This window comes from Paraburkholderia madseniana (assembly GCF_009690905.1).
GTDB classification, from domain to species: domain Bacteria; phylum Pseudomonadota; class Gammaproteobacteria; order Burkholderiales; family Burkholderiaceae; genus Paraburkholderia; species Paraburkholderia madseniana.
In genome coordinates this window covers 1-48,765 of the sequence record NZ_VOSW01000070.1, presented here as the reverse complement: position 1 = coordinate 48,765, position 48,765 = coordinate 1, and the positions used below count along the sequence as shown (strand labels likewise).

Here is a 48,765-nt window from a genome sequence, read left to right as displayed (position 1 = left end):
CGCATCCCTTCCGCTTGTGCGAGCCGCGCGAGGTCGGTGATCGGGATGCCGACCAGTCCAAAGATGGTGTGGATGTCGTTCAGTTTCAGCGCGTCGATGACCAGATGGAATCCGTCGGTCGTTTCGGTAGCTTTCGCGTCGTTTGTCATTTTGAGATGTCTCGCTGTCTCGCCTTCTATTGAACTTGCGGTGCGCGGCGGGCCATCGTTACGGCGACGTGCGCGGCAACCCGCAGGTGGGGGACGCGGAGGATGTGCAAGCCTTCCTCGACCCGGCCGTCGTTGCAGTCGATGAGGTGCTCTGCGGCGGGGTGTTCCCGGGTTCTGGCATGACGTCTCTCCTCTTTGGGTCGCTGCGTGCGTCGTGATATACAATATTCCACACACAGTATTTATTCAACCGTATTTTTACGTCGTGATGCCTTTGCTGCGCTGCGATGGACTTGAATCGCCCGAATTCAAGAGCGACTCACGGAAATTGATTTGCGACGCACAAAGCTTCGACAACGCCGAAATTGGCCTTCGAGCGTCGAATGCTGACGAGCCCGCATCGATGGGTGTGCCAATCGAGCGGTCAGCGGAATGTAATATTTCGTATTTCAGATGACGCGCTGCCAGACCCCCAGAGGCGCGTCGGCGCTCGAACCCGGCGCAGATGCACGCGCGCGAGCCACGCGGGCGCGATCATCTCGCGGCCGCACAGGCTCGGCGGCCGCAAAGATCGACGCAATGAAACCGGCGGGTATTTACGTGGCCGGTTCACCGGCGGCGTTGGGCGACACGATGGTTCGTGTGCGATGAGGGGCGCTCGGTAAGCGCGTGTGAACAAGGTGCAGGGCGAGAAAGAACAGCGCTGCAACGCGTCGGGCGTTTCAGCGCTGCTCCGTTCCGGTGCTTCGGGTTGGCGTGCTCCGGTTGCCCTCTTGACTCAGTATCCAAACGACTTTACGTCGTCAGTCGAGGAAGTCGCAGTTGGCTTCGACGAACGCCGCGAGATCGAGCGAGTGCTGGCGCACGAGCCGCTCGACCAGCTCGGTGTCGCGCTTCTCGAGTGCTTCGATGATGCGCATGTGATCGACGATCGAGCGCGACGCGCGGCCACTCTGCGCGATCGTCATCTTCCGGATCGCGCGCACATGCACGAACAGGTTTTTCATCGTGTCCAGGAGGATCTGCGATTGCGACAGCTGGACAATTGACTGGTGAAACGCGATGTTCGCTTCCGAATACTCCTCGATGTGCTCGGCCGGCGTCGTGTCGCGAAAATTGTCGAACATATGCCTCAGCGCCGCGATGTCCTCATCGGACGCGCGCAGCGTCGCAAGCCGGGCCGCCATGCTTTCGAGCGCCGCCCACATGCAAATCATGTCGACGATTTCTTTCTTCGTCTTGCGCTGGATATAGATTCCGCGCCGCGGCACCGTCCGCAGGAAACCTTCCTGCTCGAGCAGCGTCATGGCTTCGCGAACTGGCGTGCGGCTCACGCCGAGCGCTTCAGTCAGTTCCTTTTCGTCGATCCGGATTTCCTCGCGCGAATGATAGATGTCGGCGTCGGCGATGGCCTGCTTCAGCTTTGCGTACGCCTGATCGCGCAACGAAGCCGAAGCATTGATCGGTACTAGCGCCAGTGTGAGAGGCGCTGGGCGGACATCGGTTTGCGTATCATCCGACATTGATAATTTGCTCCCCCAGTTTCGGATAACCCATTGTGACGGTCTTGCCGGGCCCGCCGCCCGAATCCTCTGCCGACAGGCCGGCGCGGCTGCCCTCCCGTGTGGCTGCCGCGGCCTGATATGCCATCCGCCCGCAACTTAGATATACGGAATATTATATTCCGTATATGGAGAGTTCAAGGCGCTTTTTGTAATCGTCAGCGAAGTGCGCTGGAAGGTGTGGGATGGCAGCGGAAGGCGGTGACGCTGCAGCGATGGAAGGCGACCGGAAAGAAACAGTCGAGGCGACGGGCGCCAGTGATGGGCGCGACGCTCACGGACCCGCCCTTTAAGGGCGCTGGCGGACGGCGCGGCGTCCGTAGGCGGCTCGGAAACGGACGGCACGACGAGCTGCCGGCGATGATCAACTTGGAGTGTACCCAGGCGTACGAAATCCGAACCCTGGGTACACCGAGACGCCCCCGGCCACTTATGCCTGCCCTCCGCCAGGTTGCCAGCGCCCTCAGAACTTGTAATTCAGCCCGACGGAGAAGCCCATTTCTCTGCCGCCCGCGTAGCAAAACGGCGCACCCTGCGAGATCGAGCTGCCGTCATGACAATCAACGGTGACGCTTCGCCCGCCTGCACCCAGCGCATAGTGCGCCGCCGCTTGATTGATGACCAAGGCATAGTCGGCATACACAGTCGCATGTTTGTCGATCGCATGCTTGTACATCGCAGTGACCATATTGGCGCCGTTGGAAGGATTCGGGATGCCAATAGCGTTCGGGTCAGCTGGAGCCGTGTTGTGTTGCCCCGGGTCACCCGGCGTGCGATTGGCGTGCGCCCAACCGACGCTCACGCTGTCCTTGGGAGTGATTTCCTGCGTCAGAGCGAGCCAGAAGCCATTACGGCTGCGCTCGTTCTGTGTTTGCAGGTAGGCCGGAATCTGTCTGCGCATCACTTCATAAATTGCGCTCACCGTGGTCAGAGTGGGAAATTTATATTGCGCACCGACCTTGAATGCCCATTCGTTGCCGATATCGTTGGGGTCCGTCCCATCAGGCGAAGCCAGTGCAGCAGGAGTGTTCGTGACATCGCTTGAGCGATTCACGCCGAGGTGTATCTCATACGCTGTCGTAAAGTACAGGGGGCCGTTGCTATAGGCGAGGTTCGCGCTGTAGGCCGACCCGTAGCTGCCGTCGTTACACGCAATTGGATTTCCACCACTACCAGGGACATTGCCGCCCGTGCAACTCGACTCACCCGAAGCCTGCACCGAATTTTCGTAACCGCGGTTTTGCCCGGGCGAAACCAGTGCGTTGAGAGACCAGCCATGGAAACTGGGCGACTCATACCAGATCGCATGGTCCAGCCGCGTACCGAATTCGACGCGATTGTCGCCGCCCGTGTTACCCATGATCACGGAGTAATCGCCGAGCATGCCGGAAAACGGATTCATGCGTGCGGTCGACGTTTTGTAGGGCGCATCGGTCTTGCCGATCTTCAACGCGCCCCAGGTGGACGATGCTACGCCGATGAAGCTGTTGCGCGACGTCAGGGCGCCCTTGACGGTCGAATCCTGAGCGGAGTTCGAATTGGAAGACCCTGAGGTTGCCGAAATGTCCAGTTGGGTTTCCAGTTGATAGACGAAGGCCAGGCTGGCGTCGGAACCGAATGGCCGCTTGCCGCGAACGCCGACATAGGAAAGATTGGATGAGACGTCGGGCTGCCAGCCCATATGCCCTCTAGGCGAGACGACAGTCCCCCCCGGCGTGACATACGAGTCTTTGAGGCCCTTGGTCGCATAGTCCACGGAAAGATCGAGATTGCCGTAGAACTCCATATCCCCCAGCGCGGCCAGCAACGACTTAAGCTTGGGCGGCATGCCGGCGCCCCACCCTGAGGCGTCGGCATCCGATGTTTTTTGCGCGCCTGAGGTTGTACCCGTGTTTGCGCTTGTACCTGAACTAGTACCTGCGTTTGTGCTTGCGACAGCGGGACTGACCGCTGGCTGACTGTTCGCTGTTTGGGCTTGCTTTGCCACAAGCGCATCGAGCTTCTTATTGAGCGCTTCCATTTGTTGTTTCAACAACTGGATCTGTTGTTTGTCGTCATCTGCCGCAATTGCCTGAGCGAATGCTCCTCCCGAACAGGTCACGCTGCCAGCTGCAAACAGGCATAGCGAAGCCGCCGCATGACGCGGCTTCAGATTTCTTATTCCCATCATCTCCTCCGATATTAATTAGTATTACTACAAAACAAAAAAATAAATTCCGTGACCCGAACAGCTATTTCGATCCGATGAGAACACTTAAGTCACGCGCAAGACAAGGCGACCCAAGTGCCCAAGACAGTTGGTTATTTCCGTGATAGCTATTGTATTAATCCAGACTACCGGGGTATGCATCGAGGTGATTGAGATAAGACCCGAAACGACGCATTAAGGCATTCACGGGGCGCCAATGTCCCTATCGGGTGCTCAGAGATATCCCTTTGCGAGCGCGCCGGCCTCGACCGTTCGGTCGATCCACCGCCGTCTCATCGGCGCGAGGATGAATTTCGCGGACACCGCCGCTGTAATCGACACGACCGCCGCACAGATGAACACCGTGTTCCATGAGCCATGCTCCGACAACACCGAAGCGATCGGCACCAGCATCGACGCGGTACCCTTTGCGGTGTAAAGCGTGCCCGCATTGGCCGCCGCGTATTTGCTGCCGAACGTGTCCGCGCAGGTCGCCGGGAAGATCGAGAAAATCTCGCCCCAGCAGAGGAACACGGCCGCGGCAAAGAACATGAATGCGTACGGATTGTGGCCGAACTGCATCAGCCCGAGCAACGCGATGCCTTCGCCGAGAAAGATCATGAACATCGTATTCTCGCGGCCGATCTTGTCCGAAAGAAAGCCGCACAGCGGACGCGTGAAGCCGTTGCACATGTTATCGATCGACAGCGTCATCGTCAGAAGCGGCAGCGTGACGCCCATCAGGCTGACCGGCAGCTTCGCGAAGCCATATTCCTTCGCGATCGGCCCAAGCTGTGCGGTGGCGATAATGCCGCCGGCTGCGACGAACACGAACATCAGGTAAAGCACCCAGAAAAGCGGCGAGCGGATCATCTGGCTGGGCGTGTAGTCGACCTTGGTGGCCACGACGCGCTTGGCCGCGACCGCATTCGCCGGCGGCTTCGGACGCACCAGCAAGGTTGCGAGAAGCAGAATGCAGACGCCCTGGAAAATACCGAAGAACATGAACGTATGCTCGTAGCCGGAACGCTGGATCATGTTGGCGATCGGGATCACTGTGATCGCCGCACCAGCGCCGAAGCCGGCCGCGGTCAGACCCGCCGCCAGGCCCCGTTTATCCGGGAACCACTTGAGTGCCGTCCCGACACAGGTCCCGTAGACGCAACCCGCACCGATGCCCGCAATCACCGCCGCGACGTACAGTGCCCCCAGACTGCTTGCGTGTGCGTCAATGATCCAGCCGAGTGCGGCACACAGCGAACCGGCGATCACAACCGGGCGCGGCCCGAACTTGTCGACGAGCCAGCCTTCGACTGGCACAAGCCAGGTTTCCGTGACGATGAAGATGGTGAACGCAGTCTGAATCGCTGCCTGCCCCCAGTGATGCGCCGCGTCCATCGGCACGACGAACAAGGTCCACGCATACTGCAGGTTCGCCACCAGTCCCATACAGACGATGCCGACCGCCAGTTGAACCCACCGGTTATACCGTAGCGCCGTGCTGCGCGGCTCGGCCACGTTGGAATATCCCATGTCTCCATCTCCTTTGTAGAATTCGTCGTGCTCGAGCGGCGCGTTGCGTTGAATCGTGTAACCGAATCACTCATCGCTTGCGTGCGCGTCGGCAATGAAACGCTAATGGTCGGTCAGATGGAGATCGCACCAACAACAAAAGACCGGCGGGGGTGCGCAAAACGGTCTGGTAAAAGTGGTTGCGTCTTCACGGAGTCTGGGAGCATGCTCCGCGAGAACAGCCATCAGTGAAAGTTAAAACATTTTATGGTTTGCATTAGGCGTCCTGTATACGTCGATGCCTCAACGAACTTCAGCCATGAAAAACGCTACTCTGCGCCAACTCAAGATCTTCGAAACGGTTGCCCGGCACCTGAGCTTCTCGCGCGCGGCCGACGAGTTGTACCTGACGCAGCCCGCCGTCTCAACCCAGGTAAAACAGCTTGAGGAGCACGCCGGCCTGGCCCTGTTCGGGCAGCTCGGCCGGAAAATTTATCTGACGCCGGCGGGTTCCGAAATGCTCACTTACGCGCGCTCGATCATCGAGCAGTTCCGCGAAATGGACGAAGTGATGGCCCGCTTGCAGGGCATTGCGGGCGGTCAACTGAACGTTGCGGTGATCAGTGCGGGGGACTATTTTTTCCCGCGAGTGGTGGGCGAATTCGTGCGCCGCAATGACGACATCAAGCTCAAGCTGGCGGTGCACAATCGCGAGGAACTGCTGCATCAACTGGCGAACAACTTAACCGATCTCGCAATCATGGTGCGGCCGCCGCAGGACCTCGATACACATAACGAACCGTTTGCGCCTCATCCTTATGTGATCGTCGCGCCGCCCCTACACCCGCTTGTGGGCAAGAAGCGCATCCCTCAGTCGACGATCGCAAAAGAGCCGTTCATCGTCCGCGAAAAAGGCTCGGACACGTGGCATTCGATGGAAGACGGGTTTGCGGGAGGAGTCACCAGGCTCAATGTCGCCATGGAGATCAGGAGCACGGAAACGATCAAACAGGCGGTGATTGCAGGCATGGGCATCAGCTTCCTCTCCGCGCATACCATCGGCCTGGAACTGCAGGTCGGTCACCTCGCCGTACTGGACGTACAAGGCTTTCCGGTGATGCTCCACTGGTACGTGGTGCACCGCAAGAGCAAGCGCCTGCCCCCTGTCGCGCTTGCGTTCAAGGAATTCTTGATCGGCGAAGGCGCGACGCAGATCGCGCAGATCACTCACGTCGACGCCGATCTGCTGCGCGGTCAGTGCAAGGGATAATCGAAAGTCAGGGCGCAGCGTGCCGGCGTCGGCTTCACTCAAAACATAAGCAAACATTTATGGTTATTCACAATAACTTTAACTGTTGTTTATTTATAGCCGATCCTATGCTTCTAGCAAGCTATCCGCCCGAAGGAGACGATCATGGGCCACTCACGCGTTAGCGCACCTGAAACCGAGCGCGACCAGGACATGCAGGCGCAGCTTTGCGCATACAACACCGCTTTCGCGGAACTGGGTCTGCGGTTTCGCTGGGACGAGCGCACCCTCACGTCGCTCGCAACCATCGACGGCGAACGGGAGCGCATCGCCGCGTACATAGAGGCCCACCATGCGCATTTGCTCAAAGCGTACAGCGCGGAATTCCTGAGCCAGGCCATTCTCGAGAAAAAGAACGCGCGCTATCCGGTATGCTTGGCGACGCGCAGGGAAAGCGCAGCGAGCGTCAACAACGCGTTGCACCTGTTGCGTGCCGGGTCACAGTGGGAGCGCTCGTCGTGCGACTCTGATTTACCGGCGTTGGCGGGCGTTTAAGAGCGGCAAGCAGCCCGCTTCGCCGGGCTGCAATCGGTCCGGTAGGAGCGGCAGTCGGCCACTGAAACTTCTCGAGCCTGCGCTCGCCAACCATCCGGCGGCTTGGGACGAGATAGCGCAGACGCTATCCGCGGAATGACCTGCAGCCCCGGCCACGGTCGCCGACAAGGATCACGACGCCTGCGCCAACGAAAGCCTCTTTGCGCCCGCACCGCGATTGAAAAAACCGGCGTCGCCCTCGAGCGCCACTGATATATCGGCCTTCAGTAGCTCAAGCCACGCGCACGTTTTCACCTCCAGAAACCGGCGCGACGGAATCAGCATGAACACCCCGATTTCACGCGACCGCCAGCGCGGCAGCACATGCACGAGCGTGCCTTGCGGAACGCGTCGACGACCGCATAGCGGGGCAACCTCGCGATGCCGAGCGCACTCAGCACGCTGTGCAGCACGACCTCCGGGTTGTCTCCGACCACTGGGCCGGTCGGGTCGAGCGTTTAGACCTGCTTGCCGTCGACCAGCTCCCAATGCGGCGTGATCGAAAGATTGACGAGACGCAAACACGCGTGGTCGGCCAGCTCGCGCGGATGCCTCGGCTTGCCGTGCCGCGCCTGGTTGTCATTCCCGAACCATCAAACGGTTCACTAGATTGCGAGTTCCGCGCTGAGCCTGCCGCCAGCAGGTCCAGGAGTTTGTCCGAATTCGGAGATTCTTCCTGACGGCGAACAACTGGTTTTTCGCATCAGTGAGGGCGTCGGCCATTGGCGGCGTTAAATTGCAAGCTGCTGGCGATCAGACTGCGTGCGCGTCCATTACCGTTGCGATCGACGGGCGCACCGTCGAGGTAGAGCCGACGCTTTAAATCATAGAGGTGGCCGCGCGCAGCGACGCATTGACCGCGAACGTCGGCTGCATGGGACAGGGCGTTTGCGGCGCTTGCCGCTGCCTCGTGCGCCGTGACGGCGAGCGCGAGGCTCGCGTGCGAGACATTGCCGGCCTCCGGTCGCAGGACGCTCATGAGGTTCTGTCGCAGTAAGGAAATAAGGAAGAGTCGGGGCGGAAAGAATAGGAATGCTTATGTCGCAAGATCGTAGAACTGCTCGGCGGGTGAACGATTCCGTCCACCATCGCTCTTCATCTGCCCTTTCGCTATTATGTGCATGAGTTCGATACCGCCTAAGATGATGAGGGCGCAACGAAAGCTCTTGAATCCAGGCATCGGTCTTACGATGCGTTTGATTGCTCGATGGTTCTGCTCCACAACGTTGTTCAGATATTTCGATTGTCGAATTCTGATCGGTATTTCGCGATCAACATTGATCGCATTTAGCCCCGCGAGATTTGCCCCGCTCTTGTCGATCGTCATCGTTTCCGGTACGCCGTTTCCAGCGATCGCCTTTTCGAAATAGCGCCGGGCCGCGCCCTTGTCCCGCTTGGCGCGGAGCAGGGAGTCAACTGTGTCGCCGGCCTTATCGACGGCCCGATACAAGTACTTCCATTCGCCCCTAACCTCGATATAGGGGTGAGTAGACCCAAGGAACTTCACCCGGAGTCTCTCGCAGGTAGGGTCGAGAACTGGCGCGCGCACGGTAGGCTCCGGTGGTCTTCCCACCGCTTTCGCGGTGGACCTCAGTCCGGCTACCATAGTCACGTTTCCAGCGCCCGCCACGTCGAACGCAGCTTGCCGATTTCCGGCACTACGCTCTCCTGTTTGCTTCACGTCAAGGGTTATGAGACCTATCACGCTGGAGACGCTTTCGGTGCGGCAGCACGACGAACCCGATAGCCGTTAAACAGCTTCAGTTCTTCATACAGCCAGCGCCTACTCCACCTCGTCCAGCCGAAGCCCCGTCGATTCCGGGATCGACCCATGTGGCGTCGGATCTTCTTTTCCACCCAGTCCCTGATGAAGCTGAAGCACTCGCTGGAGTTGCCTACGGCGAAGTAGTTCACCCAGCCCCGCAGGACCGGATTGATCAGTTGCACCACCCGATCCACCGGCTGCGACTGGAATCGCCGGAACACCTCCTTGAGCTTGCGCAATAACGCCGTACGTTTCTTTAACTTGGGCGTATAGTGCGCGCGCCACACCCGTCGCCCGATGCTGCGCAGGCGTCGGAAGTCGAACCCCAGGAAGCCGAAGCTCTCCGCGCGTTCCAGATCCACAGTGCGACTTTTCTCTTCATTCACCTCGACCTGCAGTTTCGCAAACTCTTCCCGAAGGCGCCTGCTCACCACCCTCAGCAGCCACGCATTGCGCGGATGAGCATCGATCAGCACGACAAGATCGTCAGCGAATCGGGCATACTCGACGTAGGTGTACTTCCCGCTTCGCGTGGAACCTTTCACCCGCTCCAGCATCCGGTCTACCTCGGTGAGATAGACGTTACTGAGCAGGGGCGAAATCACCCCGCCTTGCGGAACGCCCTGTTTACCCGATGCCGTCAGCATCAACTTCAGCAAATGCATGACCTCGTCATCTTTGACCCGACGCGCCACCTTTTCAAGCAGCAGGTGATGCCGAACTGTGTCAAAGTAGGCGCGTAAATCCAGGTCTATGACGCGGGTCTTGCACTGAACGATCGCCGTCGCTACCCGATGCACTGCTTCGTGCGCGGTACGCTTCGGACGATAGCCGTACGACCCCGGTTGGAAGTCTGCCTCGAAGATCGGTTCCAGTATGAGCTTGAGCGCACCCTGAACCACTCTGTCACGGATAGCAGGAATCGACAGGACTCGGACCTTGCCCCCGTCCTTCGGTATTTCCTGCCGCCGTGACCGTAGCGGTCTGTAGCTGCCCCCGATCAGTTCGTCCTGTATCTGCTCGAGGAACACTTCCACGCCTTGCGTCTCGATGGCCTCGAACGTCACCCCGTCAATACCCGGAGCTCCATTGTTCTTCCTGGCCAGCGCATACGCCTCGCGCAGCGTTTCCATCTTGCAGACATGGACGTACAAACCCCAGAAACGCCAGGACGGTTCAGCCTTCGCCTTGACGTATATTCCCCGCCTCAGGTCCTGCAAACTACTGGACGCCTTTGTCATTTCGTCCTTGCCTCCCGTGTTGTCGAGGAAACTACAAACAGCAGGGCCCCTTCGCTCCACCGGCGTTACCCGGCTTCACAGCTACTACGGACCCATCCGCCACCCTCTCGCCTTCGGCCCACTTCCCGGGTTCGCCGGTTATAGGACCTACCTTGCTCCGGCGATTTCGCGCCGGGGCGAGGAGGGCTTCTCCAGTTGCTCAGCATGTCCTTGCCATCGTGCCGTCGCTTCCACCCCGCCGAAGTGGAATAGCCGCATCGGTCAGATTTCGGCTACCCATGCTGCCTTCACCCTCACGGTTGCGGGCTCGGCCTTCGGGTCTCTTCACTTTCGAGGCCACATCCACGTTCATCTTCATTACGGCCCGATGACTCGCACGCCCCCCAAGGAGACGGCCGTCGATAGGCTTCAGAGTCTTGGTTTCCCGCCACCCTGCTATCCAAGCTACGGGGCTTCTGACTTCTACCCCGGCAGGTCTATCTCCTGCTGAACACGCCAGCCTTAGCTGGACACACAACCGTGCGTAAACCTCTCGATTTACACCGCTCCCGGGCACTGTCACGTTGCAGAGATGGTCAAGTAAGATCGGGTGATGAAGAATGCAAAATCGCTTTACCACGGTCATCGCTCTCCGGCGGCGGTCATCAGTTGCGCGGTACGCTGGTATTTCAGGTTTCAGCTCAGCCTGCGTGATATCGAAGAACTGCTGTCCGAGCGCGGGGTTATCGTCAGCTACGAAACGGTCAGACGCTGGTGCGATAAGTTCGGTGCGGGCTTCGCACACCGTGTGAAAGCGGCGCGTCGCAGGCCCGGCACCACATGGCACCTTGACGAAGTATTTGTGACGTTGCGCGGCGAGCCTTACCTGTTGTGGCGCGCCGTCGATCAACACGGTGCCGAACTCGATATCCTGCTACAGAAGCGCCGCGACAAGGCAGCAGCGAAGCGGTTTTTCAAGCGCGTGCTTGCCTCGTGTACTGAGGCACCGCACAAGATCGTGACCGACCAGCTGCGTAGCTATCCGGCGGCGAAAGCCGAGATTCCCGCACTGGCTCACGTCAAGCACGTCTTCGTCAAAGCCAGCGCGCGGGTCAACAACTGGGCGGAAAACAGTCATCAGCCGACGCGCGAACGCGAGCGACGCATGCGTGGCTTCCGCGATCCTGAACGCACGCAGGCTTTCTTATCGAGCTTCGGTCCTATCCGGCAGCACTTCGCGCTCAAGCGACATCTGCTACGCGCCTCACTCTATCGCAAACAGCTCGCCGCACGGTTTGCCGCCTGGCATCGTTTCACTGAGGCCACCCAAGTTCCGTCCGTTTTCTGAGCAAGCGTGCATATTCTCCGCTTTTGCGTCGCAAGCAATTTAACGTGACAGAGCCCTGAAAAGCATTGGCGGGACAGCGAACTCGGACAAGCCGCTCAGGTCGCCTCGGGAAACAGGAGCAAGCGATGCTTGTCACCGTTGCCTTTAGTGACCTCCCCCGTGTCCGCCTCCCCCGTGTCCGCCGCGTCCATGTCCGCCGCGTCCACCGCCATGCCAGTGCTCGTAACCGTGCCAATGGTGGTCACCTCCCCGTCCACCCCAAATATTGATCGTCCCATACGCCGGGACGTAGACGGGTCCAGACGGGTATCCATACGCAGAATCGTATGGCTGGGCATACCCACCGTCTCCATAACCCGGTGCGACTGCGCAACTACTCACACTTGCTGCGATGCCAAGCATTGCAATAATCCTAAGCACGGTGTTCATCCTAATGGCGAGTTGAGGGAGCGCTTTCGAAGAGCGAGGACTTATCGCCCTCGATCGTTCCCAGTCCCATTATCGATATCTGCGTCTGATGTAGGCATGGCGCGAAAATGTCATTTTTGACATTTCAGGAAACGCGCATCGGCCCACGCGCCCGATGTGAGCATGCCGCCGAGGGAACGTTTAGGGTCAGCGGGCCGACGGACAGCCTGCAGCAGCGATCCGGGGGGGCGTGTGACGAGCGAGCGGGGATGGTCGACGGCAATACATCACCCGACGCGAAAGCGGGCAGACTTCCTCATGGCCTCTCCTCACCAGAGAGTTTGCAGAACCATCTATACGGAAGGAAAGCAAATGAGTGCAGCAATACGGGCGCGTGCGCCTTCCGGCGTGACGTGGGACGGCATCGATTGGGCCAATGTTCAACGCCAGGTAAGAAGGCTGCAGACACGTATGGTGAAGGCCGCACAGGCCGGCCGCTATAACAGGGTAAAAGCCCTGCAATGGCTGCTGACCCACTCGTTCAGCGGCCGTGCATTAGCCGTGAAGCGGGTGACTGAAAACAAAGGCAGGAACACCCCGGTGTGGACAAGGTAACGTGGAAAACACCGGCGGCAAAGGCCAACGCGATTGCGTCGTTGAAGAGGCGGGGTTACTCGTCCCTTCCGCTTCGGAGCGGTTTTTATTCTGAAGAAAAACGGCAAGACGAGGCCGCTCGGGATACCGACGGTGATCTCATAATGCACCTCTCACAGTTGAGTGTTGGAATGCTGCGGTTGAACCGTACTTTGAAGCCCGCTGGGGCAAGAAGACGATGAACTCGCCAAGGGGCAGGGTCAAACTCTACCGCGTCTGGCTACGGCAGGATGGCCTGTGTCCGACCTGTCAGGAACCGATCGCACCGGGCAGCCCTTGGGCGACCCGGTTCATTGTGAAAAGAACCGAAGGCGGATCAGGCGCGGCGAGCAACATTCAACTGCACCATCCCGATTACCATGGAAGTCAATATGCCGGGAAGTAAGTTGTGGACGCGGGTATCGAAAGATGCCTTTGCAGAGGCTTGAGCCGTGTGGATCGAAAGACCCATGCACGGTTCTGAGCAGGCTGGACGCGGGTAACCGCGCCCAGCTACCCGACAAAACCGTTGGGCATGCCCTGCAATGTCTATCAGACCAACAACGCAGGCGAAACCGCGCTCTCGTTTGCGCCGCTGTTTCGCCGCCTCGATATGATCCCGGTGCTGGTGGCGCACGGCGCAAACGCGAACCATGTGGATGCGCGCGGCGGCACCGCGCTGCAAATGGCTATCGCGCAGCGCAATACGGCGGCGGCAGATGCACTGCGCCAAGCGGGTGCGACGGAGTGAAGCTGGGCTAGCTCAGGAAAAGATCGCTTCGATATCCGGCGACGCGTCTTTCACCTCGTCGAAGTTCAGTGTTGCTTCGATATGCTGCAGGTGTTCCAGCATGCTCGCCGCAGCCTTTGCTTCGTCATGCGCTTCGATTGCATCAATCAGATCACTGTGCTCGTGATGCGGGCACGCCGGGGCGTTGGGCTTGTCGTAAAGCGTGATGACGAGGCACGTCAACGGCGCGAGTTCTCGCATCATCCGCAAGAGGATTTCGTTGTCGATCATCTCCGCGATCAGCACATGAAACTCGCCTGACAGCCGGATGATGGCGGGCCGGTCATTCTGCTTACGCGCGTCGCTTTCCTGCCGCACGTGCTTGCGTAACGCACGCACTTGCGCCGATGTCGCGGTGCGGCTCAACAGCCTGGCCATTTCCGGCTCGATCATGCGCCGCGTGACAAATACGTCTCGCGCCTGCTGGACGCTCGGGCTGGCGATAAAGGCCCCGCGATTCGGCACCAGCTCGACCAGCCCCTCGTGGGCAAGCTTGTTGAGCACTTCGCGAATCTTGGTCCGGCTCACGCCCGAGACTTCCGCGAGCCGCTCCTCAATCAATTTTGTACCGGGTGCAAGGCGATGCTCAAGCACCGCCTTCTGGATGCGGCCATAGATTTCCTCATTCGTAAACGGCGCCTTGGGCGCGGCAGCTTTACTGGCAGGCATGGAGGAGGCTCGGCTCAAAGGGCTTCTCGCAACTGGGCATGGATCGATGATAGAGCAATCACGCGCGTTTTTGTACACAAAAATTTGGTGGAGCGCTCGCATCGAAACCATGTTCTAACGGAGGATACTGTAATTTTTTTGTATACAAATGTCCATCGGCGCTTATCGAGCCTGACAACCTGGAGATCTCTTTAGCAGGCGCCTTTTGGCCCGTGCAACAACCCTCATTTGGTGCCAGTGATTCGATTTTGGTGCGCCCGCGCACCATCTGCATGCAAGCGCGCGTGTCGTAGATTCCGCCATGTTCCATTGACGTTCGTTCCAGAGAAGGTGCTCAGGAAGCAGCCGTTTCCACTATCGATCGCGCATCCATCATTGCATACAATCTCTTTTATATTGCGTACAAATACTATGATTTATGTTGGCATAAAGTTTGCATTATGAGCATCCAGCAACCATCTTTTTCCGGCGCGGCACGCCAGAAGCAACCCTTGATATGGAAATCATGACGCAACGCACTCTGATTGGCATGTTAACCCCGTCTTCCAACACGGTTCTCGAACCGGTGACTTCGGCGATGCTCGCGGGCCTGCCCGACGTCAGCGCGCATTTCGGCCGCTTCCGGGTGACCGAGATCGCGTTGTCCGAACAGGCGCTGGCCCAGTTCGATGACGAGGAAATTCTCGGCGCGGCAGGGTTGCTCGCCGACGCGAAGCTGGACGTGATCGGCTGGAACGGGACATCGTCGGGCTGGCTCGGGTTTGCGGCAGACGAGCGTCTGTGCCACAGCATCACAGAACGCACCGGTATTGCCGCCTGCACCTCGGTGCTCGCGCTCAACGAGATTTTCGCCATGACGGGCGTGCGTCGCTTCGGTCTGGTCACGCCATATCGCGACGACGTGCAGGCAAAGGTCATCTCAACGTATGGCAGCGCCGGCTTTGAATGTGTCGGTGAACGTCATCTGAACAAGCAGGACAATTTTTCGTTTTCGGAAGTCAGTGCGGACACGTTGCGTGAGATGGCGCGTGAAGTCGCAAAGAGCAAACCCGATGCGATTACGATTTTCTGCACCAATTTGCGCGGCGCGCCGCTCGCTGAAGAGCTCGAAGCCGAACTCGGCATTCCGGTGTACGACACCATCTCGACGGTGGTCTGGAAAGCGCTGCGGATGAGCGGCATCGATACGTCGCGCGTTACCGGCTGGGGCAGCCTGTTTCGGGAGGTCGCATGAGCGACGCGGCGGCCTTCGACCTCGTGATCCGCGACGCGGATATCGCCACGGCGGCCGACCGCTTCACCGCCGACATCGGCGTACGAGACGGGCGCATCGTCGCGCTGGGCAGCGGACTGGCTCGGGGCGCCAGCGAGATCGATGCAGGCGGCCGCCTCGTCACTCCAGGCGGCGTGGATAGCCACTGCCACCTGGATCAGGACACCGGCGACGACAGCGTGATGGCCGACGACTTCCTGAGCGGCACGGTTTCCGCTGCCTGCGGCGGCACCACCACGGTAATTCCGTTTGCGTGCCAGCAGAAGGGAAAAACGCTGCGTGCGGCGATCGATACGTACCACCGACGCGCCGACGCCCGCGCGGTGATTGACTACGCCTTCCATCTGATCGTCACCGATCCCACGCCGCATGTGCTCGACCAGGAGCTGCCGCAACTGATCGAAGAAGGTTATACGTCTTTCAAGATCTACATGACGTATGACGCGCTCAAGCTGAATGACCGTCAGATAATCGAACTGCTCGCACTGGCCCGCGTCCACGGCGCCATGGTGATGATTCATGCCGAAAACGCCGATTGCATTGCGTGGCTCACCGAAGCGCTGCTGGAGGAAGGCATCACCGCGCCGATCGGGCATGCGCTGTCCCGCCCGATGCTGGTCGAGCGCGAAGCGACGCATCGCGCCATCAGTCTCGCGCAGCTGGTCGATACGCCCGTGCTGATCGTGCACGTCTCCGGCCGCGAAGCGATCGAGCAGATTCGCTGGGCGCAAGGACATGGCCTCGCAGTCTACGCCGAGACATGTCCGCACTATCTGCTGCTGACCGAGGACATGCTCGAAGATGGCCCTCGCGGCTATCAATGTATCTGCAGTCCGCCGCCGCGCGACGAAGGCAATCGCCAGGCCGTCTGGGACGGACTCGTGAACGGTACGTTTCAGGTGCTCTCCTCCGACCATGCGCCGTTCCGCTTCGACGGTCCGCACGGCAAGCAGGTGGCCGGCGAAAACCCGCGCTTCGATCAGGTGCCCAACGGCATACCGGGTCTCGAGACGCGCATGGCTTTGCTGATGTCCGAAGGCGTGATGAACGGACGCATCGACATTCACGCCTTCGTCGCACTGACCGCAACCAATGCCGCGAAGCTCTACGGTCTTTATCCGCGCAAGGGTTCAATCGCAATCGGCGGCGACGCCGATCTGGTGATCTGGGACACAGATCGTGCCTTCACGCTCACCAACGATGCGTTGCACCACAACGTCGACTACACGCCGTACGAGGGTTGGCAGATGAAAGCGTGGCCGGCGCTGACGCTGTCGCGCGGCGACGTAGTGTGGGACGGCGTGCAGCCCAGCGGCACGCGCGGCCGCGGCGAGTTCCTGCCGGCCTTGCGCCCGCAACTGGCGCAACCGCATCGGCCGTTGAACCCACGCATTGACGCTCACCGGGTGCTACCGCGCTTTGCCTTTCCCGCCGTCTATCGCGAGTAGGAATGGCCTTGCGGACTCGCGCGGAACACGCAGTGCATTCGGCACTTTCCGCGCCGCTTTACATGCTGTCTTTATAACGTACGAACTGTGATTTTCTCTGGAGAGCCTGATGTCCGAACGATTTTCGCGTCGCCAATTCCTCCAACGTGTTGGCGCGGGTGCAGCCCTCGTGTCGATTGGGCTGCCCCGCCTTGCGATGGCCGCCGGGCTCACGCTTGACGACATCAAGAAGGCCGGGGTGCTGCGTATCGGCTGCGAAGCGACCTATCCGCCGCTGACGTATCGCGACGCGAGCGGTGCGATGATCGGCTACGACGTGGATCTCGCCAACGCGTTTTGCCGCAATCTCGGCGTCAAGGCGCAGTTCATCGACACGGTCTGGTCGGGCGTGATTCCGTCGCTCTACACGAAGAAGTTCGATCTGGTGATGAGCAGCCTGAGCTACACGGTCGAGCGCGAAAAACACGTGGACTTCTCCGTGCCTTACGTCGAGGCCTCACAGGCATTGCTGATTCGCGCGGCGGATCTGAAGAGCGTCACCAGGCTCAACGGCATGAACGGCAAGGTGCTCGGACTCAAGCTCGGCTCGCCGGGTCAGATACTCGAACCGAAGCTCGATGCGCAATTGAAAGCAGCGGGCGGTGCGGGTTTCAAGGAAGTGAAAACCTTCGACGACCATCCGGCCGCCTATATCGCGCTGGCAGAAGGCAAAGTGGACGGCGTGCTCAACACGTTGCCGACGCTTTCGCTCGTCCTGAAGAATGCGCCGGGCAAATACGCTATCGTCAAGGGCATCGGCGCGGATAACTGGGCGGGCATCGCAGCACGTACGGATGACACCGCGCTGATCGGCTTTATTGACCAGCAGCTGCGCAAGTTCAGAACAGACGGCACGTTGCATTCGCTGCAGCAGAAGTGGTTTGGTTTCGACATGAACTTGCCGGATGCAATTCCGGTGCTGTCCTGAGAGCGCGGCGTCCATGGACTGGAGCATTATCGTCATGGCGTTGCCGATCCTCGCGGTCGGCCTGCTCGCCACGCTGAAGGTTTGTCTCGCGGCCATCGCGATTGGTATCGTGCTCGGCTTCGCGCTGGGTTTCGGTGCGCTCAGCCGCTTCAGGGCGGTTCGCATCGCCGTACTGGCGTACGTAGATTTCGTGCGCGGCACACCGCTGCTCGTGCAGATCTTTCTCGTCTATTTTGCGCTGCCCGTCATCGGCATCAACTTCAACGAGTACTGGGCCGGCGTCATCGCGCTCAGTCTGAACGCGGGCGGCTTCATCTGCGAGATCGTGCGCGCCAGCATGCAGTCGGTCGATCGCGGCCAGACTGAAGCCGCGCAATCCATCGGCATGCGTCACGGCCAGATCGTTCTGCACGTGCTCTTTCCGCAAGCGTGGCGGCGCATCCTGCCGCCGCTCACCAACGAACTGATCTCGCTAATCAAGGGTTCAGCGCTGCTGTCCGCGATCTCCGTGTATGAGCTCACGCACGCCGGTCAGGAAATCATCGCAACGTATTTTTCGCCGTTCGAGATTTTCCTGCTGATCGCCCTCTACTACTACGCGCTGATCTCGGCGCTGGCGTGGCTGTCGCGCTACCTCGAGCGGCGACTACCGCAATACTGACTTCATGAGCTCGGGTTCCAGCATGTCTTCCACCGTTACCGTCTCTAACCTGACCGCAGCGTCCGCTATGGACGCCGCCGCGCGCGTGCATGAAGGCGGAGCTGCAACGCTACTGTCCATAGAAGGGCTGCACAAGCGCTTCGGCGACAAGGTCATCCTGCCCTCCGTCTCGCTGGAGGTCGGGCACGGCGAGACCGTGGTGCTGATCGGGCCGTCGGGTTCGGGCAAGACCACGCTTCTGCGCTGTCTCAACTTCCTGGAGAGACCGGACGGCGGCACGATCCGCCTTGGCAGCCAGCGTATCGGGTTGTCGGAGCAAGGCCGCGCGCTGCCCGAAGCGGAACTGGCGCGACAGCGCAGCCGCTTCGGCTTTGTGTTTCAGCGCTTCAACCTGTTCGCGCATCTGAGTGCACTGGATAACGTCGCCGCCGGCCCGCAGCGCGTGCTGGGACTCTCGCGCGACGCGGCCCGCGCTCGCGCACAAGTTGCCTTGGAAAAAGTCCACCTAGCGCAGCACGTCAACAAGCGGCCCGCGCAACTCTCGGGCGGGCAGCAGCAACGCGTGGCGATTGCCCGCGCACTCGCGATGGAGCCGCAGATGATCCTGTTCGACGAGCCGACCTCGGCGCTCGACCCGGAACTCGTCAATGAAGTGCTCGACGTGATGCGCGATCTCGCCGCGGCCCATATGACGATGATGGTCGTGACACACGAGATGAGCTTCGCGCGCAACGTCGCGCATCGGGTGGTCTTCATGGACGCTGGCGCCATCGTCGAACAAGGCACGCCCGGCGACGTCTTCGGCCGTCCGCGCGAAGAGCGCACGCGGCGTTTCCTGCAGCACCTGCACACCTGAACTGAACCGGACCACCTGGCTGATGACTGCCCCACCTATCGAGCTTGACCTTGACCTGTTGCTACTGGGCGCCACCGTCGTGACGATGGACCCGGCCCAACCGCTGTTGCACGACGCGGCCATCGGCATACGCGGTAACCGTCTCACCTTTGTCGGCCGCGCCCAGGATCTGCCGGTGCAGACACGCACGCGGTCCACGCGCCGGCTTGCCGGACGCGTCATCGTACCCGGCTACGTGAACGTCCATACCCACGCCATTCTGACGATGGTGCGCGGCGTCGCCGAAGACCTAGGCTTTGCGCCCGCCTACACGCCAGGGATTCCACACGGCCATGACGTGCGCCCAGACGAAGCTATCGCGCTGGCGCGTCTCGGCGCGCTCGAAGCGATGCTGTTCGGCTCGACGCTGATCAACGACAGCTACGTCCACGCCGATCTGACCATGGGGGCCATGGCCGACCTCGGCCTGCGGGTGTATTCATGTGGCCGCCTGCACGACGTCGATTTCTCCGGCGTCGCGGACGGGCGCTGGGAATACCACGCCGCAACCGGCGAGCGCACGCTCAACGACGCGCTGGCGCTCGCTGGCCGCTGGCATCGCAAGCGCAACGGGCGCACCGGAGTCCAACTCGCCGTACATGCGCCCGACACCTGCTCCGACGACTTTCTGTGTCTGATTGCCGACGCAGCACGCACACATGATCTGGGCGTGACGACTCATCTCGCGCAAAGCCGTACCGAAGTTAGTGTAGTGAAGCAGCGTTCTGGTAAAAGCCCCGCGCAGTTGCTTGACGAGGTCGGACTGCTCAACGAAAGGCTCGTGGCGGCGCACTGCCTGTATCTGGACGACGACGACATCGCACGCGTCGGACGGGCCGGCATCACGGTGGCGCACATCCCCAAGGGCAACGCAACGGGCGGCACGATGGCGCCCACGCCGCGTCTGCGCACCGCCGGCGCGCGCATTGCATTGGGCACCGACAACATGCACGCCGATATGACCGAGGTGATGCGCTGGGCGCTGGCCATCGCGCGCATCCAGTTGGGCGAAGTCGCTGCGGACTGGCAACCCGCCGATGCGCTCACCATGGCGACGCACAACGGCGCGCAGGCCATGGGACTCGGCGACGAACTCGGCTGCCTCAAGACAGGCTGGCTCGCCGACCTCGCCATATTCGATTTCCAGCGCGCGCATCTGATTCCGCATCCCAGTCCGTTGGGCACGCTAGTACACACGGGACTTGGGCGCGATGTCGAGATGGTCATCGTGGACGGGGAGATTGTGGTCGACGGCGGCGCCCCCACCCGTTGCGACGCCGACGCGGTCATCGCTGCTGGAAAGCACGCCGCCACGCAACTATGGAAAAGGGCTAGCGCATGAGCACCCCGCACAGTATCGATTCGCAGTCGAGGCACGACTCAGCCGGCACCGGGACCTTCGTCCCTTCAACTACGCAAGCGCGTGCCTCGCAAACCGGTGCCGCCGTGCAGATGCGCGGCATCCAGCATCGTTTCGGCACCGTACCGGTTATCGAAGACGTCGCGCTCGACATTGCCGCAGGCGAACTGGTTGCGTTGCTCGGTCCGTCGGGCTGCGGCAAAAGCACGCTGTTGCGGATTCTCGCCGGCCTGCAGATGCAGTCCGAGGGTGAAGTGCATATTGGCGGACAACGCGTGGACGGCCTCGCGCCACGCCAACGCGGCGTGGGCATCGTCTTCCAGAACTACGCGCTGTTTCCACACATGACGGTCGCCGCCAACGTCGCCTACGGTCTCGAAGCCAACGGCGTCGCGCGTCGTGATGCCGCTCACAAGGCGCTGCAGATGCTCGAAATGGTGCGCATGGAAGCATTCGCGAAGCGCTATCCGCGTGAGTTGTCGGGCGGTCAGCAACAACGCGTGGCACTGGCCCGCACGCTCGCCGTCGAGCCGCGCATCCTGCTGCTGGACGAGCCTTTTGCGGCGCTCGACAAAAACCTGCGGCTCGATATGCAGATCGAAATCCGCCGTCTGCAGCGCGAGTTGAATATCACGACCGTGATGGTGACGCACGATCAGGAAGAGGCAATGAGCATGGCCGACCGGGTCGCAGTGCTCAATCGAGGGCGGCTCGAACAATACGACTCGGCGGTCGCGATCTACGATCAGCCCGCAACCCCCTTCGTCGCCACCTTCGTCGGCACGGCGAATCTGCTGCCGGTCACCTTGCGCGTGCACGGCAGCCAGTGCCTGGCAAACTTCGACGATGGCGCCGTGCTGGCCGTCGCTCAGCCCGGCCCGTGGCGCGATGCCGGTGCGGCGCTGCTGGCGGTTCGCCCCGAGCAATGGGCGTGGCAGTTGCCCCAACCGGGCGCCAGCGCGCGTCAGCTGCTGGCTACAGTGCAACTGGCGATGCCGATCGGTCCCACGCTGGTAGTCGATCTGCAGACCGATGCCGGACAGACCGTGAAGATTTCCGTGCCGCGCGCCGAGGGTGCCGACTTGCGCCCGGGCTTGCGCGTTGCGCTCGATTTCAAGTCGGGTGCGCGAGTGCGCACGTTCAAGGCGGCGCAACCCAGTAACGCAGGTGTTTAGCGCATGGTCACAATCGTCCTGGTCTAACGCGCCGCCCGCTTCGTTATCGCCGGTTCATCCTGTTCAACTATCCATCCAGAGGTCCTATGTCGCTGATCGATCACCAACGTCGCAAGCTCCTGCAACTGATGGGAGCAGCGGGGGCTGTCGGCCTGTCGCTCGGCAGCCCGCTTGCCATGGCTGCGTCCGAATCCCTCGCCGCCACCACGTTTCCCGGTGCGTGGGAAGAGTCGCAACGCAAGATCCTGTTGCCCGCGTTTCGCAAGGCTGCGGGCGTGAGCGCCGTGCTCACCGCATCGCAAGCGGTCGACACACTGACAAAGCTGGTGGCCGCGCGCAATAACCCGCCGTTCGACGTGGTCATGATGGACGAGGGCCCCTACCTGCAGGGCATCACGCAAGGCGTGTTCGAACCCATTCCGGCAGCCCGGGTGCCGAACCTGGCGAATCTGCCCGCGCACTTCATCGACCCGAAGGGTCTGGGCGCCTATGTGTCCGCGCAGGTCTATGGGATAGCGTACAACACGGAGCGCGTGAAGACCACGCCGAAATCCTGGAATGATCTGCTCAAGCCGGAATTCAAGGGCCGCGTCGGCCTCGTGAGTCTCGACTCCACCTTGGGCACGGTATGGATGGTGGCGCTCGCCAAGATGCTGGGCGGCGACGAAGATCACATGGACCCGGCGTTCGATTACATCAAGCGGCTGATGCCGAACGTCGGCGCGGTTGCCGCCAATCCGGGCGCACTCGGCACGCTGTTCCAGCAAGGTCAGGTGGATATTGCCTGCCACTACATCAACAACGTGGAATCGTTGAAGGCCAAGGGCGTGCCGGTGGCGCTCGCGCGCCCCGAAAGCAACTGGGGCATGGTGCGCAGCACGATGAATATCGTGAAGAACACCCAGGCGGCGAATCTCGCCGCGGCGTATATCAACACCGCGTTGAGCATCGAAGTGCAGCAGCAGATGACGAGCGCGCCCTACTACGTCGCGCCGACCAACACGAAGGTGCCGTTCGGCGCAGCGCTCGCCGCTGTCGCTCATAACGCCAATGACATGACGTCGTTCGTGCAGGTCGACTGGGCACGCATCAATCCGCGCCGCGCTGAATATATCGACCGTTTCAACCGTCTGATCAAGGTCTGACGCATCATGAACGCGAATCACCGGATGCCGCGCGACTGGCTGCTCGTGCTGCCACTGGGCCTGTTCTTCATCGCGTTTGTGGGCGTGCCGCTCTTGCTCGTCGCGCTGATCAGCCTGCACAACGACACAGCCATGACGCATTTCGGCATTCGCCAATACATGGTTTTCTTTGGCGACGGATATAACCGCGGCATCCTCTGGCAAACGCTCTGGCTTGGTGTGGCGACCACGCTGGTGACGATCGTGCTCGGCTATCCGGTTGCGCATCTGTACGTGGTGAGCCCGCCGCGCTGGCGGCGTGTGCTGATCGTGCTGATCCTGCTGCCGCTTCTGACCAGTTCGGTGGTGCGCACGTTTGCGTGGGTCGTGATTCTCGGCAATGAAGGGCTGGTCAACGCGCTGCTGGTGGCGCTCGGGCACACGGGCCAACCGGTCAAGCTCCTGTACACGCCGCTGGCGGTGATCCTCTCGCTTGCGCAGATCGAATTGCCGTTGATGGTGTTGCCGCTCGTCACCACGCTCAGTTCGCTCGACATGCGCTTGCCCGAGGCGTCGCATGCGCTGGGCGCCAGCAGCTGGCGTACCTGGTGGAAGATCACAGTGCCGCTTGCGATGCCGGGTTTGCTCAGCGGAACCTTGCTGGTGTTTACCGGCGCAGTCAGCGCGTTCGTGGTTCAAACCCTGGTGGGCGGCGGCCAGCTGATGTACATGCCGTTCTACATCTACGAACAGGCCATCCAGACGCAGAACTATCCGTTTGCGGCGACGCTTGCCGTGATTCTGCTGGTGAGCGTGCTGCTCGTGGTGACCTTGCTCAACTATTTCGGCCGCAAGACTAGAGGGTTTGTCCATGGCTAAATCCACGCTTGCCGCGCCGGGCGTTATGCCGGCGCGCCGCACCCAGCCAGGTCGCCAGTCGTTCAATGCAGTGATGGGCTTGATGGGCGGCATCGGGCTGTTGATGCTGATCGGGCCCACGCTGATCGTACTGGTGACGTCGCTCACATCGGGCTACTCGTTGAAGTTTCCGCCGCCGGGACTGTCATTGCGCTGGTATCAGGCGCTGATCTTCGATTCGCCGGAGATCATCGACGATTTGCTGTTGAGCCTGAAGCTGGCTGCCGCTGCGACCGCCTGCGCGACCGTGCTGGCGGTAGCCGCCGCAGTGACGCTCGCGCGCCGCCGCACGTTCGCTGCGCGACTGCTGGATTCGTTTTTCATGGCGCCGCTGACCATTCCGTCGCTGGCGCTGGGTCTGGGTATCCTGATCCTGTTCAATCTCGAAAGCGCGGGGCTCTCGTTCTACAGTCTGCTCGCCGGACATATCGCGCTGTGCGCACCGTATGTGCTGTACACGACGTCGGCCAGTTATGCGCAGCTCGATCCTGCGCTGCTCGATAGCTCGACATGCCTCGGCGCGGGCGGCTGGTTCACGTTCCGCCGCGTCGTACTGCCGGCGCTGGTACCAGGCATTGCGTCGGGGGCGTTCATTGCGTTCATGAATTCGTTCGATAACGTCGCGCTGTCACTGTTCCTGTCGGACGCGCGATCCGAAGTGCTGCCCATCCACCTGTGGCATATCATCGAGGACAGCCTCGACGTCCGTGCGGCTGCGGCCTCAGGCGTGCTGATTATCGCCACCTTGATTTCCATGCTGCTGATGGAGCGGCTCGCTGGCTTGTCGCGGCAGTTTCGCTAGCCGCCGCAGTCCACCCTTCCTTCGATCTGGTAGAACCCGTGCGCAAGATACTTTCCAACGTCAAGGCATTACAGGGCACCGAACAGCGTTATGAGCCGCGACGCGTCGACGTCGTGATCGAAGGCGAGCGCATCGCCGCTATCGTGCCGGGCGGCAGCGCGACCGACGGCGAACGCATACCGCTTGACGACTGCCTGCTGGTGCCGGGGCTCATCAACGGCCATCAACATTCGCACGAGCATTTTCACAAGGGACGGCTCGAAAACCTGCCGCTCGAGTTGTGGATGCACTACGTGCGCGCGCCGCGCCCCGTGAAGCTGACGCCGCGCCAGGTCTATCTGCGAACGTTGATTGGCGCGCTCGAATCGCTGCGCAGCGGCACAACCACGCTCGTCGACGACGTGAGCCTCGGTCAGGCCATTGACCCCGCCGCTGTCGACGCTATCTTCCAGGCTTACGAGGACTCGGGAATTCGCGCGCTCGTGGGGTTCTCGATGATGGATCGCGCGATCGTCGATAACTTCCCGGAGGTCGACAGCATTTTCCCGCCCGCGCTGCTTTCGCAACTACGTGCGCAGCCGCGGCCCTCTCCCGATGCGTTCTTCGCGCTGCTGGAAAGCGAGTTGGCGCGCCGCCATCCCCAGCATGATCGGGTGGGCATGCTGATTGCCCCTTCCGCACCGCAACGCTGCACGCCAGAATTTCTCAGGCGTTGCCGCAAATTCGCCGACACGCATGATCTGCCGGTCATCATCCACGTTCAGGAAACCCGCTTGCAGGTGGTAACGGCGCAAGCCTTCTACGGCAAGTCCATGGTGATGCGCCTTGCCGAACTGGAATTTCTGCGGCCAGGCACGTCGCTGATCCACGCGGTCTGGTTGTCGGATGCGGAGATCGCGTGTCTGGCTCAATCGGGTGCGAGCGTGCAGCACAATCCATGGAGCAATCTGATGCTCGGCTCGGGCATTCAACCGGTGCGAGCGCTGCTCGATGCGGGCGTCAACGTGAGTCTCGGCTCCGACGGCTGCGCGTCGACGGTCACCGTCAATATGCTCAACGTGCTTGGCAGCGCCGCAGCAGTGTCGAAGATACGCGGCGACGATTATTCGCGCTGGTTGTCCGCAGCTGAAGCGCTGCGTGCGGGGACAATTGGCGGCGCGACAGCGCTCGGACTAGGCAGCCAGCTCGGTGCAATCGAGCCGGGTTATCGCGCCGACCTGGTCGCTTACCGGACTGACACGATCAGCTTCACGCCGTTAACCGATCCGGTGCGGCAACTGGTGTATGCCGAGCGCGGCGCCGCTATCGACAGCGTGTTTGTTGCGGGCGAGGCAGTCATGCGGAACGGACGACTCACGCGCGTCGATGAAGGCGCGCTGCTGCGGGAGATCAACGCCGCTTATCAGGCATTGGGCGCGGAGTTCGACCTCGCGGATGAATCCGTCGCGCCGCTGCGCGCGGAGATGGAGAAGGTCTACGCGCGCGCCCAGGCACTTCAGGCCGAATGGCAACCTCATACAGCGAAACTGGCCGGTTGACGACGACGGACTCCTGCACTAGGCAATCCAGATGCCAGCTGGTGCCGGGCTTGCGACGCGCAGCTTTGCGGGGCCGCATACGTTGACGTACACATTGCGAATTTCGTCCGCCTACAATCGTTCGATGTTATTCGGAGGGCCCGACGGCACACGTGATGTTTGATAAGCCAACACTGAACACTAACGAACGCCCCGCCTATCTCGCGTTGGCCGACGAACTGATTCGCTACGATACGACGAGCAGCCGCTCGAATCTCGGCCTGATCGAAGCGATCCGGGACCGCCTTCGAGCCCATCAGATAGAAACGCTGCTGATCTATGACAGGGCGAGGCAAAAAGCAAATCTGTTCGCGACACTGCCGGCCTTTAACGGGGAAACGAATGGCGGCATCGTGCTGTCCGGGCACACCGATGTCGTTCCCGTAACCGGCCAGAACTGGTCAAGTGATCCCTTCGATCCGACCATCCGCGGCGATCGGCTCTACGGCCGCGGCTCGTGCGACATGAAAGGTTTTATCGCAGTGACGCTCGGCCTGTTGCCCGACATCCAGAAGCGCTGGCTACGCGAGCCTGTTCACTTCGCCTTCTCTTTCGACGAGGAGGTCGGCTGTCTCGGTGCGCCCCTGCTTCTGACTGAACTCGCGGAACGCGGCATCCGGCCGGCAGGCTGCATCGTCGGCGAACCGACCAGCATGCGGCCCGTCGTCGCTCACAAGGGCAACAACGCCTACCGATGCTGCGTGAAGGGCGTGGCCGCCCATTCGTCGCGCACGCCGAGCGGCGTCAACGCGATCGAATACGCCGCGCGCCTGATCTGCCGAATCCGCGATACGGCCGATACCCTGCGCCGCAACGGCCCGTTCGATCGCGCATTCGACGTACCGTTTTCGACGGCACAAACCGGCCTGATCAAGGGCGGCGTCGCAATCAACACGATTCCCGAAGATTGCGAATTCTTCTTCGAATACCGCAATCTGCCCTCCGAAGATCCGGAAAGGTTCTTTGAACAGATCGCCCGCTATGCCCGCGAGGAACTCGAACCACAGATGCGCGAAGTCTCCAATGCCGCGGCGATCTCGTTTGAAAAGGTCGGCACGACGTTGTCGCTCGACAGCGCTGAGCAAGCCGCCATCACGCGACTCGTGCGCACGCTGTGCAATGACTTTGAAACACGCAAGGTGACTTACGGCACCGAAGCCGGCCTGTTCTCGCAAGCGGGAATCCCCACGGTGATTTGTGGCCCGGGCAGCATCGACGATGCGCACAAGGCAGACGAATCCGTCGAACTCTCGCAGCTGGCCGAATGCGACCAGTTTCTGCGGCGCGTACTCGACACGCTCACGGCACCCTGAATCGCATCGGCATCACAGGCCGTGAACGAGGATAGCCTCCAGGTCGTCGTTCTCTTCCTCCGGTCCATGCAGCCGCAAGGTCGCTTCGATATGATCGAGATGTTCGTCCATGAGCTTTTGCGCCAGCTTGACGTTGCCCGCTTCCACTGCGTCGATCAGACGCGCGTGTTCGTCGTGCAGGCACGCCTGCGCAGTCGGCGCGTTGTAGAGCAGGATCGTCAGGCACGTGAGCATCTGCAAGCCACGCATGGTCCGCTCGATGAAGCGGTTACCCGACACCTGCGCGAGCATCACGTGGAATTCACCTGATAGCCGCACCGTGGCACGCCGGTCATCACGCTTACGAGCCTCGTCTTCCTGTGCCACATGCGCGCGCAAACGCGCCAGGTCCTTCTTCGTGGCGCAACGGCACACCTTTTCGATGATCGGCAATTCGATCTGACGCCGCGCCTCGAACAACTCGCGAGCTTCTTCGACCGTCGGGCTCGCAACGAAAGCGCCGCGATTCGGCACGATGGTCACAACAAGCTCGTGCGACAGTTGCTGCAACACCGCGCGCACCGTGGTACGGCTCACACTAAAAATAGCGGCGAGCCGATCCTCGGCGAGCTTCGTGCCGGGCTGCAGCCGATGCTCCGAAATCGCATTCATCAAGCGCTCGTAAATCACGTGGCGATGAGCTCCGTCAAAGGAGCCAGCCACTTCAGTGTCGGCTGTCTTTGCCCTCTTCTTATCAGTCGGCATGAAAGGGTCCTGGTAGTAAGTTGGATCACGATGAGGGCAACGCGCGCGGTTGACTGCGCCGACTGCACACCTCAGTCACAGTGCGAATTATCGCCCATATTGCACACAAGTTATACGGCGAATTGTATTTTCATAACGAAAACAAATCGTCTGCGAAAGCGAATTTGCTTCCCTATAGCGCACCGGAAAGGGGTCCACAACGCGATGCCCATTGAGCGTGCTTAGCGCGACATGACGGTGCAAAATTGCCCTTTAGGCAACATCGCGGTGCATTTTCAGAAGGCTCGTCGGTGCATTATTGTGTACAAACAACCATAATTTTATAAAACAATATGTCCATCATCCTGTAAACAAAGAGATCCATCAAAGTGCACACAACTCGATGCCCGCTGGCACGGTCTTCGCTAAAACGTGGCCAAGCCCTCGCATCCGGCAGCCCATCTGCCGACGCGATTCCCGACGCCCCCGTGAACCCGTCATGCAAAAACTGCTCCTCGCGCACGGCAGTGCGCTTTCTAATCTCGCGTTGTTCGTAGCGGTCGATGCCGGCCTGTTCGAGCGCCATGGCCTGCAGGTCGAAGCACCGCCGCTGGCCCAGTTCGGTTCCACCGCCGCCTTGCTGAGAAGCGGCGAGGCTGACCTTGGCACCACAGGCTTTACACAGCCGCTGGTCGATCATGCCCGGCCCGATCCGCTGCGAATTGTCGGCGGCAGTGGCAAGCTCGGTATGGCGCTTATGGGTCTGCCAGGCCTTTCGATGAGCGATCTGCGTGGCCAGCGCGTGGGGACTTTCGCCGACGATCCAATGGAAGTCCTGTTGCACGATGCGCTGCGGGTACGCGGGATGGCCCCCGTGCAGATCGAACGCGTGCTGTACCCATCGCTCGCCAAGGCGGTCGACGATCTGACCAGCGGCCGCCTCGCGGCGCTGACGTTGATCGAACCGTGGATTTCCCGCCTTCGGATGCGCGGCTTCGAGGTACTTTGCGACGGCTTGCAGGCATGGGGCGGCGACTATCCCGACACATTGCTCGTCGCCCGCAAGAGCTTTCTTGACGCACATCCTGAGATCATCCGCGCGGCCTTGCGCGCGATGCTCGATGCGCAGGAAGCGATCACGAACAATCCCCGCGAAGCCCTGCGCGCCAGCGCGCACCGCTACCCCGAATTCACGTTCGATGAACTGCTGGCCGGCATCGCTGCGCAGCCGCCAATCATCGATATTCGCCCGCTTCGCGAGTGCATTCTCGCGCGTGCCCAGTCGCTGGAAGCACTCGGACGAATGCAGGTTTCTGGCTCGATCGGAGAGATCTTCAGCTTCGACCTGCTGGCACAAACGCTTGCGCAGTCGCCTGCGGAAACTTTCATATCCCCATCTGCCGTTCAACCTCTCTAAGGACCACGCGATGTTCAGGAAATTTGTTCAGCAAGACCCGGATGGTTACCCATTGACCGAACTCGGCAGCACGCGACGCGAATTTCTGATGCGCGGCGCGTGCCTGGCCGGCGCCGCGGCGTTGGGTGGTGCTTATCTTCCACAGGCTATGGCGGCCGGCCCGCTGACCCTCAAGGCGACGCACGGCACGGGTCTGTGCAATTGCCCATTCTTTCTCGTCAAGGAACGCAATCTCGCGCAGGGCGTCACGCTCGACTTCGTGACGACGCCGTCGAACGCCGACATCGCCGCGCTGTTCGGCGCGGGCGTGGTGGATGTGTCCGTCGTTCCGTACACCAACTTCATGACGCTCTACGATGCCGGCGCACCAATCAAGATCGTTGCAGGTTCGGGCGCGCAGGGTTGCGTAATCGTCGCGCAGCCGGGCATCACGTCGGCGGCGCAACTGCGTGGCAAAACCATCGGCACATTCCAGGCAGATACGCTCGAAATGTTGCCCTACGACTACCTGAAGAAAGCCGGAATGAGCTTCGCCGACGTCAAGGTGCGCTACTTCGGTACGTCGCCGGAACTCGCGCAGGCTTTTATCGCCGGGAACGTCGATGCGATGTGCCACATCGAGCCTTACGCAACGCAGGCATTGAAAGCGAGGCCGGGCTCTGTGCAACTCTCGAACGGCGTTGACGTCTACGGCGCGAACTACAGCGACTGCGTTCTTGCCGTGCGCAGCAAGCTGCTACACGAAAACCGCGATGCGGTGAAGGCGCTGATCAAGGCAATGATGGTCGCCCAGCATCAGGAAGAGCTGGACCGTGCTTCGGCTGTCAAGGACACCGTCGGGAAATACTTCAAGACGAGCTATGACGCCACACTCGATGCGGCCTCGAAACAGCCGGCAATGATCGATCAGCGAAGCAACCAGAATTTCATCCTGCAGCGCGCGCAGAACCTCAAGGATCTCCGTTACATCAAGCGGCTGCCCGGCCCCGAAATGTTCGACTGGGGGCCGCTCAATGAGGTGATTAAGGAAAACAGCGATCTCTATGGCCAGCTCAAGCTGAAATCCGCATGAAAGCCGATCCGACGACCCTCTTCGCGCACCGGCGCGTGGTGCGCCCGGCAGCAAGTGGCCGGCCACGCTCCGACCTTGTCCGGCGACTCGTGCCACTTGGTTGGGGCGTCGCCTCGCTGGCGTGCTTCATTGCCGCATGGGAATTGGCGTGGGCCGCAGGTTGGGCAGATCCCCTTCTGTTGCCGCCGCCGCATATCTTCCTGCGCAACTTCGCATCGCAAGCACAGTACTTCATTCCGACTGATGTAATTGGCGAGACTTCGAACGCAACAGCGCTGAAGTCGCTCGCCATGACCATCGTCGCAACAACGTTGCGGGTGTTAAGCGGCCTGGTGCTGGGCTTCGTCTGCAGCGTGGCGATGGGCATCGCGATCCGCTACTTCCGCCTGTTCGGCAACCTCACCCTACCGACTATTACGCTGCTGGCACCCATTTCGCCGATCGCGTGGCTGCCGGTTGCGATCTTCCTGTTCGGAATCGGTAATGCACCCGCTGTATTCATGGTGTTCATTTCGCTTTTTTTCGTCATGACCGTCTCGACGATCAGTCAGATCGACAACGTCAGCCGCACCCATCTCAACGTCGCCGCTGTGATGGGCGCGACACGCGCGCAGACTTTCCGCCACGTGATTCTGCCGGCCATCCTGCCATCGCTCTTCATGGTGCTGCGCATGAACCTGTTCGGCGCATGGATGGTGGTGCTGGTGGCGGAAGCAACTGGCGTCGGCAGCGGGCTCGGCCAGGTTGTCATGCTCGCGCGCAATACCTTCAACTCGAGCCTGTCGTTCTTCACGATGACGCTGATCGGCATCACCGGCTTTGCCTTCGACGTTGCGTTGCGGATCGTCCAGCGCAAAGTGCTGTTCTGGGTTCCGAATAACGGCCTGGGGAAATGATATGAGCCAGAATGAATCAACTTCCGTGCAACCGCCGCTCGTCACCTGCAAGGGCGTCGGCAAGACATGGCAGACAGACGGAGCACCGTTCGTTGCCTTGCGTGACATCGATCTGAATATTGCGCGCCGCGAGTTCGTCGTGTTCCTGGGCCCAAGCGGGTGCGGCAAAAGTACACTGCTCTATCTAATCTCAGGACTGGAACAGGTATCCAGCGGCCGCATCGTGTGCGGTGGCGCGGAGGTGCGCGAACCGGGCACGGACCGCGGACTCGTCTTCCAGGACGCCTCACTCTTTCCGTGGCTAAGCGTGGGAGAAAACATCACCTTCGGCCTGAAAATGCAGCACATGCCCAAGGAAAACCGGCGGCGTGTCGCAGAGGAAATTCTCGAGCGCGTCGGCTTGTCCGAAGCCATCGACAAACGGCCCGACCAGCTCTCGGGCGGCATGCGCCAGCGAGTAGCAGTGGGGCGTGCACTCGCGCTGAAACCCGAGATACTGCTACTCGACGAGCCGTTCGCCGCGCTGGACGTGCAAACGCGTGCGAAGATGCAGGATTTCCTGACCCAGGTCTGGCAGCAAAGCAACGTGTCGATGGTGTTCGTCACTCACCACATCGACGAAGCCATTGCGCTCGCCGACCGTATCGTCGTGTTTACGGCACGCCCCGGGCGCATCAAGACCATCATTCCGGTCGATCTGCCTCGTCCGCGGGACACGCGCAGCCGCGCGTTCCACGATCTCAGCGTCCACCTGACCGACCTGATGCGCGATGAAGTCGATCGCGCCTTCGCCGAGCAGGAGCGGGTCCGATGAATTTGTCGGTAGCCCTCAGCACACTTCGCGTCGCTGCACTGCAATTGCCTCCCTGCACGACCGACCTCGCCAACAACGAGGCCGCAGCATTTGCCGCCGTGCGCGCCGCCGCCGCTGAAGGCGCCCAGTTGATCGTCTTGCCCGAACTCTCCATGGTGCCGTACTTCGCAAGCGCGCCGGGCGGGCAATATCGTGACTGGGCGGAGCCCGCCGACGGTCCCCTCGCCGCACGCTGCTCCACGCTGGCCAAGGAGTGTGGCGTCACCCTGTTCGTACCGTTCTACGAAGTCGATCCCGCGACTGGCCGGTACCACAACGCCGTGCTCGGCTTCGACGCCAACGGCAAGCCGCTGCGCGCCGGCCCGGTTGCGCGCAAGCTTCACCTGCCAGTCGGCGACGACCCGCCGCCCGGCTACGACGAGGCCGCGCACTTCACGCCCGGCGACGCACTGCACGTGGTGCAGGTAGGCTCGTGGCGCATCGGCGTTCTGGTCTGCTACGACCGCCGCTTTCCGGAATGCTGGCGCGCGTTGCGTGCGACCGGTGCGGATCTCGTCCTCGTGCCCGTCGCGGGCAGCGGGGGCGACGATATGGATTTCTTCGTCGGCGAACTGCGCACCCACGCGCGGGAGAATGGGCTGGCGGTTGTTTGCGCCAACAAGATCGGAGACGAATTCCTCGATGGCGCGCGCATCGACAACTATGGCGAGTCGTGTGTGATCGCTGCCGACGGCGCGATGCTCGCGCACCGACGCGGCAACGAAGGGCCCGGCATCGTCAGCGCGACGCTCGCGCTTGCAGACATCGCGGCGACCCGCGAAAAGCTGACCTACTTCGACCACCGGCGTGTCGATCTATATGACACGCCATCGTTCTGAACCATTCCTCTATTCAGGTGAAAGCAACCATGTCCGAAACATTGATTGTCGCTGGGTGGATCGTGAAGGGCGTTACCAACCGGCACACCGCCGACATCATCCGCCACGGTGCGCTGTATCAACGCGACGGCGTGATTGTCGAGATCGGCGATGCGCAACAGCTGATCGCAAAGTATCCGAACGTGCCGCGTCTCGGCTCGCCCGATACGGTGTTGCTGCCTGGCTTCGTCAACAGTCACCATCACGTCGGCCTGACGCCGCTGCAACATGGCTCTCCGGACCACGCGCTGGAACTGTGGTTTGCAAGCCGGATGGGTGCACGCGAGATCGATCTTTACCTCGATACCCTGTACTCCGCCTTCGAAATGATCGCGTCCGGCATTACGACTGTGCAGCACATCCACGGTTGGCGACCGGGTCCGTTGTCGTCGATACATGAAGCCGCTTCAGGCGTTCTCAAAGCGTATCAGGACATCGGCATGCGCGCGTCGTACAGCTTCGCCGTGCGCGAGCAGAATCTGCTCGTCTACGAAGCCGACGAAGACTTCGTTAAACGTCTGCCGGCGGACATCGGAGCGAAGCTCGCTGCGCATCTGAAAGCGCAGCAGGTCCCTCTGGCCGACCATCTGCAGTTGTTCGACATGCTAGTGCAGGACAACGAAGGCCAATCGCTGACTCGGATTCAGCTTGCGCCTGCTAACCTGCACTGGTGTAGCGATGACACACTGCTTGCCATCAAGGAACGCGCCGACAAAGCAGGCGTACCGATGCATATGCATTTGCTCGAAACCGTCTATCAGAAGGAATACGCGCGCCGCCGAACGGGCAAGACGGCCGTCGCGCACCTGAACGATCTCGGTCTGCTCGGTCCGTCGCTAACCCTTGGCCATGGCGTGTGGCTGACGGAAGCAGACATCGAAATGGTCGCCCATACCGGCACCTGCATCTGCCACAACTGCAGTTCGAATCTACGCTTGCGCAGTGGCGTGGCGCCCCTGAACGCGTTTTCGAAATACGGTGTGACGGTCGGCATGGGACTCGACGAAGCCGGTATCAACGAAGACCGCGACATGTTGCAGGAGATGCGCCTCGCACTGCGCGTACACCGCACGCCGGGAATGGACGATGACGTGCCGACTTGCCCGCAGATATTGAAAATGGCCACTGAGGACGGCGCTCGAACCACCCCATTCGGCGCACAAATCGGGTGTCTGGAAAACGGACGTCTGGCCGATCTGGTGCTGATAAACTGGAAGACCGCCACGTATCCGTATCAGGACGACAACATTCCCATGCTGGATGCACTCATGCAGCGCGCCAAGACGAATGCCGTCGATACCGTGATGATCGAGGGCGAGGTTGTGTATCACGAAGGCCGCTTCACCCGCGTGGATCGCGATGCGATTCTGCGCGAGATCGAGCAGACACTGGCGAAACCGCGCGCCTCGCAGGATCAGGTTAAACGTGAATTGGGTTCAGCGGTGTTTCCTTACGTGAAGGCGTTCTACAGCGAATATTTTGCGCAGACGCCCAAGCGGGAGCCCTTCTATGCTCCCTCGTCACGAACTTGATCGGAAGACACATGCCCCCGAAGTTCTGACTTCAGATCCTATGCGCGACGAGCGGTCGTTCGAGCGATATTTCGCCGCGCCGGAGACCAAAGTGCTGCATCCGCTCCCGCACGCGTCAGGCGACGTCGATCCGGTCACCATTTCCTTCTACGACGAAGAAGGCATCAAGTCCGGCAACCTCGGTGAACGGCCTGCCTGACTGCTGCGCCAGGCTTGAGCAGATCTGATAGCGCAGGTTGCAGAGGCGATCCTGCTGGGCATGACCGAAATCGCCGTTGTAGTGGAGCACTTCGGACCGCTGGATGCGACGTTGATCGATTCGAAACTGGGATAGGCGCCATATTGGTGGTGGGCGGCGTTTGCCTCGCTGCGGCGGTGGAATTCATGCAAAAGCTCGTACGTAGCATGCCTCCGGCAGCTCCGAGCAGATTCTCATTGCCTCCGGGAGGCACAAACTGCGTGTATCCGTTGGAACTTCGCCGCTCAACCTCCTCGTTGGAGATCGGTCCGGTGATAACGCCAGCATCGGTAAGCAAGAGCCTGCCGCCAGGTACCAACAGTCTCGCCATTTCATCGAAGAACATTTCACGGTTACGAAGATGAACCATGACGTCCACTGAGATGACCGCATCGAATGATGAATCGGCGAACGGAGTCGGCAAGTTCAGATTTCTTGGTCCATGGATGATCGGCAACCTGGTCGAAACCCATGTCCTGGCTGTCAACGATCCTGCTTGCGACGTCGAACGTGCGCAACGGGTGCCGCTGCCGATAATGACTCGAGGCAGAAATTGATGAACGCCTCGACTTTCGCAGCTCGATGGCGCCGGGATGGAAAGAGCGCATACAGCGGAAATCTTTCGTCCGACCAGTCCGGGAAGAGGTCCACGAGCAAGCCATCACGCATTGCCTGCTCGACGCCAATCTCCATCACCTGGGCGATGCCAGCGCCGGCTATACACGCGCCGAGCATGGTTTCCACGTCCGACACAAGGAGGCGGCCCTCCGCGGGTATCTCCGTGACCTTCTTACCGCGATGGAACTCCCACTCAAAGGGCTTGGCCGTGACCGGGTTATAAAACATGATTCGCTCATGTTTGCCCACCTCCTGCGGATTTCCTGGCTTCCCGTGCTCAGCCACATACCGTGGAGAGGCGACCGTAATGATGCGCGTCTCGAGTAGCTTGCGCGCAATCAATGTTCCCATCGGCGGGGGCCCAAAGCGCACCGCAAGGTCAAATCCATCTGCCACGAGGTCGCCGACGTCGTCGCGCATGATGAGTTCGAGCGAAAGGTCAGGATGATGTGCCAGAAAATCTGGCAATCGTGACGCCAGCACCGTCCTTGAAAAGAACGGGTCAACGTTAACACGAAGCTTTCCCTGCACAACATTCGCTGAACCCGATGCCGCCGAAGCCGCCTCCTCGATGCCTGTCAGATGCGGACCAACCGCGTCAAATAGACGCCTCCCTTCGTCGGTCAGCGTCTGCGAGCGCGTCGTCCGGTCAAGCAGCCGTACGCCTACCCGCTTCTCGAGACGTGAAATAGCACGGCTAACGCCCGATGGCGACAATCCGAGAGCGTCTGCTGCGCGCACGAAACTGCCGCTCTCCGCGACTGCGGCAAGTACGGTGATGCCAGAAAACAACCGACCATCAAACGTCATGCCCTCTCCAATGCTCGTCTCATTTAGATAGTTTAATCACGAGTGATTTGAGTAGCACATACTTTATTCAACAATCAAAAAATGAGAAATTGTCCTCCTGAACGCTGCGGCGGCCTTCGCTGCAGACCTGAACCGGCTTGGGAATGCATCAATGGAAACTTTGAAGACACAGGGAATTGAACTGCCACGCCTCGGATTTGGCACATACCGTATGCCGGGTGGCGGCTGCCAGCCGGTAGTCGAAAGCGCGCTGGAGCTCGGATATCGACACATCGACACTGCCGAGATGTATCAGAACGAGGAAGCTGTAGGCGCCGCAATTGCCGCGTCGGGTCTCGGACGGAAGCAACTGCATCTGACGACCAAGGTATGGCACGAGAACCTCAAGCCGGAGTCCCTCCGGCGCGCGCTGGACGCCAGCCTCGGAAAGCTCGGTGTCGACTATGTTGACCTGTACATGGTGCATTGGCCGTCGCGTGACATGGACCTCAGCGCCATCATGGAGACAATGCTAGGCTTTCTGCAGAACGGCACAGTCCGCTCAATCGGTGTGTGCAATTTCAACATGACGATGCTGCGAAAAGCTATCGAGGAAATCGGCGCACCCATCGCCTGCCACCAGATTGAATACCACGCGTTTCTAGACCAGTCGAAAATGCTGAGCTACTTGCGTCAGAAAGGCATTCCACTCGTCGCCTATGCCCCGCTTGCACAAGGCAGGGCAGCGAGCGACCCCGTACTTCAGGGAATCGGCGTCAAGCATGGCGTGACCGCTGCCCAGGTTGCTCTTGCGTGGCTTCTGGAACAGGACGGGGTGGCCGTTATTCCTAAGGCTCAACGCCGCGAAAGTCAGAAATCCAATCTCGACGCGCTGGCGGTGAAACTCGACGATGATGACCGGCACGCTATTGCGGTGTTGCCGAAGAACCACCGTTTCGTCACTCCGCCGTTCGCGCCGGAATGGGACGCGTAACCGTTGTCTTCGCACCGCAGGCAGTCCGTCCGCTAGTCATCGCCGCGGCTCTGGTGCGCAATCGAAGTTGATTCATCGACATCCGTTTAACAGAACTTCAGATTCTCGCGTGAACCGCCGTCGATTGCGGCAATCAATTTCAACTCATGCGAAACATTGCCTCGGAAGCAACAACCCTACTACTTCAGAGCGGCGAAACGGAAGGTTGAAATTGAGCAACCCGCCTCCAACTCGGGTTGGGCCCCGACACACGCGTACAAACAACATGAAAACTGGAAGCAAATTCAGGCTGGTCGCAGCAGCACTCCTTCTTGCAAGCGTCGGAACGGCAAACGCCGCCGGTTGCCTTAAGGGCGCTGTCGTCGGTGGTGTGGCCGGTCATTACGCCGGTCATCACGCGGTGGTCGGCGCGGTAGGCGGATGTATTGTCGGTCACCATCTCGCGAAACAGCACGCACAGGAGCAGGCGGCGCAGCGTGCGGCGGCACCGCGAGCAACTGCTCATTCTGCTTTTTAAGGCTGGCTTAATCCAGGTGTCCTGACGCTTGCATTACATCGACGTCATGTTTGGATTTGGATGCCCGGAGTGAGCCACCACTTGTTCCTTGCATCTACGAGACGCGGACGTTCACCGAACACGACAGCGGGCAGGTCACACGTGTCGCAATAGGCCGACGAACTGTCGACAGAAAATTGGTTGTGTGGCTGACTCCGAGGCCGGAAAGCCGTGAATTTATGCGTTTGGCTTTTCGTACCAGACGTAGTGACGAGTGACAACAACGCGATGGTGGCGGTGATTGACGATCACCATCATGCCCCTGCCGCAAGCGCCCAACCGCGAATGTCAGTCTGATTGCGACAGCGGACAGGCCTCATTGCGGCACTGGAGCCGTAATATTGCCACCAGCCCCTGTCCCTGCTTTATCGTCGTCAACTACGCTTGAGCCATGACCGGATAAGTGTCCCGATTCATGACTTTTTTGTCATTTCCCGTCCATCTTGACGCAAGGATGTCTTTCTATAATTATCTGTCTGCCATTTCGAAGAGCACTGCCGAGGCGATGCCAAGAGAGTTGCCAGCATCGGCATTTGATTGACTCTGCCTCAGCGCGATACGCTGTGCAGACGCAATTAGCGTCATGTACTATCTGCATTGAATGCACGACTTGCTGTGCGAGAGGGTTTTCATCATGCGTATCCTGATCGTCGAGGACGAACCGAAGATGGCCTCGTACCTTCGCAAAGGCTTAATGGAGGCAAGCTTCATCGTCGATGTATCTAACGATGGCAACGACGGTTTGTTTCTCGCGCTCCATGAAGACTACGATCTCATCGTACTCGACGTCATGCTCCCGGGCCTCGACGGGTTTGAGGTGCTCAAGCGCTTACGCGCGCAAAAACGCACACCTGTGCTCCTCCTGACCGCGCGCGATGCGGTCGAAGACAAGGTCGCCGGACTTGAATCAGGGGCGGACGACTATCTGGCGAAGCCGTTCGTCTACTCCGAATTTCTTGCGCGAATTCGCGCGGTGCTGCGCAGACCCACGCAATCGGTCGACACCGTGCTGCGTGTCGGCGATATGGAAATCGACCTCGTCAGGCGCCGTGTGCGTCGCGGGAACGTACGCATCGACCTGACTGCGCAGGAATTCACGCTTGTGAAACTGCTCGCCGAGAGGCAGGGCGAAGTGGTCACGCGCACAATCGTCACGTCACAGGTCTGGGACATGAACTTTGACAGCGATACGAACGTTGTTGAAGTGGCTGTCAAACGTCTGCGCACAAAGATCGACAACCCATTCGAGAAGAAACTAATCCATACGGTCCGTGGCATGGGCTATGTGATGGAAGAGCGACCATGACTGCCGTGGATGGAGCGTACTCGCTGCTCAGGCGTCTGAGTCTCGCTTTTACTATCGTCGCCATATTGGTGCTCTCGATGGCCGGCGGCCTCCTCTATCATTCGCTCTCCAGCCAACTCAGGCAACGCGACGACAGCGAGATTTCGGTCAAGCTCGACGAGTTTCTGGCGGCCGCTCGCAGATACGGCTCGGCGGAGGCGATTGGCAGCAATAGCGACCTGTTTCGAGAGGAATTGCTCGCGCATCCCGCAATCTCATTCGCCATACTGGATAGTCAAGGAAGGATATTGGCCGACTCGGGCCGGCGGGACCAGCGCTTGCGGTCGATTGGGTCGGGCAATCCGGCAGAACAACAGCCTTATTCATGCTCTCCCCCGTCCATCGGGCCTTCGCGCTGCGTATTCGGCGACGAAACGCTGCCTTCAGGCGAAGCGATACGCGTGCTGCTCTCACATGAAGCGGCGACGCGCGACTCCGTTCTTCGCGAGTATCAAGGCGATGTATGGCTCGTGCTCCTCGGTGGTTCCGCGCTGATGGGTTTGCTTGGCTACGCCATCGCAAAGCGGGGATTGTCTCCGGTCAAAACCATCGGCCAGCGAATTTCGCGCATCGAAGCCCACAATCTTGGCGAGCGCCTCGATATAGGCGGTGGTCCCGTCGAACTCCATGACATCGCGGGTCCAGTGAACCGGATGCTCGACAGGCTTCAACGTGCATTTGAGCGACTCTCGCAGTTCTCGTCCGATCTGGCGCACGACATGCGCACGCCGCTCGCCAACATGATCAGCGCATCCGAAATCACGCTTTCGCGTCAGCGATCCACCGAGGAATATGAAGCGCTTATCGACTCGAACATCGAAGAATGCCAGCGCCTTCAACGGATGATCGAGACCATGCTGTTCCTCGCGCGAGCGGACCACTCAAAGGAACCGCTTCGGCTGGACGTACTCGATTGCCATGAAGAGTTCGCAAGGCTCGCCTCGTACTTTGAAGGAGTGGCCGAAAACAAGGGCGTCCATTTCGGCATCGACGGCGCAATCCAGGTTCGCGCCGATCCGTCGATGCTTCGACGCGCCGTCAGCAACCTCGTATCGAACGCGCTTGCGCATGCCGACGCCGAATCGGAGATCGCGCTGCGTGCCTACCGGTCTGGCGAGTACGTCGCCGTGGAAGTCACGAATAACGGTCAAACCATCCCGCCGGAGCATATCGGCAAGATCTTCGACCGCTTTTATCGTATCAATTCTGCGCGGCAAGGGTCGGCGAAGAACATGGGGCTGGGCCTCGCCATCGTACGATCGATCATGGAGTTGCATCGTGGCCGAGTCGACGTCGTGAGCCGCGCCGGCTTGACGACCTTCACGCTTTACTTTCCTTCCGTTACCGCGTGACACCCTGAGTCGCCGTTCCGCGCAATCACGCGGCATCCTTTTCTCCCAGAGTTCCGTTAGCTGAACCGCGCAAGATGGCGCGCCCGCGTCCGCCTTCCGTCGGCAAGCCAACGGCGCATTCTGCGCGTGCCTTCCCAAGGTGTCCGAAATGACATCTTCCCGCCACCTCGTAATCAGACGCGCAACACGACAATACGCTCTCCAGCACTGAGGGAAGCCGTCGCCATACCTCAGAGTCCTAAGGTCTGTTCAAACATCGAGAGCTATCGTGAACATTCGCTATCGCAAGCGTCTGCAGCTGTCTGTCGGGGGAGCGGGCATCCTCATTCTTTGCGGTGCCCTGCTTTCCCTTCACTCGCGGACTTCCCCCGCGGCTACCGAGTCAGCGCTGCCAGCTACGGCAGTCGATCAGGCTCCGCCGTTGCCCACTACCGTAGACCTCTCACCCGAGGCGCTCGCGAACGTCAAATTGCAGTTCGCGAAAGCGGAGCTTCGGCCCGGTGTGCATACCATTGCCGCTACCGGCATTGTCGCATTCAACGCGAAGCGGCTCGCGCAGCTAGGCTCTCCTTCAAAGGCAAGGGTCGTTGCTGTCGATGTCGCCGCGGGTGACCATGTGCGTGCGGGGCAACGGCTCGCCACGCTCGACGAGTTCGACCTGAGCGACGTACGTAGTCAGGTCGCAAGCGCGTCCGCCGCGGTGGCGGACGCGCGGGCTGCAGCCGATGCGGCCAATGCAGCACTGCAGCGCGGCACCGAGCTCGTCACCGGAGGCGGTATCGCGCAGAGCGAGCTCGACCGCCGCCGTGCTGCCGTGGTCAATGCACAGGCCATGCTGAAGTCGCGGCAAGCAGACCTGCAGAAGTGGCAGGGCATGCAGCAGCGCCTGATGCCGATCGGTGCGCCGGCGAATCGAAGCAATGGAACGGCCACGCTGGCCCGACTGAGCCCGGGCGATTCGTTAGGTGCGCTCGTCGCGCCGTTCGACGGTGTCATCAGCAACGTGGGCGCGGCCGCCGGCGACATAGTCGACACGTCGTCGCCGATTGCGACGCTGGCCGATCTTTCGACAATGTGGGTCCAAGCCAACGTCCCTGAGCGCGAGGCCGCAGACGTACGCCCCGGTCAAACGGTGCTTGTCCACATTGATGCGTATGGCAATCGACAGTTCACCGGCCGTGTCATCGATGTCGCCGACCAGGTCGACATCAACACCGGCACCGTAGCGGTCCGCTGCGAGTTGCCTAACGGTGATGGCTCACTTCGCGCAAACATGTTCGGCACGGTCGAGATCCAGTCGCCGCTCGGTCGGGACACGACGCTTGTGCCCGACACGGCGCTCCAGGATGTGAATGGACAGACAGCCGTATTCATTCCTTCCGGCAACGGCCGTTTCACGTGGCGCGCCGTTCGCACCGGCTACGCCGCCGACGGCATGACGCAGATTCTCAGTGGCATGTCGGCCGGCACGTCCGTCGTCGCCGACGGCAGCTACTGGCTGAAGGCTGCGCTCATGAAGGGCTCCATTCCAGACGAAGGCTAATCCGCGAGCGTATGCCATGATTACCAAACTTGTCGAGGCAGCACTGCGAAATCGCGCCGCCGTGTTGATTCTCGTTGCCGTCCTGATTGTAGCCGGGCTATACAGCATGCAACGGCTGCCTTTCGATGCGGAGCCGGACATCTCGCCGCAGCAGGTGCTGGTGACGACCCAGGCGCCCGGGCTCGCGCCAGTCGATGTCGAGCGCTCGATCACGGCGCCAGTCGAGCTCGCGCTGCAGGGCTTGCCTAGCATGCAGAGCCTGCGCTCAATTTCGCGTTACGGTCTCTCCGTGATTTACGTGCGATTCGCCGACGATACGAACCTGTACCTCGACCGCAATCTGGTCGGTGAGCGGTTGCAGACGATACAGCTTCCACCCGGCACCAGCGCGCCGCAGATGGGGCCGCTGTCGGATGGCCTGAGCGAGATCTATCAGTTTCAGGTACGTGGCCACGGCCAGTCGCTGATGACGTTGCGCACGCTGCTCGACTGGCAGATCTCACCGAAGCTGCGCCAGGTGGAAGGCGTGGTCGACGTAAATGTAAACGGCGGCCTCCTGAAGACCTACGAAGTGCAGGTCGACGACAATGCGCTCACGCGTTATGGCCTGTCGGTCGGCGACATTTTCAATGCCGTTCAGATGAACAACGGCGCAACAGGCGGCGCGACAATCGAGCACAACGGCGGAGAATCGATCATCCGCGGCGAGGGGTTGCTGCGTAACACGACCGACATCGGCAACATCGTGCTTCGTACCGCTGCGGGCGGTGCGCCGCTTTACGTTCATGACGTGGCGCATATCGACGAAGCGCCAATGCCTCGGCTCGGCGCGGTCACGCGTGACGGCAAAGGCGAAGCCGTCGTCGGCGTCGTGCTGATGGGCATCGGGCAAAACACGCGCGTCGTTGCACAGCGCGTGCAGGACGCAATCAAGGAGATCAACCGGACGCTGCCGCCCGGCGTGGAGGTTGCGCCCTACTACAACCGTGCGGACCTGATGGACCGGGTGCTGCATACGGTCGCTCACAACATGGTCGAGGGTGCCGTGCTCGTCATCGCGGTGCTGCTTTTGCTGCTCGGGAATGCGCGTGCAGGGCTGATCGTCGCAATGGCGATTCCGCTGTCGATGCTCGTCGCCGTCATCGCCATGTACGGTACGGGAATGTCGGGCAATCTGATGAGTCTCGGCGCGATCGATTTCGGCCTGCTTGTCGACGGCGCAGTGGTGATGATCGAAAACGTCGTGCGGCGGCGTTCCGAAGCGCCGAATCAGCCGTTACGCCCGCTCGTGCAGGAGGCAGCAAAAGAAGTCTCCCGGCCTGTGACGTTCGCGGTCCTCATCATCACGGCCGTCTACCTGCCGATACTGAGCCTTCAGGGTATTGAAGGCAAAATGTTCCGGCCGATGGCGATGACCGTTATCTTCGCGCTGCTCGCGTCGCTCGTCCTCACGCTGACGGTCATGCCGGTGCTCGCTAGCCTGTTGCTGCGCGGCAAGGTCGCAGAGCGCGAGAGCCGCATCCTTCACTGGGTGCGCCTGCGCTATGAGCCGATTCTCGCGCGTGCCGCGCAACAGCCTGCGCTAACGATGGGGCTCGCCGTCGCGTTGCTCGCGGTCGCGGCCTTCGCCGCCACGAGGCTGGGCGCTGAATTTTTACCGCGCCTGGACGAAGGGGCGCTGACCGTCACGACGACGAAACTGCCCGGCATATCCGTGCCGTCGGCGGTCCAGGCCCAATCCATGGTCGAACGCACGCTGATGCACTTTCCCGAAGTGCAGTCGGCTGTCACGCTCGGCGGCAGCTCGGAGATTCCGACCGACCCGATGGGCGTGGAGCAAAGCGACACCTTCATCATGCTGAAGCCGCAGTCCGAGTGGAAGACGGCGCAAACCCAGGACGGGCTCGTCGCCGAGTACTCCGCGGCGCTGGATCGCGCTGTTCCGGGCTTGGCGCTCAATTGGGCGCAACCGATCCAGATGCGCATGGACGACATGATCGCGGGCGTTCAGGCCGATGTTGCCGTGCAGATTCATGGCAACGATCTGCAAACGCTGCACGATACGGGCGAGCGGGTGGCGGCCGTGATTTCACGAGTGCCGGGCGCGGCTGATGTACAGGCGCAGCAGACGATAGGCCAGCCTTACGTGCGTGTCATCGTCAGGCGCGACGCGGTTGCGCGGTACGGGCTGAATGCTAGCCAGGTGCTCGATATGGTTCAGTCGCTGGGCGGGCGCACGGTTGGGACGATTGTCGACGGTGAGGGCCAGTTCAGCATCCGGGTTCGCATGCAGTCGCAGGATCGCAACGATGTGACGCGAATCGGTGCGCTACGCATCAGCAATGGCGATGGCCGTGAAGTGCCGTTGTCGGAGGTGGCGGACATCCGCATGGAGCCGGGACCATCGACCATTGAACGCGAAGAGGGCCGGCGCGTCATCCTCGTTCAGGCCAACGTGCGAGGGCGCGACCTCGCCGGCTTCGTCGTCGCCGCACAACGTGCGGTCGAGACGCAGGTCAAGCTTCCGCCCGGCTATACGGTTTCGTGGGGCGGCAGCTTCAAGAACCTGCAGGACGCAATGGCGCGCCTTTACGTCGTGGTGCCCATCTCGCTTGTCACGATCTTTGCGTTGCTCTACCTGATGTTCGGCAGTGCCAGCCTTGCAGCGCTCATCTTCTGCAACGTACCGTTTGCAGCAATCGGCGGCATTTTCGCCCTCTGGATACGCGGGCTGCCGTTCAGTATTTCCGCTGCGGTCGGTTTTATCGCGCTCTTCGGTATTGCCGTGCTCAACGGCGTCGTGCTGGTCAGCAGCATCGTCGAATCGCGCGCTCGCGGCCTGAGTGCCGTCGAGGCTGCGAAACACGCTGCCGCGACCCGGCTGCGGCCTGTCCTCATGACGGCAACCGTAGCGAGCCTCGGCTTCCTGCCGATGGCCTTCTCGATGAGCTCCGGGGCGGAAGTTCAGCGTCCACTTGCGACAGTCGTCATTGGCGGTCTCGTGTCGGCGACCTTATTGACACTGCTGGTTTTGCCAACCGTTTATCCCTGGTTCGATCGCCGCAAAAGCACGGCGCGTCTTGCGCACGTCCCCGAGCGCGAAACGCAATTCGCAGAATGATAGAAGGAGGCTATAACGTGATCGCTCTCAAACGTTCATCCACGCTGTTGATCCCACTACTGCTGGCGGCCTGCGCGGTAGGTCCTGACTTCAGGCAGCCGGCCGCCCCAAGCGGCGCGGGTTACACGCAGGCTCCGCTGCCTTCGAAGACCGCTGCGGCCCCCGGCGCAGTGGGAGAGGCGCAGCAATTCGCTGTTGGCGGCGATATTCCGGGCCAATGGTGGACGCTGTTCCAGTCGCCGGAGCTCAACACGATGATCGACCGCGCGTTCAAGGCGAGCCCAACCATCGCTGCCGCACAGTCCGCGCTTGCCGTGGCCCGTGAGAACATGCTGAGCCAGAGGGGGACGCTCTTTCCGAGCATCGGCGTCGACGCGTCAGGCAGCAGAAATGAAACGGCCACGGCGAGCCTTGCACCCGTCGCCGCGAACAACCAGCGCATTTACTCGCTCTACACGGGCGAGCTGACCGTGTCGTATTCACTCGACGCATTCGGCTTGAATCGCCGCATGATCGAATCAGTATCCGCGCAAGCCGACAATCAGCGTTTCGAACTGGAAGCGGCCTATCTGACGTTGAGCAGCAATCTCGCGCTTGCAGCGTTCAACGTTGCTTCGCTGCGCGGGCAGATCGCTGCGCAGCAGGAGGTGATCAAAGCCCATGTCGAACTCCTCGACATTCTCCGGCGCGAAAGCATGCTCGGTGAAATTGCCGAGGCGGACGTCCTGCAACAGGAAGCAGTGCTTGCGCAGGCGCAGGCCGCGATACCGCCGCTCGAGAAACAACTGGCGCTGCAGCGCGACGCGTTGATCGCGCTCATGGGCGGCTTTCCGAACGAGGATGTCGCGGCCGATTTCGACCTGTCCTCCTTGCACCTACCCGAGGATCTTCCCGTCAGTCTGCCATCGACCCTCGTGGAGCGCCGGCCCGACATTCTTGCCGCGTCTGCGGCATTGCATGCGGCTAGCGCGCAGGTGGGTGTCGCGATCGCCAATCGGTTGCCGCAAATTTCGTTGACAGCCGCCCTGGGAACTTCGCCCAGTGCCATCGCGAACGCATTTACGCCGTACAACCAGTTCTTCACCATTGTCGGGAAGGTCGCCCAGCCGATCTTCCAGGGTGGAGCGCTGCTGCATCGCCAGCGCGCGGCGCAGGCGGCATTCGATCAGGCCAGCGCCCAATACCGCTCAACGGTGATCAACGCATTTCAGAACGTTGCCGATGTATTGCAGAGCGTGCAGGCGGACGCGAAGACGTTGCAGGCGACCGTCAATGCGGAGCAGGCTGCCTCGCGCAGTGTGGCTATCGAACGTGAAAAGCTGCGCTCAGGCGAAGCGTCTTATCTGTCAGTGCTGACCGCGGAGCAGACCTGGCAAATGGCGCGCATTGCGTCGATACAGGCAAGGGCCGCCAGACTGGCGGATACCGCAGCCTTGTTCCAGGCCGTGGGCGGCGGCTGGTGGAATCGGTCCGATTCACTCGTCTCGACGTTCCCGTCAAACCAACCGCGATAAAACAGATCATGAAACGACTTTGTACGATTTTTGCGTTTGCGATCGTGCTAGCCGGTTGCGCGACCCAGTCGCAATCGCGCCATCTCACCTCGAACCGACAGACATCGGATGGCACCGTAGTCGACTACGCTGGCGTGCCCTGCCGCAATCAGAATATGCATGTGAAATCGCCCCTCTGCTTGTATCCGCGGACCCTGCACGCGTCACACGGAGCCCATATGAGGTTTTGATAAATCATCTCCGCTCGAGACGCGCACCGTGTGCGGGATTCTTCAACGACTCGAAGCGCGCCTCGCTGCTATCCGCGAGAATGGCATCGATGGACACAACGTTGTGCACCATGTTGTCGTATTCGATGGCGTTTACCCCTCTGCGGACGACGGCCACAAGATGCTTTTCAACACCCTGCCAGGTCACGTCACACATTACCAAAAGGTCATTTTCGGGCCATGTCGGGTTCATGCGTACGACGCAACAATGGAAAAAACGGAATCGTCGATCTTTTTCGACAGTGGAAACAATCGACGCGGTCCGTCAACTCAGTCCATTGGGGTTCAATTGATGTTATCGCGACTACCTACATTAAACCGTCTGATTGTCATCTCGGCTCTGCTCGCATCGATCGCATCGATCGCAGGGTGCGCAGATTCGCCGAATGGAGCGGCCTACTCCTCCGCTCGCAACGAAACGCCGCGCCGGCCACACGCATATCCCTGCCAAGACATGCATGTGAAAACGGTCAACTGTCCGGTGACCTGAACACACGTGGGGGTTGTCACGTTGTAGGCGGCTTTGTCGCGATAACGATTTCAAGGTGAGCAAAGTCTGATGTGAACAGGACTACCTATGCAGCCAACGAATAGAACTGCTCAGCAGGAATTTGTCGGGCGCCGTTGTCTTTCATCTGCCCCTTGGCGATCATGTGCGCCACCTCGATACCACCAAGCAGAATGCGGGCGCACCGAAAATTCTTGAACCCGAGCATGGGTCGGGTGCGCCGCTTGATCGCGCGGTGGTCCTGTTCGATGACGTTGTTCAGGTACTTCGTCTGGCGGATCTTGATGGGCGTTTCGCGCTCGGCGTTGATGGCTTCCAGCGCAGCCAGATTGGCGCCACTTTTGTCGATCGTCACCGTCTCGGGTTCGCCATTTTGGGCGATCGATTTTTCGAAATACCGGCGCGCCGCGGCCTTATCCCGATGGGCCCGCAACAGAAAATCGATGGTGTTACCGTCCTTGTCGACGGCGCGATACAGGTATTTCCATTGGCCCTTGACCTTAATGTAGGTCTCGTCGACGCGCCAGCTCTTGCCGACAGGGCGTTTGTGACGGCGAAACGCTTTCGCCAGCACCGGCAACAGCTTGAGGGCCCAGCGATGCACGGTTGAATGATCGACCGAGATGCCTCGCTCCTCCATCATTTCTTCCAGGTTTCGCAGGCTTAGCGCATAAGACACGTACCAACGCACGCACGTCAGGATTACATCAAGTGGGTAATGCAGGCGTTTGAGCACTCGAGCCACGGCCGGATTCAGCGTCTTCATCAAGCTTTTAGTCATTAATCTTGTTCCGCACATCATAGCGGACCGCCTTATTGCGACACCCATTAGTCGGCCGAAGTCAAGGTACGAGTTTAGCCATCGCCGGATTGCCGTGACGATGGTCATTTTCATCGTCACGGCAATCCGGCGAAATTCCTTCCGTTATCCTGTCTCGGCTGCCTGC

Annotated in this window: 43 protein-coding genes and 1 pseudogene; 31 read left to right on the top strand and 13 right to left on the bottom strand. The window is 60.6% G+C overall.

The window, feature by feature from the left end:
* Window positions 1-952: 952 nt before the first annotated feature.
* From FSO04_RS30720 to oxlT, 3 genes are all read right to left on the bottom strand, one after another.
* A complete protein-coding gene (locus FSO04_RS30720; RefSeq protein WP_154565362.1) occupies window positions 953-1,672 on the bottom strand; it encodes a GntR family transcriptional regulator in 720 nt (239 codons plus the stop codon).
* A gap of 502 nt (window positions 1,673-2,174) precedes the next feature.
* A complete protein-coding gene (locus FSO04_RS30715) occupies window positions 2,175-3,878 on the bottom strand; it encodes a porin (RefSeq protein WP_166618281.1) in 1,704 nt (567 codons plus the stop codon).
* A 255-nt stretch (window positions 3,879-4,133) separates the two neighbouring features.
* Complete coding sequence (oxlT, locus tag FSO04_RS30710) at window positions 4,134-5,432, bottom strand: oxalate/formate MFS antiporter (RefSeq protein WP_154565361.1); 1,299 nt, start codon at window positions 5,430-5,432, stop codon at window positions 4,134-4,136.
* Window positions 5,433-5,730: 298 nt separating this feature from the next.
* On the opposite strand from oxlT, the gene FSO04_RS30705 reads away from it, so the two are divergent.
* The gene (locus FSO04_RS30705; RefSeq protein ID WP_154565360.1) at window positions 5,731-6,681 is read left to right on the top strand and encodes a LysR family transcriptional regulator; all 951 of its coding nucleotides are present in this window, start codon (window positions 5,731-5,733) and stop codon (window positions 6,679-6,681) included.
* A 144-nt stretch (window positions 6,682-6,825) separates the two neighbouring features.
* A complete protein-coding gene (locus tag FSO04_RS30700) occupies window positions 6,826-7,215 on the top strand; it encodes an HAD family hydrolase (protein WP_154565359.1) in 390 nt (129 codons plus the stop codon).
* 742 nt (window positions 7,216-7,957) lie between these two features.
* Here FSO04_RS30700 and FSO04_RS48820 read toward each other — a convergent pair.
* From FSO04_RS48820 to ltrA, 3 genes and pseudogenes are all read right to left on the bottom strand, one after another.
* Entirely contained in the window at window positions 7,958-8,233 is a 276-nt protein-coding gene (locus FSO04_RS48820) for a hypothetical protein (RefSeq protein ID WP_174825322.1), read from the bottom strand.
* Window positions 8,234-8,290: 57 nt separating this feature from the next.
* Window positions 8,291-8,734, bottom strand: a pseudogene (locus FSO04_RS30690) (IS6 family transposase); the annotation flags it as partial.
* Window positions 8,735-8,955: 221 nt separating this feature from the next.
* Complete coding sequence (gene ltrA, locus FSO04_RS30685; protein ID WP_154565358.1) at window positions 8,956-10,260, bottom strand: group II intron reverse transcriptase/maturase; 1,305 nt, start codon at window positions 10,258-10,260, stop codon at window positions 8,956-8,958.
* 592 nt (window positions 10,261-10,852) lie between these two features.
* Here ltrA and FSO04_RS30680 point away from each other — a divergent pair.
* Window positions 10,853-11,587 (top strand): IS6 family transposase, encoded by a 735-nt coding sequence (locus FSO04_RS30680; protein ID WP_154565357.1) that lies wholly within the window; start codon window positions 10,853-10,855, stop codon window positions 11,585-11,587.
* Window positions 11,588-11,682: 95 nt separating this feature from the next.
* On the opposite strand, the gene FSO04_RS30675 is transcribed toward FSO04_RS30680, so the two are convergent.
* Window positions 11,683-11,832: a hypothetical protein gene (locus tag FSO04_RS30675; RefSeq protein ID WP_154565356.1), complete on the bottom strand. Its 150-nt coding sequence runs from the start codon at window positions 11,830-11,832 to the stop codon at window positions 11,683-11,685.
* A 535-nt stretch (window positions 11,833-12,367) separates the two neighbouring features.
* Here FSO04_RS30675 and FSO04_RS47740 point away from each other — a divergent pair.
* Complete coding sequence (locus tag FSO04_RS47740) at window positions 12,368-12,610, top strand: reverse transcriptase N-terminal domain-containing protein (RefSeq protein ID WP_233465032.1); 243 nt, start codon at window positions 12,368-12,370, stop codon at window positions 12,608-12,610.
* Window positions 12,611-13,163: 553 nt separating this feature from the next.
* Window positions 13,164-13,379, top strand: coding sequence for an ankyrin repeat domain-containing protein (locus FSO04_RS30665; protein WP_372342448.1), 216 nt, complete (start codon window positions 13,164-13,166; stop codon window positions 13,377-13,379).
* A 12-nt stretch (window positions 13,380-13,391) separates the two neighbouring features.
* Here FSO04_RS30665 and FSO04_RS30660 read toward each other — a convergent pair whose 3' ends face one another.
* Complete coding sequence (locus FSO04_RS30660; protein WP_154565355.1) at window positions 13,392-14,087, bottom strand: GntR family transcriptional regulator; 696 nt, start codon at window positions 14,085-14,087, stop codon at window positions 13,392-13,394.
* Between the two features lie 505 nt (window positions 14,088-14,592).
* Here FSO04_RS30660 and FSO04_RS30655 point away from each other — a divergent pair.
* The 12 genes from FSO04_RS30655 to argE all read left to right on the top strand — a co-directional run bounded on the left by FSO04_RS30655 (window position 14,593) and on the right by argE (window position 27,600).
* A complete protein-coding gene (locus tag FSO04_RS30655; protein WP_154565354.1) occupies window positions 14,593-15,321 on the top strand; it encodes a maleate cis-trans isomerase family protein in 729 nt (242 codons plus the stop codon).
* Complete coding sequence (hydA, locus tag FSO04_RS30650) at window positions 15,318-16,808, top strand: dihydropyrimidinase (protein ID WP_154565353.1); 1,491 nt, start codon at window positions 15,318-15,320, stop codon at window positions 16,806-16,808. Before FSO04_RS30655 ends, hydA begins: the two co-directional genes overlap by 4 nt.
* A gap of 109 nt (window positions 16,809-16,917) precedes the next feature.
* Complete coding sequence (locus tag FSO04_RS30645; RefSeq protein ID WP_154565352.1) at window positions 16,918-17,775, top strand: transporter substrate-binding domain-containing protein; 858 nt, start codon at window positions 16,918-16,920, stop codon at window positions 17,773-17,775.
* Window positions 17,776-17,788: 13 nt separating this feature from the next.
* On the top strand, window positions 17,789-18,436 hold the full coding sequence (locus FSO04_RS30640; RefSeq protein ID WP_154565351.1) for an amino acid ABC transporter permease: 648 nt from the start codon (window positions 17,789-17,791) through the stop codon (window positions 18,434-18,436).
* Window positions 18,437-18,503: 67 nt separating this feature from the next.
* Window positions 18,504-19,292 carry an amino acid ABC transporter ATP-binding protein gene (locus FSO04_RS30635; protein WP_154565350.1) on the top strand — a complete coding sequence of 263 codons (789 nt, stop codon included), beginning with the start codon at window positions 18,504-18,506 and terminating at the stop codon, window positions 19,290-19,292.
* Between the two features lie 22 nt (window positions 19,293-19,314).
* Window positions 19,315-20,673, top strand: coding sequence for an amidohydrolase family protein (locus FSO04_RS30630; RefSeq protein WP_233465031.1), 1,359 nt, complete (start codon window positions 19,315-19,317; stop codon window positions 20,671-20,673).
* Window positions 20,670-21,866 (top strand): ABC transporter ATP-binding protein, encoded by a 1,197-nt coding sequence (locus tag FSO04_RS30625; protein ID WP_233465030.1) that lies wholly within the window; start codon window positions 20,670-20,672, stop codon window positions 21,864-21,866. Before FSO04_RS30630 ends, FSO04_RS30625 begins: the two co-directional genes overlap by 4 nt.
* Window positions 21,867-21,952: 86 nt before the next feature.
* On the top strand, window positions 21,953-23,011 hold the full coding sequence (locus FSO04_RS30620; RefSeq protein ID WP_154565349.1) for an ABC transporter substrate-binding protein: 1,059 nt from the start codon (window positions 21,953-21,955) through the stop codon (window positions 23,009-23,011).
* A 6-nt stretch (window positions 23,012-23,017) separates the two neighbouring features.
* Window positions 23,018-23,869, top strand: a complete 852-nt coding sequence (locus FSO04_RS30615; protein ID WP_233465029.1) for an ABC transporter permease — start codon at window positions 23,018-23,020, stop codon at window positions 23,867-23,869.
* Complete coding sequence (locus FSO04_RS30610; RefSeq protein ID WP_233465028.1) at window positions 23,862-24,710, top strand: ABC transporter permease; 849 nt, start codon at window positions 23,862-23,864, stop codon at window positions 24,708-24,710. Before FSO04_RS30615 ends, FSO04_RS30610 begins: the two co-directional genes overlap by 8 nt.
* A gap of 38 nt (window positions 24,711-24,748) precedes the next feature.
* On the top strand, window positions 24,749-26,248 hold the full coding sequence (locus tag FSO04_RS30605; RefSeq protein ID WP_168435901.1) for an amidohydrolase family protein: 1,500 nt from the start codon (window positions 24,749-24,751) through the stop codon (window positions 26,246-26,248).
* 155 nt (window positions 26,249-26,403) lie between these two features.
* On the top strand, window positions 26,404-27,600 hold the full coding sequence (argE, locus tag FSO04_RS30600; protein WP_154565348.1) for an acetylornithine deacetylase: 1,197 nt from the start codon (window positions 26,404-26,406) through the stop codon (window positions 27,598-27,600).
* A 12-nt stretch (window positions 27,601-27,612) separates the two neighbouring features.
* Here the strand turns inward: argE and FSO04_RS30595 are convergent, their stop codons facing one another.
* Window positions 27,613-28,344, bottom strand: a complete 732-nt coding sequence (locus FSO04_RS30595) for a GntR family transcriptional regulator (RefSeq protein WP_154565347.1) — start codon at window positions 28,342-28,344, stop codon at window positions 27,613-27,615.
* Between the two features lie 298 nt (window positions 28,345-28,642).
* Here FSO04_RS30595 and FSO04_RS30590 point away from each other — a divergent pair, with 298 nt between their 5' ends.
* From FSO04_RS30590 to FSO04_RS48815, 7 genes are read left to right on the top strand one after another with little or no spacing between them, the layout of a single operon-like run.
* Entirely contained in the window at window positions 28,643-29,740 is a 1,098-nt protein-coding gene (locus tag FSO04_RS30590; RefSeq protein ID WP_154565346.1) for an ABC transporter substrate-binding protein, read from the top strand.
* A gap of 10 nt (window positions 29,741-29,750) precedes the next feature.
* On the top strand, window positions 29,751-30,812 hold the full coding sequence (locus tag FSO04_RS30585; protein WP_199203072.1) for an ABC transporter substrate-binding protein: 1,062 nt from the start codon (window positions 29,751-29,753) through the stop codon (window positions 30,810-30,812).
* Entirely contained in the window at window positions 30,809-31,708 is a 900-nt protein-coding gene (locus FSO04_RS30580; RefSeq protein WP_154565345.1) for an ABC transporter permease, read from the top strand. The genes FSO04_RS30585 and FSO04_RS30580 overlap by 4 nt, the downstream gene beginning before the upstream one ends.
* A 1-nt stretch (window position 31,709) precedes the next feature.
* A complete protein-coding gene (locus FSO04_RS30575; RefSeq protein WP_154565344.1) occupies window positions 31,710-32,522 on the top strand; it encodes an ABC transporter ATP-binding protein in 813 nt (270 codons plus the stop codon).
* Entirely contained in the window at window positions 32,519-33,400 is an 882-nt protein-coding gene (locus tag FSO04_RS30570) for a carbon-nitrogen hydrolase family protein (protein ID WP_154565343.1), read from the top strand. The genes FSO04_RS30575 and FSO04_RS30570 overlap by 4 nt, the downstream gene beginning before the upstream one ends.
* Before the next feature lie 29 nt (window positions 33,401-33,429).
* A complete protein-coding gene (locus tag FSO04_RS30565) occupies window positions 33,430-34,971 on the top strand; it encodes an amidohydrolase family protein (protein WP_154565342.1) in 1,542 nt (513 codons plus the stop codon).
* Complete coding sequence (locus FSO04_RS48815) at window positions 34,949-35,170, top strand: hypothetical protein (RefSeq protein WP_171928552.1); 222 nt, start codon at window positions 34,949-34,951, stop codon at window positions 35,168-35,170. The genes FSO04_RS30565 and FSO04_RS48815 overlap by 23 nt, the downstream gene beginning before the upstream one ends.
* Here the strand turns inward: FSO04_RS48815 and FSO04_RS48810 are convergent.
* Together FSO04_RS48810 and FSO04_RS30555 are read right to left on the bottom strand one after the other, a co-directional pair.
* On the bottom strand, window positions 35,136-35,633 hold the full coding sequence (locus FSO04_RS48810) for a class I SAM-dependent methyltransferase (RefSeq protein ID WP_166618278.1): 498 nt from the start codon (window positions 35,631-35,633) through the stop codon (window positions 35,136-35,138). The genes FSO04_RS48815 and FSO04_RS48810 overlap by 35 nt on opposite strands.
* A gap of 59 nt (window positions 35,634-35,692) precedes the next feature.
* Window positions 35,693-36,637, bottom strand: coding sequence for a LysR family transcriptional regulator (locus tag FSO04_RS30555; protein ID WP_154565341.1), 945 nt, complete (start codon window positions 36,635-36,637; stop codon window positions 35,693-35,695).
* A 151-nt stretch (window positions 36,638-36,788) separates the two neighbouring features.
* On the opposite strand from FSO04_RS30555, the gene FSO04_RS30550 reads away from it, so the two are divergent.
* The 7 genes from FSO04_RS30550 to FSO04_RS30525 all read left to right on the top strand — a co-directional run bounded on the left by FSO04_RS30550 (window position 36,789) and on the right by FSO04_RS30525 (window position 47,041).
* Complete coding sequence (locus FSO04_RS30550; protein ID WP_154565340.1) at window positions 36,789-37,610, top strand: aldo/keto reductase; 822 nt, start codon at window positions 36,789-36,791, stop codon at window positions 37,608-37,610.
* A 265-nt stretch (window positions 37,611-37,875) separates the two neighbouring features.
* Window positions 37,876-38,127: a hypothetical protein gene (locus FSO04_RS47735; protein ID WP_166618277.1), complete on the top strand. Its 252-nt coding sequence runs from the start codon at window positions 37,876-37,878 to the stop codon at window positions 38,125-38,127.
* 673 nt (window positions 38,128-38,800) lie between these two features.
* Window positions 38,801-39,472, top strand: coding sequence for a heavy metal response regulator transcription factor (locus tag FSO04_RS30545; RefSeq protein WP_154565339.1), 672 nt, complete (start codon window positions 38,801-38,803; stop codon window positions 39,470-39,472).
* On the top strand, window positions 39,469-40,863 hold the full coding sequence (locus FSO04_RS30540) for a heavy metal sensor histidine kinase (RefSeq protein ID WP_154565338.1): 1,395 nt from the start codon (window positions 39,469-39,471) through the stop codon (window positions 40,861-40,863). Before FSO04_RS30545 ends, FSO04_RS30540 begins: the two co-directional genes overlap by 4 nt.
* Window positions 40,864-41,284: 421 nt before the next feature.
* Window positions 41,285-42,406: an efflux RND transporter periplasmic adaptor subunit gene (locus tag FSO04_RS30535; RefSeq protein WP_166618276.1), complete on the top strand. Its 1,122-nt coding sequence runs from the start codon at window positions 41,285-41,287 to the stop codon at window positions 42,404-42,406.
* A gap of 16 nt (window positions 42,407-42,422) precedes the next feature.
* Window positions 42,423-45,527 carry an efflux RND transporter permease subunit gene (locus tag FSO04_RS30530; protein WP_154565336.1) on the top strand — a complete coding sequence of 1,035 codons (3,105 nt, stop codon included), beginning with the start codon at window positions 42,423-42,425 and terminating at the stop codon, window positions 45,525-45,527.
* A gap of 17 nt (window positions 45,528-45,544) precedes the next feature.
* Entirely contained in the window at window positions 45,545-47,041 is a 1,497-nt protein-coding gene (locus FSO04_RS30525) for an efflux transporter outer membrane subunit (RefSeq protein WP_168435900.1), read from the top strand.
* A 234-nt stretch (window positions 47,042-47,275) separates the two neighbouring features.
* Here the strand turns inward: FSO04_RS30525 and FSO04_RS30520 are convergent, their stop codons facing one another.
* Both FSO04_RS30520 and FSO04_RS30515 read right to left on the bottom strand, forming a co-directional pair.
* Entirely contained in the window at window positions 47,276-47,503 is a 228-nt protein-coding gene (locus FSO04_RS30520; RefSeq protein WP_154565334.1) for a hypothetical protein, read from the bottom strand.
* 382 nt (window positions 47,504-47,885) lie between these two features.
* A complete protein-coding gene (locus tag FSO04_RS30515; protein ID WP_154565363.1) occupies window positions 47,886-48,584 on the bottom strand; it encodes an IS6 family transposase in 699 nt (232 codons plus the stop codon).
* Window positions 48,585-48,765: the final 181 nt, after the last annotated feature.

Coding starts and splice junctions, on each gene's coding strand:
- FSO04_RS30720 (WP_154565362.1), bottom strand. CDS start 1,672: ATGTCGGATGATACGCAAACCGATGTCCGCCCAGCGCCTCTCACACTG.
- FSO04_RS30715 (WP_166618281.1), bottom strand. CDS start 3,878: ATGGGAATAAGAAATCTGAAGCCGCGTCATGCGGCGGCTTCGCTATGC.
- oxlT (WP_154565361.1), bottom strand. CDS start 5,432: ATGGGATATTCCAACGTGGCCGAGCCGCGCAGCACGGCGCTACGGTAT.
- FSO04_RS30705 (WP_154565360.1), top strand. CDS start 5,731: ATGAAAAACGCTACTCTGCGCCAACTCAAGATCTTCGAAACGGTTGCC.
- FSO04_RS30700 (WP_154565359.1), top strand. CDS start 6,826: ATGGGCCACTCACGCGTTAGCGCACCTGAAACCGAGCGCGACCAGGAC.
- FSO04_RS48820 (WP_174825322.1), bottom strand. CDS start 8,233: ATGAGCGTCCTGCGACCGGAGGCCGGCAATGTCTCGCACGCGAGCCTC.
- ltrA (WP_154565358.1), bottom strand. CDS start 10,260: ATGACAAAGGCGTCCAGTAGTTTGCAGGACCTGAGGCGGGGAATATAC.
- FSO04_RS30680 (WP_154565357.1), top strand. CDS start 10,853: ATGAAGAATGCAAAATCGCTTTACCACGGTCATCGCTCTCCGGCGGCG.
- FSO04_RS47740 (WP_233465032.1), top strand. CDS start 12,368: ATGAGTGCAGCAATACGGGCGCGTGCGCCTTCCGGCGTGACGTGGGAC.
- FSO04_RS30665 (WP_372342448.1), top strand. CDS start 13,164: ATGCCCTGCAATGTCTATCAGACCAACAACGCAGGCGAAACCGCGCTC.
- FSO04_RS30660 (WP_154565355.1), bottom strand. CDS start 14,087: ATGCCTGCCAGTAAAGCTGCCGCGCCCAAGGCGCCGTTTACGAATGAG.
- FSO04_RS30655 (WP_154565354.1), top strand. CDS start 14,593: ATGACGCAACGCACTCTGATTGGCATGTTAACCCCGTCTTCCAACACG.
- hydA (WP_154565353.1), top strand. CDS start 15,318: ATGAGCGACGCGGCGGCCTTCGACCTCGTGATCCGCGACGCGGATATC.
- FSO04_RS30645 (WP_154565352.1), top strand. CDS start 16,918: ATGTCCGAACGATTTTCGCGTCGCCAATTCCTCCAACGTGTTGGCGCG.
- FSO04_RS30640 (WP_154565351.1), top strand. CDS start 17,789: ATGGACTGGAGCATTATCGTCATGGCGTTGCCGATCCTCGCGGTCGGC.
- FSO04_RS30635 (WP_154565350.1), top strand. CDS start 18,504: ATGGACGCCGCCGCGCGCGTGCATGAAGGCGGAGCTGCAACGCTACTG.
- FSO04_RS30630 (WP_233465031.1), top strand. CDS start 19,315: ATGACTGCCCCACCTATCGAGCTTGACCTTGACCTGTTGCTACTGGGC.
- FSO04_RS30625 (WP_233465030.1), top strand. CDS start 20,670: ATGAGCACCCCGCACAGTATCGATTCGCAGTCGAGGCACGACTCAGCC.
- FSO04_RS30620 (WP_154565349.1), top strand. CDS start 21,953: ATGTCGCTGATCGATCACCAACGTCGCAAGCTCCTGCAACTGATGGGA.
- FSO04_RS30615 (WP_233465029.1), top strand. CDS start 23,018: ATGAACGCGAATCACCGGATGCCGCGCGACTGGCTGCTCGTGCTGCCA.
- FSO04_RS30610 (WP_233465028.1), top strand. CDS start 23,862: ATGGCTAAATCCACGCTTGCCGCGCCGGGCGTTATGCCGGCGCGCCGC.
- argE (WP_154565348.1), top strand. CDS start 26,404: ATGTTTGATAAGCCAACACTGAACACTAACGAACGCCCCGCCTATCTC.
- FSO04_RS30595 (WP_154565347.1), bottom strand. CDS start 28,344: ATGCCGACTGATAAGAAGAGGGCAAAGACAGCCGACACTGAAGTGGCT.
- FSO04_RS30585 (WP_199203072.1), top strand. CDS start 29,751: ATGTTCAGGAAATTTGTTCAGCAAGACCCGGATGGTTACCCATTGACC.
- FSO04_RS30580 (WP_154565345.1), top strand. CDS start 30,809: ATGAAAGCCGATCCGACGACCCTCTTCGCGCACCGGCGCGTGGTGCGC.
- FSO04_RS30575 (WP_154565344.1), top strand. CDS start 31,710: ATGAGCCAGAATGAATCAACTTCCGTGCAACCGCCGCTCGTCACCTGC.
- FSO04_RS30570 (WP_154565343.1), top strand. CDS start 32,519: ATGAATTTGTCGGTAGCCCTCAGCACACTTCGCGTCGCTGCACTGCAA.
- FSO04_RS30565 (WP_154565342.1), top strand. CDS start 33,430: ATGTCCGAAACATTGATTGTCGCTGGGTGGATCGTGAAGGGCGTTACC.
- FSO04_RS48815 (WP_171928552.1), top strand. CDS start 34,949: ATGCTCCCTCGTCACGAACTTGATCGGAAGACACATGCCCCCGAAGTT.
- FSO04_RS30555 (WP_154565341.1), bottom strand. CDS start 36,637: ATGACGTTTGATGGTCGGTTGTTTTCTGGCATCACCGTACTTGCCGCA.
- FSO04_RS30550 (WP_154565340.1), top strand. CDS start 36,789: ATGGAAACTTTGAAGACACAGGGAATTGAACTGCCACGCCTCGGATTT.
- FSO04_RS47735 (WP_166618277.1), top strand. CDS start 37,876: ATGAAAACTGGAAGCAAATTCAGGCTGGTCGCAGCAGCACTCCTTCTT.
- FSO04_RS30545 (WP_154565339.1), top strand. CDS start 38,801: ATGCGTATCCTGATCGTCGAGGACGAACCGAAGATGGCCTCGTACCTT.
- FSO04_RS30540 (WP_154565338.1), top strand. CDS start 39,469: ATGACTGCCGTGGATGGAGCGTACTCGCTGCTCAGGCGTCTGAGTCTC.
- FSO04_RS30530 (WP_154565336.1), top strand. CDS start 42,423: ATGATTACCAAACTTGTCGAGGCAGCACTGCGAAATCGCGCCGCCGTG.
- FSO04_RS30520 (WP_154565334.1), bottom strand. CDS start 47,503: ATGAACCCGACATGGCCCGAAAATGACCTTTTGGTAATGTGTGACGTG.
- FSO04_RS30515 (WP_154565363.1), bottom strand. CDS start 48,584: ATGAAGACGCTGAATCCGGCCGTGGCTCGAGTGCTCAAACGCCTGCAT.